This is a genomic window from Pantoea sp. RCC30.1 (assembly GCF_058148845.1).
The window spans coordinates 55,120-110,610 of the sequence record NZ_JBXUHX010000016.1 but is presented as its reverse complement, the minus strand read 5'-3'; the positions used below and the strand labels follow the sequence as shown (position 1 = coordinate 110,610).

The 55,491-nt window shown below is 51.3% G+C and carries 55 protein-coding genes, 1 tRNA gene and 11 pseudogenes (1 of these 67 only partly in view); 42 read left to right on the top strand and 25 right to left on the bottom strand.

Annotated features, from left to right (window positions below):
* The 6 genes from AC2LB6_RS15445 to AC2LB6_RS15420 all read left to right on the top strand — a co-directional run.
* Positions 1-238: the 3' portion of a hypothetical protein gene (locus AC2LB6_RS15445; RefSeq protein ID WP_490094169.1), read on the top strand. 170 nt of this gene lie to the left of the window's left edge; 238 of the gene's 408 nt are visible here — the last part of the coding sequence; its start codon lies off the left edge, out of view; it ends in the stop codon at positions 236-238.
* 317 nt (positions 239-555) lie between these two features.
* Positions 556-1,839: a VENN motif pre-toxin domain-containing protein gene (locus AC2LB6_RS15440; RefSeq protein ID WP_490094168.1), complete on the top strand. Its 1,284-nt coding sequence runs from the start codon at positions 556-558 to the stop codon at positions 1,837-1,839.
* Positions 1,839-2,276, top strand: a complete 438-nt coding sequence (locus tag AC2LB6_RS15435; RefSeq protein WP_490094167.1) for a DUF6392 family protein — start codon at positions 1,839-1,841, stop codon at positions 2,274-2,276. The genes AC2LB6_RS15440 and AC2LB6_RS15435 overlap by 1 nt, the downstream gene beginning before the upstream one ends.
* 181 nt (positions 2,277-2,457) lie before the next feature.
* A complete protein-coding gene (locus AC2LB6_RS15430) occupies positions 2,458-2,685 on the top strand; it encodes a hypothetical protein (RefSeq protein ID WP_490094166.1) in 228 nt (75 codons plus the stop codon).
* Positions 2,682-2,876: a hypothetical protein gene (locus AC2LB6_RS15425; RefSeq protein ID WP_490094165.1), complete on the top strand. Its 195-nt coding sequence runs from the start codon at positions 2,682-2,684 to the stop codon at positions 2,874-2,876. Before AC2LB6_RS15430 ends, AC2LB6_RS15425 begins: the two co-directional genes overlap by 4 nt.
* Before the next feature lie 4 nt (positions 2,877-2,880).
* On the top strand, positions 2,881-3,117 hold the full coding sequence (locus tag AC2LB6_RS15420) for a hypothetical protein (RefSeq protein ID WP_490094164.1): 237 nt from the start codon (positions 2,881-2,883) through the stop codon (positions 3,115-3,117).
* 43 nt (positions 3,118-3,160) lie between these two features.
* Here the strand turns inward: AC2LB6_RS15420 and AC2LB6_RS15415 are convergent, their stop codons facing one another.
* The gene (locus AC2LB6_RS15415) at positions 3,161-3,376 is read right to left on the bottom strand and encodes a SymE family type I addiction module toxin (RefSeq protein ID WP_490094163.1); all 216 of its coding nucleotides are present in this window, start codon (positions 3,374-3,376) and stop codon (positions 3,161-3,163) included.
* Between the two features lie 562 nt (positions 3,377-3,938).
* Between AC2LB6_RS15415 and AC2LB6_RS15410 the strand changes: the two genes are divergently transcribed.
* The 4 genes and pseudogenes from AC2LB6_RS15410 (at position 3,939) to AC2LB6_RS15395 (ending at position 4,878) form a co-directional block, all read left to right on the top strand.
* Positions 3,939-4,127 (top strand): hypothetical protein, encoded by a 189-nt coding sequence (locus tag AC2LB6_RS15410; RefSeq protein ID WP_090959935.1) that lies wholly within the window; start codon positions 3,939-3,941, stop codon positions 4,125-4,127.
* A 6-nt stretch (positions 4,128-4,133) separates the two neighbouring features.
* A pseudogene (locus AC2LB6_RS15405) lies at positions 4,134-4,247 on the top strand (site-specific tyrosine recombinase XerC); the annotation flags it as partial.
* A gap of 80 nt (positions 4,248-4,327) precedes the next feature.
* On the top strand, positions 4,328-4,582 hold the full coding sequence (locus tag AC2LB6_RS15400) for an antitoxin of toxin-antitoxin stability system (protein ID WP_490094162.1): 255 nt from the start codon (positions 4,328-4,330) through the stop codon (positions 4,580-4,582).
* Complete coding sequence (locus tag AC2LB6_RS15395; RefSeq protein ID WP_490094161.1) at positions 4,579-4,878, top strand: type II toxin-antitoxin system RelE/ParE family toxin; 300 nt, start codon at positions 4,579-4,581, stop codon at positions 4,876-4,878. The genes AC2LB6_RS15400 and AC2LB6_RS15395 overlap by 4 nt, the downstream gene beginning before the upstream one ends.
* A 689-nt stretch (positions 4,879-5,567) precedes the next feature.
* Here the strand turns inward: AC2LB6_RS15395 and AC2LB6_RS15390 are convergent.
* Together AC2LB6_RS15390 and AC2LB6_RS15385 are read right to left on the bottom strand one after the other, a co-directional pair.
* Positions 5,568-5,948, bottom strand: coding sequence for a YidB family protein (locus AC2LB6_RS15390; RefSeq protein ID WP_490094160.1), 381 nt, complete (start codon positions 5,946-5,948; stop codon positions 5,568-5,570).
* Positions 5,949-5,974: 26 nt separating this feature from the next.
* A pseudogene (locus AC2LB6_RS15385) lies at positions 5,975-6,234 on the bottom strand (GlsB/YeaQ/YmgE family stress response membrane protein).
* Between the two features lie 192 nt (positions 6,235-6,426).
* On the opposite strand from AC2LB6_RS15385, the gene AC2LB6_RS15380 reads away from it, so the two are divergent.
* Positions 6,427-6,645: a LysM peptidoglycan-binding domain-containing protein gene (locus AC2LB6_RS15380; RefSeq protein WP_490094159.1), complete on the top strand. Its 219-nt coding sequence runs from the start codon at positions 6,427-6,429 to the stop codon at positions 6,643-6,645.
* A gap of 142 nt (positions 6,646-6,787) precedes the next feature.
* Here the strand turns inward: AC2LB6_RS15380 and AC2LB6_RS15375 are convergent.
* Positions 6,788-6,970: pseudogene (locus AC2LB6_RS15375) on the bottom strand (hypothetical protein).
* A gap of 359 nt (positions 6,971-7,329) precedes the next feature.
* Between AC2LB6_RS15375 and AC2LB6_RS15370 the strand changes: the two are divergent.
* On the top strand, positions 7,330-7,725 hold the full coding sequence (locus tag AC2LB6_RS15370) for a VOC family protein (protein ID WP_490094175.1): 396 nt from the start codon (positions 7,330-7,332) through the stop codon (positions 7,723-7,725).
* 81 nt (positions 7,726-7,806) lie between these two features.
* Here AC2LB6_RS15370 and AC2LB6_RS15365 read toward each other — a convergent pair whose 3' ends face one another.
* Both AC2LB6_RS15365 and AC2LB6_RS15360 read right to left on the bottom strand, forming a co-directional pair.
* The gene (locus tag AC2LB6_RS15365) at positions 7,807-8,343 is read right to left on the bottom strand and encodes a GNAT family N-acetyltransferase (protein WP_490094158.1); all 537 of its coding nucleotides are present in this window, start codon (positions 8,341-8,343) and stop codon (positions 7,807-7,809) included.
* 227 nt (positions 8,344-8,570) lie between these two features.
* Positions 8,571-9,020, bottom strand: coding sequence for an NUDIX hydrolase (locus AC2LB6_RS15360; RefSeq protein ID WP_490094157.1), 450 nt, complete (start codon positions 9,018-9,020; stop codon positions 8,571-8,573).
* A 265-nt stretch (positions 9,021-9,285) separates the two neighbouring features.
* Here AC2LB6_RS15360 and AC2LB6_RS15355 point away from each other — a divergent pair.
* The 6 genes and pseudogenes from AC2LB6_RS15355 to AC2LB6_RS15330 form a co-directional block, all read left to right on the top strand.
* Positions 9,286-9,429: pseudogene (locus AC2LB6_RS15355) on the top strand (nuclear transport factor 2 family protein); the annotation flags it as partial.
* Between the two features lie 220 nt (positions 9,430-9,649).
* The gene (locus AC2LB6_RS15350) at positions 9,650-11,245 is read left to right on the top strand and encodes an ABC transporter substrate-binding protein (RefSeq protein WP_490094156.1); all 1,596 of its coding nucleotides are present in this window, start codon (positions 9,650-9,652) and stop codon (positions 11,243-11,245) included.
* 72 nt (positions 11,246-11,317) lie between these two features.
* Complete coding sequence (locus AC2LB6_RS15345; RefSeq protein ID WP_490094155.1) at positions 11,318-12,283, top strand: ABC transporter permease; 966 nt, start codon at positions 11,318-11,320, stop codon at positions 12,281-12,283.
* Complete coding sequence (opp4C, locus tag AC2LB6_RS15340; RefSeq protein ID WP_490094154.1) at positions 12,280-13,167, top strand: oligopeptide ABC transporter permease; 888 nt, start codon at positions 12,280-12,282, stop codon at positions 13,165-13,167. The genes AC2LB6_RS15345 and opp4C overlap by 4 nt, the downstream gene beginning before the upstream one ends.
* A gap of 25 nt (positions 13,168-13,192) precedes the next feature.
* Complete coding sequence (locus tag AC2LB6_RS15335; protein WP_490094153.1) at positions 13,193-14,734, top strand: Sapep family Mn(2+)-dependent dipeptidase; 1,542 nt, start codon at positions 13,193-13,195, stop codon at positions 14,732-14,734.
* Positions 14,724-16,388, top strand: a complete 1,665-nt coding sequence (locus AC2LB6_RS15330) for a dipeptide ABC transporter ATP-binding protein (protein ID WP_490094152.1) — start codon at positions 14,724-14,726, stop codon at positions 16,386-16,388. Before AC2LB6_RS15335 ends, AC2LB6_RS15330 begins: the two co-directional genes overlap by 11 nt.
* Before the next feature lie 113 nt (positions 16,389-16,501).
* On the opposite strand, the pseudogene AC2LB6_RS15325 reads toward AC2LB6_RS15330, so the two are convergent.
* Positions 16,502-16,732 (bottom strand): annotated as a pseudogene (locus AC2LB6_RS15325) (transposase); the annotation flags it as partial.
* Positions 16,724-17,303 (bottom strand): annotated as a pseudogene (locus AC2LB6_RS15320) (HAD-IB family phosphatase); the annotation flags it as partial. The pseudogenes AC2LB6_RS15325 and AC2LB6_RS15320, both read right to left, overlap by 9 nt.
* A gap of 116 nt (positions 17,304-17,419) precedes the next feature.
* Here AC2LB6_RS15320 and AC2LB6_RS15315 point away from each other — a divergent pair.
* The 4 genes and pseudogenes from AC2LB6_RS15315 (at position 17,420) to AC2LB6_RS15300 (ending at position 20,595) form a co-directional block, all read left to right on the top strand.
* Positions 17,420-17,626: a hypothetical protein gene (locus AC2LB6_RS15315; protein WP_490094151.1), complete on the top strand. Its 207-nt coding sequence runs from the start codon at positions 17,420-17,422 to the stop codon at positions 17,624-17,626.
* Positions 17,627-17,956: 330 nt separating this feature from the next.
* Positions 17,957-18,262: pseudogene (locus tag AC2LB6_RS15310) on the top strand (efflux RND transporter permease subunit); the annotation flags it as partial.
* 98 nt (positions 18,263-18,360) lie between these two features.
* Entirely contained in the window at positions 18,361-19,320 is a 960-nt protein-coding gene (locus tag AC2LB6_RS15305) for a helix-turn-helix domain-containing protein (protein WP_490094150.1), read from the top strand.
* A gap of 405 nt (positions 19,321-19,725) precedes the next feature.
* Complete coding sequence (locus AC2LB6_RS15300; RefSeq protein WP_490094149.1) at positions 19,726-20,595, top strand: helix-turn-helix domain-containing protein; 870 nt, start codon at positions 19,726-19,728, stop codon at positions 20,593-20,595.
* A gap of 293 nt (positions 20,596-20,888) precedes the next feature.
* Here the strand turns inward: AC2LB6_RS15300 and AC2LB6_RS15295 are convergent, their stop codons facing one another.
* A complete protein-coding gene (locus AC2LB6_RS15295; RefSeq protein ID WP_490094148.1) occupies positions 20,889-21,056 on the bottom strand; it encodes a hypothetical protein in 168 nt (55 codons plus the stop codon).
* A gap of 557 nt (positions 21,057-21,613) precedes the next feature.
* On the opposite strand from AC2LB6_RS15295, the gene epsC reads away from it, so the two are divergent.
* The 7 genes from epsC (at position 21,614) to AC2LB6_RS15260 (ending at position 27,950) form a co-directional block, all read left to right on the top strand.
* Complete coding sequence (gene epsC / locus AC2LB6_RS15290) at positions 21,614-22,579, top strand: serine O-acetyltransferase EpsC (RefSeq protein ID WP_490094147.1); 966 nt, start codon at positions 21,614-21,616, stop codon at positions 22,577-22,579.
* 66 nt (positions 22,580-22,645) lie between these two features.
* On the top strand, positions 22,646-23,551 hold the full coding sequence (locus AC2LB6_RS15285) for a PLP-dependent cysteine synthase family protein (protein WP_490094146.1): 906 nt from the start codon (positions 22,646-22,648) through the stop codon (positions 23,549-23,551).
* Positions 23,544-23,972 (top strand): M67 family metallopeptidase, encoded by a 429-nt coding sequence (locus AC2LB6_RS15280; protein WP_490094145.1) that lies wholly within the window; start codon positions 23,544-23,546, stop codon positions 23,970-23,972. The genes AC2LB6_RS15285 and AC2LB6_RS15280 overlap by 8 nt, the downstream gene beginning before the upstream one ends.
* 59 nt (positions 23,973-24,031) lie before the next feature.
* Entirely contained in the window at positions 24,032-24,322 is a 291-nt protein-coding gene (locus AC2LB6_RS15275; protein ID WP_490094144.1) for a MoaD/ThiS family protein, read from the top strand.
* Entirely contained in the window at positions 24,319-25,494 is a 1,176-nt protein-coding gene (gene moeB, locus AC2LB6_RS15270) for a molybdopterin-synthase adenylyltransferase MoeB (protein ID WP_490094143.1), read from the top strand. The genes AC2LB6_RS15275 and moeB overlap by 4 nt, the downstream gene beginning before the upstream one ends.
* A gap of 37 nt (positions 25,495-25,531) precedes the next feature.
* Positions 25,532-26,476 carry a family 2A encapsulin nanocompartment shell protein gene (locus tag AC2LB6_RS15265; RefSeq protein WP_490094142.1) on the top strand — a complete coding sequence of 315 codons (945 nt, stop codon included), beginning with the start codon at positions 25,532-25,534 and terminating at the stop codon, positions 26,474-26,476.
* Positions 26,463-27,950: a SufS family cysteine desulfurase gene (locus tag AC2LB6_RS15260; RefSeq protein ID WP_490094141.1), complete on the top strand. Its 1,488-nt coding sequence runs from the start codon at positions 26,463-26,465 to the stop codon at positions 27,948-27,950. The genes AC2LB6_RS15265 and AC2LB6_RS15260 overlap by 14 nt, the downstream gene beginning before the upstream one ends.
* Positions 27,951-28,173: 223 nt before the next feature.
* Here AC2LB6_RS15260 and AC2LB6_RS15255 read toward each other — a convergent pair.
* From AC2LB6_RS15255 to AC2LB6_RS15220, 8 genes and pseudogenes are all read right to left on the bottom strand, one after another.
* Positions 28,174-28,414 (bottom strand): annotated as a pseudogene (locus AC2LB6_RS15255) (transposase); the annotation flags it as partial.
* 82 nt (positions 28,415-28,496) lie between these two features.
* Positions 28,497-28,712: pseudogene (locus tag AC2LB6_RS15250) on the bottom strand (MFS transporter); the annotation flags it as partial.
* A gap of 21 nt (positions 28,713-28,733) precedes the next feature.
* Positions 28,734-30,383 (bottom strand): dipeptide ABC transporter ATP-binding protein, encoded by a 1,650-nt coding sequence (locus tag AC2LB6_RS15245; RefSeq protein WP_490094140.1) that lies wholly within the window; start codon positions 30,381-30,383, stop codon positions 28,734-28,736.
* A gap of 5 nt (positions 30,384-30,388) precedes the next feature.
* Complete coding sequence (locus tag AC2LB6_RS15240; protein ID WP_490094139.1) at positions 30,389-31,252, bottom strand: ABC transporter permease; 864 nt, start codon at positions 31,250-31,252, stop codon at positions 30,389-30,391.
* A 1-nt stretch (position 31,253) separates the two neighbouring features.
* Positions 31,254-32,183, bottom strand: coding sequence for an ABC transporter permease (locus tag AC2LB6_RS15235; protein ID WP_490094138.1), 930 nt, complete (start codon positions 32,181-32,183; stop codon positions 31,254-31,256).
* Between the two features lies 1 nt (position 32,184).
* Positions 32,185-33,708 carry an ABC transporter substrate-binding protein gene (locus AC2LB6_RS15230; RefSeq protein ID WP_490094137.1) on the bottom strand — a complete coding sequence of 508 codons (1,524 nt, stop codon included), beginning with the start codon at positions 33,706-33,708 and terminating at the stop codon, positions 32,185-32,187.
* A 151-nt stretch (positions 33,709-33,859) separates the two neighbouring features.
* The gene (fadA, locus tag AC2LB6_RS15225; RefSeq protein ID WP_490094136.1) at positions 33,860-35,023 is read right to left on the bottom strand and encodes an acetyl-CoA C-acyltransferase FadA; all 1,164 of its coding nucleotides are present in this window, start codon (positions 35,021-35,023) and stop codon (positions 33,860-33,862) included.
* A 10-nt stretch (positions 35,024-35,033) separates the two neighbouring features.
* Positions 35,034-37,220, bottom strand: a complete 2,187-nt coding sequence (locus AC2LB6_RS15220) for a 3-hydroxyacyl-CoA dehydrogenase NAD-binding domain-containing protein (protein ID WP_490094135.1) — start codon at positions 37,218-37,220, stop codon at positions 35,034-35,036.
* 271 nt (positions 37,221-37,491) lie between these two features.
* On the opposite strand from AC2LB6_RS15220, the gene AC2LB6_RS15215 reads away from it, so the two are divergent.
* The 6 genes and pseudogenes from AC2LB6_RS15215 (at position 37,492) to AC2LB6_RS15190 (ending at position 44,732) form a co-directional block, all read left to right on the top strand.
* Positions 37,492-38,703 (top strand): aminotransferase class I/II-fold pyridoxal phosphate-dependent enzyme, encoded by a 1,212-nt coding sequence (locus AC2LB6_RS15215; RefSeq protein ID WP_490094134.1) that lies wholly within the window; start codon positions 37,492-37,494, stop codon positions 38,701-38,703.
* Between the two features lie 49 nt (positions 38,704-38,752).
* Positions 38,753-39,898 carry an MFS transporter gene (locus AC2LB6_RS15210; protein WP_490094174.1) on the top strand — a complete coding sequence of 382 codons (1,146 nt, stop codon included), beginning with the start codon at positions 38,753-38,755 and terminating at the stop codon, positions 39,896-39,898.
* Between the two features lie 17 nt (positions 39,899-39,915).
* Positions 39,916-41,520: a carboxyl transferase domain-containing protein gene (locus AC2LB6_RS15205; RefSeq protein WP_490094133.1), complete on the top strand. Its 1,605-nt coding sequence runs from the start codon at positions 39,916-39,918 to the stop codon at positions 41,518-41,520.
* Positions 41,521-41,523: 3 nt separating this feature from the next.
* Positions 41,524-43,485 carry an acetyl/propionyl/methylcrotonyl-CoA carboxylase subunit alpha gene (locus AC2LB6_RS15200; RefSeq protein ID WP_490094132.1) on the top strand — a complete coding sequence of 654 codons (1,962 nt, stop codon included), beginning with the start codon at positions 41,524-41,526 and terminating at the stop codon, positions 43,483-43,485.
* 70 nt (positions 43,486-43,555) lie between these two features.
* Positions 43,556-43,975 (top strand): annotated as a pseudogene (locus AC2LB6_RS15195) (zincin-like metallopeptidase domain-containing protein); the annotation flags it as partial.
* 586 nt (positions 43,976-44,561) lie between these two features.
* On the top strand, positions 44,562-44,732 hold the full coding sequence (locus tag AC2LB6_RS15190) for a DNA cytosine methyltransferase (protein ID WP_490094131.1): 171 nt from the start codon (positions 44,562-44,564) through the stop codon (positions 44,730-44,732).
* Here AC2LB6_RS15190 and AC2LB6_RS15185 read toward each other — a convergent pair.
* The 4 genes and pseudogenes from AC2LB6_RS15185 to AC2LB6_RS15170 all read right to left on the bottom strand — a co-directional run.
* Positions 44,685-45,068: pseudogene (locus tag AC2LB6_RS15185) on the bottom strand (Arm DNA-binding domain-containing protein); the annotation flags it as partial. The gene AC2LB6_RS15190 and the pseudogene AC2LB6_RS15185 sit on opposite strands and share 48 nt — an antisense overlap.
* A gap of 161 nt (positions 45,069-45,229) precedes the next feature.
* Positions 45,230-45,305 (bottom strand) — tRNA-Asn (locus AC2LB6_RS15180).
* Between the two features lie 103 nt (positions 45,306-45,408).
* Positions 45,409-46,182 carry a DgsA anti-repressor MtfA gene (mtfA, locus tag AC2LB6_RS15175; protein WP_490094130.1) on the bottom strand — a complete coding sequence of 258 codons (774 nt, stop codon included), beginning with the start codon at positions 46,180-46,182 and terminating at the stop codon, positions 45,409-45,411.
* 172 nt (positions 46,183-46,354) lie between these two features.
* The gene (locus AC2LB6_RS15170; protein WP_090959957.1) at positions 46,355-47,032 is read right to left on the bottom strand and encodes an ASCH domain-containing protein; all 678 of its coding nucleotides are present in this window, start codon (positions 47,030-47,032) and stop codon (positions 46,355-46,357) included.
* Between the two features lie 607 nt (positions 47,033-47,639).
* Between AC2LB6_RS15170 and AC2LB6_RS15165 the strand changes: the two genes are divergently transcribed.
* Together AC2LB6_RS15165 and AC2LB6_RS15160 are read left to right on the top strand one after the other, a co-directional pair.
* Positions 47,640-48,344, top strand: a complete 705-nt coding sequence (locus AC2LB6_RS15165; RefSeq protein ID WP_490094129.1) for a phosphohydrolase — start codon at positions 47,640-47,642, stop codon at positions 48,342-48,344.
* A 71-nt stretch (positions 48,345-48,415) separates the two neighbouring features.
* Complete coding sequence (locus AC2LB6_RS15160; RefSeq protein ID WP_490094128.1) at positions 48,416-48,697, top strand: hypothetical protein; 282 nt, start codon at positions 48,416-48,418, stop codon at positions 48,695-48,697.
* Between the two features lie 34 nt (positions 48,698-48,731).
* Here the strand turns inward: AC2LB6_RS15160 and dcm are convergent, their stop codons facing one another.
* Positions 48,732-50,117 carry a DNA (cytosine-5-)-methyltransferase gene (gene dcm / locus AC2LB6_RS15155; protein ID WP_490094127.1) on the bottom strand — a complete coding sequence of 462 codons (1,386 nt, stop codon included), beginning with the start codon at positions 50,115-50,117 and terminating at the stop codon, positions 48,732-48,734.
* A gap of 190 nt (positions 50,118-50,307) precedes the next feature.
* Between dcm and AC2LB6_RS15150 the strand changes: the two genes are divergently transcribed.
* The 5 genes from AC2LB6_RS15150 to AC2LB6_RS15130 all read left to right on the top strand — a co-directional run bounded on the left by AC2LB6_RS15150 (position 50,308) and on the right by AC2LB6_RS15130 (position 52,563).
* On the top strand, positions 50,308-50,787 hold the full coding sequence (locus AC2LB6_RS15150) for a very short patch repair endonuclease (RefSeq protein ID WP_490094126.1): 480 nt from the start codon (positions 50,308-50,310) through the stop codon (positions 50,785-50,787).
* A gap of 51 nt (positions 50,788-50,838) precedes the next feature.
* On the top strand, positions 50,839-51,114 hold the full coding sequence (locus tag AC2LB6_RS15145; RefSeq protein ID WP_090959971.1) for a hypothetical protein: 276 nt from the start codon (positions 50,839-50,841) through the stop codon (positions 51,112-51,114).
* A gap of 10 nt (positions 51,115-51,124) precedes the next feature.
* Complete coding sequence (locus AC2LB6_RS15140; RefSeq protein WP_490094125.1) at positions 51,125-52,036, top strand: DUF808 domain-containing protein; 912 nt, start codon at positions 51,125-51,127, stop codon at positions 52,034-52,036.
* A 33-nt stretch (positions 52,037-52,069) separates the two neighbouring features.
* Entirely contained in the window at positions 52,070-52,201 is a 132-nt protein-coding gene (locus AC2LB6_RS15135; protein WP_003854444.1) for a hypothetical protein, read from the top strand.
* A gap of 185 nt (positions 52,202-52,386) precedes the next feature.
* A complete protein-coding gene (locus AC2LB6_RS15130; protein WP_490094124.1) occupies positions 52,387-52,563 on the top strand; it encodes a YodC family protein in 177 nt (58 codons plus the stop codon).
* A gap of 85 nt (positions 52,564-52,648) precedes the next feature.
* On the opposite strand, the gene AC2LB6_RS15125 is transcribed toward AC2LB6_RS15130, so the two are convergent.
* The 3 genes from AC2LB6_RS15125 to AC2LB6_RS15115 all read right to left on the bottom strand — a co-directional run bounded on the left by AC2LB6_RS15125 (position 52,649) and on the right by AC2LB6_RS15115 (position 55,277).
* Positions 52,649-53,869, bottom strand: coding sequence for a glycosyltransferase family protein (locus AC2LB6_RS15125; protein WP_090959981.1), 1,221 nt, complete (start codon positions 53,867-53,869; stop codon positions 52,649-52,651).
* 30 nt (positions 53,870-53,899) lie between these two features.
* A complete protein-coding gene (locus AC2LB6_RS15120) occupies positions 53,900-54,691 on the bottom strand; it encodes a mannosyl-3-phosphoglycerate phosphatase-related protein (protein WP_490094123.1) in 792 nt (263 codons plus the stop codon).
* A 367-nt stretch (positions 54,692-55,058) separates the two neighbouring features.
* Positions 55,059-55,277: a DUF2525 domain-containing protein gene (locus AC2LB6_RS15115; protein ID WP_490094122.1), complete on the bottom strand. Its 219-nt coding sequence runs from the start codon at positions 55,275-55,277 to the stop codon at positions 55,059-55,061.
* Positions 55,278-55,491: the final 214 nt, after the last annotated feature.

The window sequence follows — 55,491 nt, the reverse complement described above, 5'->3', positions numbered from 1 at the left end:
TGATCCTCCTAATGCAACTGAGGGTGGAGTCAACGAGGCTGGCTGTAGTATAACTCCAGTAGAAGGCCCGCTCTTTCATGCTATTGAATATCATGGTGATATTGAAGGGTGGGGAAGGGATATTAAAGCAGGTGCAAAAGGGCTTGGGTTGCTATTGGCCAATATTGATGGCGATAATTTTGTTATTTCTGATGGCCGATCAGTCCCGCTGTCAGAATGCAAAATTGTATTATACTAAACATTTCTTATCTTTAATGCCGGCATAATGCCGGCTTTTTATTATTTCAATAAGCGTTGCATTTATTGGTTAAGAGTATATTAAGTTTTATTTTTTTGCGCTACTCTCAGTTTATAATTTTTTCGAAATAAAATATTCTTAAATCTAAATCCTCATATATTATTTTCAGGTTAAATGATACCTCTTATGGGGTGAAATATATTTAAACTCAAACCACTTTAGGGGTTGTTCATTTTTTAGATATTACCTTTCTAACGGTATGTTTGCGCGTAACTGACAATAATATCATGCGAAAATAAATTGGTGCACTGGGTGGGATGGCGCCGTATAACGTCAATAAAACTAAGGACACAACCAGCATATTAGTCGACGGCAAAGAGCAGACCAACACCATGGCGCATGCGGTTTCGGGGAACGGCAATGCAGGTCAGGCGGTCGCAGGTGGCCTTAATCCGTGGGCAGCTCAGCTGATTAAGAAGGAAACGACCGACGCTTCCGGCAACGTTGATGTGGCAACCAATGCTATGGCACATGCGGTGTGGGGTGCGGTATCATCGCAGATGTCCGGGGGAAGTGCGGCGGCCGGTGCGGCGGGCGCGTTTAGCGGCGAGCTTGCCACACGCTATATTGCAGAGAAGTACTGGGGCGCGGACACGCCAGAGAAGATAGCGGCGCTGGGACAGGAAGACCGCGAGCAGCTGAGCCTGCTCGGTACGCTGGCGGCAGGACTGGCGGGCGGCATGGTGGGGAACAGCAGTGCTGCGGCGACGAGCGGCGCGATTGCGGGGAAAAATGCGGTTGAGAATAACTCTCTCGCTGATATCGCACAGGCGCAGGCTGAAGGCAAAACGCCGGAGCAGAAGGCTGGTGAGTACGTTGAGGCCGAAAACGAACGCTATAGGAAGGCCAACTGCGGCGGGATGAGCGCCGAAGCCTGCTCGGTGAAAATGTACGAAGAGCGGCGTGAGGCGCTGAAAGAAACAGCGTTACTGGGCGCTGACTTCGTGCCGGTTGTAGGCGACATCAAGAGTTTTGCCGAGGCGCGGAGTGCGCTGGATTATCTTGCGGCTGCAATCGGTATTATACCCGGCGCAGGTGATGCGGCAGGAAAGGTCATCAAGGCCGCAGAAACGGCGCTGAAGAAAGGGGATGTGGCTGAAGCATCGAAGCTGATTAATAAGGCCAGTGATCAAATTCAGGCAGTTAAGCCGCTAGATGTTGGTTCATTTAAAGAACTCAAAGATCGTGCCGTGGTTGGTGATGGACTGGAGCACGATCATATCCCATCATTTGCTGCTATTCGTCAGGCAAAAGAAAATGAGTTGGGAAGAAAGTTAACTCCAACTGAAGAAAAAAGCCTATACAATAATGCAACAGCTATTGAAGTACCTAAAGATGTACATCAGGCAGGCCGTACTTATGGTGGTAAAAATACGCCATCCCAAATAAAACAAGATGCCATAGATCTTTGTGGTGCAGAATGTCGCGATACAGATTCACATAGAAAAAATATGCTGGACCGAGGATATGATCCTAAACTTGTTGATGACGCTATAATAGAAATCAAAAAAAGAAATTCTCAAACAGGAGTAACAAAATAATGTTGATGTGGGATGAGTTTATTAAGTTATTAGGTTGCACAAAATTCGATGGTAATTTTATTAATATTTCAAGTGATTTTAATGAGTTGCCTAAGATTGAGGAGAGTGTTTTAGGTGACAGGAGCTACTATTCATTTTTACAGTCTGGTGTTTTATTTTTGTTAGAAAATGAAATTATCGATCAAATTACATTTTACGCAACAAAGGATGAGGGGTTTTCTGAGTATGAAGGGGATTTACCATTATCAATTCATAGTTCGGAGCATAAGGCTGTTCAAATGCTAGGCCACCCCTTAGATTCTGGTGGTGGAAAAATGGATGCACTTATGGGTTATATTGATCGTTGGATAAGGTATGAAAAAGAGGGATATACGCTACATCTACAATTTAATCAGAATGATAGATTATCCAAGGTTACTCTTATGAGGCCGGTATAAATTCCTATCTAATCCGTAACGCCGATCATTTAAGGCAGAAATGATCGGTTGAATGAGGTGGTGGCTGTGTGAAAATCCATAATTTCATCATGAATGATTACAGATTTTTTAAGCCCATCGGTCAGATCCTGCGGCAGGAAAGGTCATCAAGGCTGCAGAAACGGCGCTGAAGAAAGGGGATGTGGCTGAAGCGTCGGAGCTGATTAATAAGGCCAGCGATGAGATTAAGGTTAAATGGGTCGATGAAAATACAAGCATGAGTCAGCGGGCCAGAGACTACAATGACTCTGCTTCTGGTGCTCGTTCCAATGTTGAAACTCAGAAAGGTCAGGCTCCAGATATTGATCGAGTTGACGCCAAAGTGTTAATAAACCAGCTCGCTTTGATGGGGTTGATGGCAATGTCATGATTGATCGGAAAGTCTCTGTTGTTACTACCCAGAAAGCTAAAGATCAAGCTGTTCACCAGTCGGAATCGCTTAAAAATAATGGGATGACCGGCCGATGGGAAGTTCCTAACCAAGCCCAAGACAATCGAGCACAAAAAATGTTCGATGAGCCAGGTATTAAAAATATCGAGGTGAAAGTCGTCAATGAATAACAAAATGAAACTTGTTAAAGTCATTGCAGATCTTGCTGTGTTTTTAGAGTTCACAAATGAAGATCTGCTTGATCCTGACTTGGCAATGGAAGCCTTGGAACAAATGGCTTCTGAACTTCAACTCATGGATGTAAAGGATAGAAATGATCTTGCTAATTCCTTCCGAGATATATCTAAAGAATATAACGGAGATCAAAGAGAATATGTTAAAGAATTACCCGAATCTCTTGGCATAATTTAAACAAATATCCCGGCCAACGAGCCGGGATCTTTTTACCAGCAGATCAATCCTCAGCTAGCCTGATGATCAACTGACCCGGCCCGGTGATCACCTCGATCTTCTGCCCGGTCTTAAATCCCAGCGCTTCCAGCCATCGGCCCTTGATGGTGAGCTGGGGCAGCGGGTTCGGCTGGCCCCGATTAGGCCGGTATCCGACTCTGTAATAATGCGCGGCGGTTGTGGACGTGCGGGTTCCTGACTTATGATGCGTGTCAGCCATAATTAACTCCCATATAGTTAGTTGTGGTCAGCGGCTGAAACGGGCGCCAACCCGCTTCAGCCGCGCTAAAAAATTTATCCTTGCGCTCTTCCTGTTCCGTATTCACCTGTTTAAATATACACGTTTCGCCGGGTAAACTCGCTGAAAGCCAGGTAATAAACTGCGAGGTGTCTCTTAGAAACGGATTGTTTTTCCGGTATGCATTTCACTTACCCCTTCTTCCTGTGGTCTTTTGTAATATCCTTTCCGAGCGGACTTTCATGCTGTGATTCCGCGTTAACCCATCTTCACTATGTCTTCCTGATTACGCCCGTATCTCAGCCGAAACCAGTAATGAAGGTATTTACCTGCTGGTGAATATAGTGGTTGCACTGAGTGCGTCCGTCAGCGGTAACCCGGCAGTGACAGTCGGTATCTGAGCGGGATCGATCCGCGCTTTGTTAATCAGAGTCACGTTGCTGCAGGCAAAGACGTCACCCTAAAGTCGGGACGGGAGTCAATCTGCTGGCGGCTGAAACCGGTTCTGGCAATAGCTACAAACCCGGTAAATAGGTTGAGATTAATGAGTTGGAGCGCCGTAGGCAGTACCGGTGGTAGCGTCACGCTGATCGCCGGTGATAATGCACACATTGGCGGCTCTGATGTCATCGCTAAAAAAGACATCAGCGTGGTCGGCGGCTCAGTAGATATCGATCCGGCAACGACCATGTCAGCCACCGTCAGGTATATGAGCAGAAGAAAAGCGGCTTAACCCTTCGTGGAATCCACACAGATATATACGCAGGTGAGTATCCGGGCATTGCAGGCGGTGCATGCGAGCACGCATCCGGCTGAAAGGCAGGACAGTAAGAAACCGGACAATATGGAGTAAAGGTGATGATAAGGTATATACTCGGTCAGTACTTAAGCGGAATGGGATAAAGGGTCATGCCTAAAGAAGCGGTGTTCACAATGAAGCTGGAAAATTCGCTGCGGGAAGACTTCATCGCCGCTGCGAAAGCCAGCGACAGACCGGCCTCGCAGGTGATGCGCGAGCTGATGCGGGAATACATCCGTCGCCAGAGCGAGAGCCGGGCTTACGATGCTCACCTGGCGCAGAAAGTGGAGAGAGGGCGTCAGGATATACGGGAGGGTAACGTTGTGAGTAATGAGGAGGCTGAAGCGCAGTTCGCCGCGCGCCGTGCAAAACTGGCTGGGAAAGCGTGAAGTTGCTGTGGGCACAGGAAGCGCTCAACGACCGTACAGCAATATGGGATTACCTGGCAGAGCGAAACCCGCTGGCGGCTGCGGAAATGGATGAGCGGTTCAGCGAAGCAGCGGCCATACTGGCAGAGCATCCGCTGATGGGGGTAGCGGGAAAGATAGCAGGAACCCGCGAACTGATACCCCATGAACATTACCGTCTTGTGTACGAGCTGGATGAAGAAGCCGGAATAGTCTGGGTAGTGACGCTAATCCATACAGCCAGATGCTGGCCACCGGTATCGCCGGACAGCCCGTAAAGTTAGCCGGTTCTCTGTGAGCAGGGTTGTTCGTGCGCGGCACAGCGCCGCGTCTCTGCGGCGATCTGCCTTCATCAGGTTCCGTGCCGCGGGGGGTAAATGGCCGTGTAGCGGCACGGGTCAGGCACAATATGGCTGTCCGGCGTGGCCGCCGCCCGGCCATTGGTTATGCTTATACTGCGAGTGGGGTGATCAGCTGCGTGGGCATAAGCACCGGCGACTGCATCGGAGGAAGCTCGTCAGGAACATGGCGGATGGTATGCTGGTGGGGCCGAGCGTGAGCGAAGGCATCATATTATCCGCGATAAGTTAAAACAGATGCAGGACGTTTTAGACCTCAGCCACGACGTGGCGAGTGCGAATCAGGGCCTTGAAATTATCTTCGCCAATGAGAAGTAGCAGTACTTGCTTAAGTCTGCCCAGCTTATATGGGAATTCGTTTGGAAGTGGAATGATTATTAGTGTGGGGAAAGGTCTCATGACCAAAGAGAAAGTAGTATCATCTTCAGAGTAAAATATAATGATCTCAATTCCGAAGCTCTCAATGTCTTAGCATGTGTTAGATAGATTTTTAATGCTCAGTGAAATCGCTCAACAGCTACTCCTTCCCATTATTATGACAACCAGAATATTAAAGATAAAAGCCTTATACTTAAGTTGCAGGCTTTTATCTTCCCATTGCGTCAAGCTTAGTGCATTAACTGACTCACCAGTCCGGCAAGATAAGCCTTTTTATCCACGACGCCCGCAGTTGACGCTTTATCCACCAGCTGCGGCAGATATTTTGCCAGCAGATTCAGCGCATCGCTGGTGTTGATGCCCATCCGCGCAGCCAGCTGCTCAATGGCCTCAGAGTTAATCATCTTCTGCACCAGATCGCTGCTCAGCGCCACGTTCTGCTCATCGCCAAGCCATGAGTTGACGACCTCACTGTACTCACCGCTCTGAAGGTGGCCCACGATGGTATGTAAACCGCCTTGCTGCTCAACCCATTCCAGCACACCTTTCACTTCCTGACTGGTCTGATTATTCAGGCCGCACATGGCCAGCACTGTTTCCAGTAAACTCATTCTATTATTCCCCGAATAGTAATCTGTTAAGCCTGTTTACACGCTCTGATTTTATGGATAAAAAACAGCACAATAATTGAACCCACGGTGGCAATAGCAATGCTGTAAATATTGAAGCCATTGACCTTGCCAAAACCCAGAGCAGTACTGACTACACCGCCAATCAGCGCGCCGATAATGCCCAGAATCATGTTCGTGAAAATGCCCATGTGTTCTTTGCCTGGCAGAAACATCTGGCGATAATTCTGGTAAACAGGCCGAACACAACCCATGACAAAATACTCATTATCTCCATCCTTCTTTTTATTTGAATGAACACGTAATTAGCAGTGGCTTAATCCATAAAATAAAGCCAGGGGTATCGTACGCCGCGTAGTATTTGTCTGGCAATCCTGTTTTTTGATTAAAGTAAACGTATCGGAAACGATAGGGAGTAATTATAAATATTCTGGATAATATTAAAAATATTGGCGATGAGTTGTTACACGCCCTAGATAAAAATGTTGAAGATAAACCTGCAAGCGCAGCAGCAGGTGATCGCTCGTATACCGTTATATGCGGTGACAAGCACAGTGCAATCGCTAAGCAGTTTTATAATGATGCCTCGCAATATATGAAAATCTTTGAGGCGAATAAAAACCTTCTCAGCCGCCCGGATAAAATTGCGTCGGGTCAGGTGCTGACCATTCCTGAATAATATTTGGCCGACAGGTTGAGCCAGCTGGTGCATAGATTGCCCGGCTGGTTTTTTTCATTTAAAGCCGCCGGATTTATCAGGGCGATCTGTGCAACGGCAGGATGGTTCTGACGAAAAGTCAGTCAGGACGAGAAAAATGGGATCACTGAAAAGCAAAAAACCCGCTCCGGTTTCCCTGAGCGGGTTTTTCTAATCTGGCTCCTCTGAATGGGATCGCCTTTGCCAGTAACTGGCTAATAAGTAAGCTAATCCTGAATTACCTTTCTGTCAAGACCCCCAGAGTGACCACCAATAGTTGTGGGTTACTTAAAGCGAGTTTAAACACTTCGCTTCGTGTGTCGATTGTTCTACGATGTTCTCTGCAAAGGAAGGGTAGGTAGTACGAGCATCAAAAAGTCGGCCTGAAGCGTGATTGTGTCGAAATGTTCTAACAGTCTGCTCTGTGCCCAGGTTGTGTGAAAACTTTTTTGGCCGCTGAAACTGCCAAAAACAGAGCTGAAAACCGCGCTCATACGTAAAATTCGGCTCTACTAACCGGTCGATCAATTCCAGATTTTGCGTTGACGTGCGCACTTCAGTTTTTGGTCAGGGTTTTCACACAGCCTGTGCCAGTAGCGGACATTCATAGCGAATGATATGGTGATTTCGAGTGAAGGGCAGAACCCAAAACGGGTGGAGGTGATTTTGAGAACGCAGAAAAGATGCATGGGATATGTGGCTATCGTCGTCGATGATTACGACCGAGCGATTGAATATTACACAACCAAGCTCGGGTTTACGCTTGTTGAAGACACGCCTCAACCTGGCAAGCGCTGGGTGGTTGTGACTCCTAACCCGGAAAGTGACTGTAATCTTCTTCTGGCCCGAGCCTCAAACGATAGGCAGGAAACCTTTATCGGTAATCAGTGTGGCGGCCGCGTGTTCCTTTTCCTTCAGACCGACGATTTTTGGCGCGATTATGACGCTATGAAGACTGCAGGCGTTCAATTTTGCGAGGAACCACGTGAGGAAAAGTACGGGACGGTGGTTGTATTTGAGGATCTCTTTGGAAATCGCTGGGACTTGTACCAGAATAACTAATTTTCCAAAGCGCCGTAGGGCGCTTCTTTAGCTTCAGTTTAGCTATCCATGATTGAGAGTAAATATTTAGAGTAAATACGCTCACACTGATTGTCTGAGCCATTCACTATGTGTAAGAGAAAAAAGCAGGCTAGGCGGCGCATCTTTCACATCATGGATCTCTTTTACGTATTGCAACCCGGCTTTTTGAAGAACTTTCTGCGATGCCATGTGGTTTCCTCTAACTACGGCAGATATCTCAGTCAGCTTTAACTCACCAAATCCATATCTGACGGAGTATTTCGAAAACTCTGTCGCCAGACCTTTTCCCCATGCTTCTGTGGCGAAACGATACCCTAAGTTATTAATTACGATATCTGCATAACTGCTGATGCTCAGACCTCCGAAACCAATGATCCTTTCAGGACTATCCTGCAAAGAGATTGCCCAGATTCCAAAACTGTGAGTTTCCCAGTGGTTGATCCAGCGAGCTAAAACAGTTTGTGCATGTTGCATGTCAGGATATGGCCCTGCGGGGTTAAAGGTGTTCGTAGCCGGGTCGCCATAAATTCTGAAAAGGTCATCCAAGTCAGATGTAGTTACGGGGCGAAGATGCAGTCTGGTGAGTTGTAGTTGCAAAATAATTTCCTAAATAATGTGTTCATTAGGTTAGTTATATATCTGTTTTTATAGTTAGGGAAAAGCAGGTTCGCAATACCTCACCGTCAATTACCATACAGAGTTGTTGGCAATGATTTCGATGCTAGCTTACAGATTCGAATGTCGCTATGTCCGTTCCTCGCTCATAGCAACCCTTTTGCATATGCATACTGACAAGGAGCGGAAATATTGCTATGTAGCAGAGGTTACTCACCTGTGTCCCAGCCGAACTCTGAGTAACTCTCATCAGCATTAATGGCTTCAATAGCCTGCCTTACATAGGGTATTGTTTCTTCTGGCAGATTCGAAATATTCTTCCAGCTTACTTCGGCATGCTTGTCAGGTTCTGCAAGGAAAGGTACACCACTCCATTCTCGGCAGATAAAATAATGTCCTATCCATGAACGGTTTTCCGTCCACACATGCATGGTATGCACAAGGGCCAACTTTGAAGGAATTGTGTCCACCCCTGTCTCTTCTTTTAGCTCTCGGGTTGCAGCGGTGGAGAGTGTTTCGCCTTTTTCTAGCCCACCGGCCGGTAAGCTAAAGCAACCATCCATCCAGCCCGTATTAGACCTTCGGAGCATGCAGAGTTCATCCCCTTTTAGAAGCATGACGAATACTGCTATGGATAGATTATATCTGTCACGGCCCATGTAGCGATTGCTCCCATCACTAAGAATACTGTCTATATATACATTGCTTTAATGCGTTTTGATATCTGTTAATTTTGAAAATGAATGGCTAATGAGTGTGGCTCTTCAGAAAACCAATTTATGCAAAACGTCTACTTCTTGCTCATAGATGCCCTTTGGTACTCCTGTGCCAAAAGCGGAGGTTACCTCTCGGGGGCATTAAAGATTAGCCTTGGCTATTATGATAAATTCATTCAACTGTCAGGGTTCAATTAGGGTGAGAAAAATGCTCTTGGAAAAGCTGAAAGCACTTGAATGCAGTCTTCACGGTGTCCGGCGGAATGATCGGAAATGGCTTGAACAGATATTGCATCCCGAATTTCGGGAAATTACACGGTCAGGTGTAATAGTTGACCGCGCGGAGACGATAGGAATGACCTTGTCCCCGCGTGCCACGGATGGCGCACCGCAGTAAAATTTCGCCTCACTTGCAACATAATCAGATAACCATTACCAATCATTCTATTTGCTTGTGTTTGTATCAAATAGTAACGTTGTTAAAAATAGCGCAATAACCATGGGCTTATCGTTAATTTACCTCCGATGTTGAAAAGACGGAGTGAATTATTGCAACTTTATCTGGGGTGGGAATGAACGGATTATCAAAAGCCATTGCTTTTACGGCAATGAGTCTGGTGGCATTTAACGTTGCAGCGGCAGAGAATAACAGCAGCGATAATATTATTCGCTATGCAATATGGAGCAATCCCAGCGGTAATTTCCATCCGACACTTTATTTCACGGACTACGATCGCGCGGTTATTTTCACGCTGTTTGGTCGCCTGTTTACCCTCGACGAACAGCAAAATCCAAAACCCTCTCTCGCCGAAAAATATGAATACTCCACTGACGGGAAAACCCTGACGCTGCATTTAAAACCGGGCGTTAAATGGCACGATGGTAGCGCGTTTACCGCTGAAGACGTCTACTTCACCTACGCCACCGAAGCCGATGCAGGCTTCCCGAAAGACACCCCGGGTTTTGTGAAGCACCTGAAAGGTTACGACGATTACCACGCGGGTAAAACAGACCGCCTGGCAGGTATCAAAGTGATTGACCCGCAAACCATCAGTTTCACCTTTGTGGCCCCCTATGCAGCTGCATTCTCGCACTTTGCCGACCGTCCGGTGCTGGCGAAACACATCTGGAGCAAAGTTCCGGTTAAAGAATGGAACAAAGCCACCGATCTGCTGCGCAACCCGGTCGGTACCGGCCCGTACAAGTTTGTTGAGTTCCTGCCCGATCAGTACATCAAACTGGAACGCAATGACGACTACTATGGCGGAAAACCGAAAACCAAAACGCTGATATTTAAAGTCTCTAACGCGCAGACGGTACAAAATGAGCTGATCAATGGTGATGTGGATATTGCCGAACTCTCATCCTGGAATAGCCGCGATTTACAGACGTATAAAAATGCCGGCATTCAAATTATTGAACAGCCAGGAGTGGGCGCTCAGTATTTATCACTGGATACGCGCAATAAAAATCTGTCGGATCGTCGTGTCAGACAAGCGCTGGTGTATGGCATCGACCGCCAGGCAATTGTCGATAAATTACTTTACGGCCACGGTCAGATATTTAACACCAAAGATAATCCGCACAGTCCTTACTATCCCCAGGCGTTAAACAGTTATGCCTATAACCCGGAAAAGGCCAAGGCGTTATTAAAAGAGGCGGGTTGGGCAGATACCAACGGTGACGGCGTGGTGGATAAAGACGGCAAAGACTTCACCCTGACCATTAACTACCCGACCGGTAACCGCACTCGCGAATTAACCGCGCCAATTATTCAGCAAAACCTGAAAAAAATTGGCATCAAGGTGGTGCTTAACGTTGCCGACTTCAACGCCACGCTCTCCATTTTGCAGAACAAAGCGCAGGTCTATGATGGCGTATTGATGGGCGGCACTTTCCGGCCTGGCGAATATGATAACAACTTCTGGTGGGAGCGCTTCGCTACGCCTCAGCTGGACGCTTTTGCCAGTCAGTTTAATGCCACCATCGACCGTGACGCCCTCAAGACCAGCATCGGTGGCTGGTTAACGGGGATAAATGAAGAAGTGCCGCACGTCTGGCTCTACATCCCCAATATCGGTTATGCCCTGAGTAAGCGGGTGACAAACTACCACTCTTACCCTTATGAACCGTTCGCCGATGTCGCTGGCTGGAGCGTAAAACAGTAACGCCGGCACGTTACAGGGTTTTACAGGGCGCATCGTCTGTAAAACCCGTTCACTTCAGTACGGGATTTTTTTATGTTCAGGGTTATTTTTCACCGATTATTGATCGCCATTCCGGTGCTGGTCGGCATCTCGCTGCTGGTCTTCTTTTTAATACAGTTGCAGCCCGGCGATCCGCTGGTGGGCATGATCTCGCCCGAGACCACGCCCGAGCAGAAACAGGAAATGTTGCGTCAGGCTGGCTACCTCGACCCGATATGGCTGCAATACCTGCGCTGGGCCTCGCGCGCCATCGTGGGTGACTTCGGCTACTCCCTGCAAAGTGGGGCACCGGTATTAACGCTAATCGGTGAACGCATCTTCAATACGCTGATGCTGGCGGGCAGTTCTCTGTTAATCACCTTGATCGTGGCGCTGCCGCTGGGGATTTATCTCGGCCTGCGTCGTGGTTCTACCGCGGATATCACGGTTTCGCTGTTGTCTTTTGTCATCCTGTCCATTCCGGTGTTTTTCATCGCCATTTTACTGGTGAAAGTTTTTGCCATGAATCTGCGCTGGTTTCCCGTCTCCGGGGTCTCTACGCTCGGCGGTCACCTGAGTGGCGTTGACCATATTATTGATGTGGCGCAACACCTTGTTTTGCCCGCTATCACCCTGGCGTTAGGCAATATTGCTATTTTCAGCCGTTATCTGCGTTCCAGTATCAGTGAGTTAATCAACCAGAACTTTATCAAGGCGCTGTTCGCCAAAGGAATGAAGCGCTCGGGCGTGATCTACCCGCATTTGCTGAAAAATGCCGCCAAACCGTTGATTACCGTGGTGGGGATGGAGATCCCGGCGCTGCTCTCGGCAACACTGCTGACCGAGATTATCTTTAACTGGCCGGGCATCGGACGTCTGAGTTTTGACGCCATCCAGTCACGCGATTTTCCTCTGCTGATGGGCATTGTGCTGTTCCTGGCCGTCATCACCTTAGCCATCAATATCCTGGCGGATATTCTTTATGCACTCGCCGATCCGCGCGTAAGGCTGACCCGATGATGCTCGACACCGTTCAACAGCCGCGCACGCGGTTATCTCCTCTGTTGAAAGATAGCTATTTTGTCAGTGGCCTGCTTTTACTGACCTTGCTGGCCGCCTTTTCCCTCTTCGCCCCCTGGCTGACGCCGTACAGCCCCGATGATATGGACCTCTACAACATCGAGGCACCGCCCGGCAGCGAACACTGGCTGGGCACCGATGAGATTGGCCGCGATGTCTTCTCCCGGCTGCTCTACGGTGGCCGCGTATCGATAATGGTGGCGCTGGCAGCGGTGCTGTTTCAGGCGGCGATCGGCATCGTACTCGGCAGCATCGCGGGCTATAAAAGCGGTGTGGCCGATATGATCATTATGCGCATCACCGACATCATCATGTGTTTTCCCTTTTACGCGATGGCGATAACTCTCGCCGCCCTGCTTGGTGCCAGCGTCTGGAACGTGATTCTGATCATCGGCGTGCTTCACTGGACGGGCATCGCCCGACTGGTGCGTGCGGAGCTGCTTTCCCTGCGCGAAAGCGGCTATGTACAGGCCGCAAAATCCATGGGCGTAAGCAGCTTCACCATCGTCTGGCGGCATTTGCTGAGGAATGCTTACGCGCCCATCGTGGTGAATCTCACCCTCGCGGTGGCGAACGCCATTCTTGCCGAAGCCGCGTTGAGCTTTATCGGCTTGGGCGTGAAACAGCCGCAGCCATCATGGGGCAATATGCTCTCGGCAGCGCAGAGTATCCGAGTGATTGATTACGAATGGTGGCTGTGGATCCCGCCCGGTTTAACCATCGTGTTGATGGTGCTGGCGATTAACTTTATCGGCGAAGGGCTGGCGCGGGTGCTCAATCCGCGGCCTGCGGTGCCGGTGAAAGATATCCACTTCACTCGCTGAAACCTTCTCAAAAAAGGAAAAATACATGAGTCAGTCCCTGCAGGAAAAAGACTTTACCGGCACGCTCTCCGCAGAGGAGACGGTTTTTTCACACAAAATTGAACAGTGGTTTGAGCAACACCGTGAAGAATTTATTCAGGATCTGTTGCAGTGGGTGGCATATCCGAGCATTGCCGATGAAAAACTGGCGCAGGACGGCAAGCCTTATGGCAACGCGGTGCATGACGTTTTCCAGCACGTGAAAGCGCAGGCGGAGAAGCTGGGCTTTGCCACGGAAGCGCATCAGGGGCACGCGCTGTCTGTGCTGGCCGATAACCGCAGCGATACCCAGGATCTGGGGCTGATTTCTCATCTCGACGTTGTACCACCGGGAGATAACTGGAGCTTTGCGCCGTTCGAACCTTTCTATAAACAGGGCTTTGTTGTTGGTCGTGGATCGTCGGATAACAAAGGCCCGGCGCTGCTGGACCTTTACCTGCTGCGTGCCTTTCGCGATCTCGGCGTCTCCCTGCATCACAAGCTGCGCGTGATATACGGGGGCGCAGAGGAAATTGGTATGGGCGACATGAAATATTTCGCCAAAAACGGGCCGGTGCCGCGCTTCTCGGTGATCACCGACGGCGCATTCCCCGTTAACTATGCGCAAAAAGGTGGCCTGAACCTGATTTTACAGATCCCGACTGGCCCGGTGTTATCCCGTCTGTCGGCGGGCGTGGCGGAAAATGCTGTTCCGGCCAGCGCGACGCTGCGTTTTAGCGCCACGGACGCTGCCACCCTTGACATCGCGCTGGCGCGATTACCCGCAGATCTGCGCAAAACGCTGTCGGTCACGGCTGACGGTAGCGATGCGCTGCTGATGTCGCATGGCAAATCCGGGCATGCCGCGTTCCCTGAAAACACGCAAAACGCCATCCCGCTGCTGCTCAATGCCGCCGTGGACGCCGGGCTGCTGGCTGATGCTGACCTGAGGGCGGCCAGGCTGATTGCGCAACTGCTGGCCGATCCCTGGGGTAACGGGGCGGGCATCGCCTTTGAAGATCAGCAGACCGGTAAGCTGACGCTGAATGGCGGCTTAGCGATCCCCAAAGCGCACGGCGTGGCGATCTACCTGGATATCCGTTATCCGATTTTGACGGATAAAGACGCCTTACTGGCGACGCTGAAGCAGGCCATTGCACCGCTGAACGGCAGCTTAACCATCCTGCGCGATGACCTGCCCATGCACGTGGATAAAGAGAGCCTGCTGGTGCAGCGTTTGCAGCAAACCTATAACGCCATCGCGGATGCCAAAACCGAACCTTACACCATGGGCGGTGGCACCCATGCACGCGTATTGCCGAACGCAATCACCTTTGGTCCGGGATTTGGCCGGGGTGCGTCGGCGTTATTCAACGGGGAAAACGTTAACCAACGTCCTGACTTTATCCCTGAAGGACACGGTTCTCCGCACGGCCCTGACGAGTTTGTGTCGATTGAAAACCTCAAGCGTGCGTTCAAAGTGTATGCCATCGCCATTCCACGTTTAGATAGCTGGCTGGCGCAGGGGCTTATCGATAATGACGGATAACGCGCCTTTACTCAGCATTGAAAGGCTGTCCGTGCACTATCCGGGGCAGGGCGCAGACGTGACGGCCGTCGACCAGGTGAGCCTGAGCGTTGCAGCGGGAGAGATACTGGCCGTTATCGGCGAATCGGGTGCCGGAAAATCGGCGATTGCGCAGGCGATACCGGGATTATTACCGGCGAATGCCCTCGTCTCCGGCAAGATCCTGTTTCAGGGTATCGACCTGCTGACGCTCAATCGCACGGAACTCTCCGCCCTCAGAGGGCGGGAGATCGCCATGATATTTCAGGACCCGACGTCGTCTCTCGACCCGGTTTTCTCCGTTGGCGCCCAGTTGAACGAGTCGATTGCCCTGTGCGATCCGTCACTCAATACCGCACAACGTAAAGCGCGTGCCATTGCGCTGCTGTCGCAGGTGGGCATTGCGCAGGCGGATAAGCGCCTGAAAAACTACCCTCATCAATTCTCGGGCGGCCAGATCCAGCGCATCATGATCGCGATGGCGCTGGCCGGGCGGCCAAAGATACTGATCGCCGATGAGCCGACCACCGCGCTGGACGTCACCACGCAGCAGGAGATCCTCGACCTGCTGTTCAGCCTCAATCAGCAGTCTGGTATGGCGCTGCTGCTGATCACTCATGATATGGGCGTGGTTGCGGATATTGCGCAGCGGGTGATTGTGATGCGGCAGGGCAAAATTGAGGAAAACAGCGCAACGAAAATCCTGTTTCGCACCCCTGAAAGCGCCTATACCTGCCAGCTGCTGGCGGCTATTCCGTCATCCGCAGCAAAACAGGCCGCTGCTGAGGAGACGTTTGAGCCACTGGTGCAAGTGGACGACGTGCACATCAGTTATCCGGCAGGGTTCGGTAAACGCCATAACATTGTTAATGGCGTCTCTTTTAACATCGGCAAAGGCGAGTTTCTCGGCCTGCTGGGGGAATCCGGATCGGGGAAGACCACCCTGGGTCGCAGCCTGCTGGGCATCATTAAACCGGACCAGGGAACGCTGACGCTGGCGGGCGAGGCGATTTATCATCCCTGCCGCACGCGCAGCAAAGCGATGAAATCGCAGGTTGGGGCTATTTTCCAGAACCCGCTTAGCTCGCTGAATCCCCGCATGACGCTCGGCCAGTCGATTGCTGAACCCTTACGCACGCACACCACGTTAAAAGAGGCGGCGATCCTCAAGCGGGTGACGTCATTGATCACGGAGGTTGGGCTTCCCGCCGAATGGCAGCAGAAATATCCGTATGAGATTTCAGGCGGGCAGTGCCAGCGCATTGCGATTGCCCGCGCGCTGGCGCTGAACCCGCAGCTATTAATTGCTGACGAACCCACCTCGGCACTGGATGTCTCTATCCAGGAAAGCATCCTCACACTGCTGCGCAATCTGCAAAAGGAGTATCAGTTTGCCTGCCTGTTTATCAGCCACGACCTGGCGGTGGTGCGCAGCCTGTGCCAGTCGGCGCTGGTATTGAAAGACGGTCATGTGGTTGAGCAGGGGCAGGTCAGTGAGTTGTTCTCCCGGCCTGCCAGTGACTATACGCGATCGCTGATCGACAGCATTCCTTTTGCCGATCCGCAGCATCAGGAAAATAAACGCCGCCAGCGAGCGCCGTGGCTTTTTGCTCACCCCTGGGAACGTGTGACCTGACAGTGCCGAGTCAGTGTTTTATGAAAAAAGGATGGCGCACAGGATAATATTTACCGGGTCCGCCCACTTATTTAGATCCTGTAAATCATTCTGTGTAACTGCCACCCGATTGATTAAAGGTGACCGTCAATGCGGTCGCCGAACTCGATAATAAAACGACTCATCGCCAGCCGCCAGTTCTGGATCGGCATGCTCCATTTTTTCGACGCCGACTGGATCGCTAGGTAGATCACTTTACGCACCGAGTCATCCGTCGGGAATGCCTTACGTTTCTTGATTGCCTGGCGGATAACACTGTTCAGCGACTCGATAGCATTCGTCGTGTAGCTCGCTTTGCGGATATCGCCCCATGCCTGCAGATGATAGGAAAACAGTGGCCCGTATTCAGCCTCCAGTCTTGCCACCTTTTGTGCACATCGGCAGTTTTGCCACTGATGCGGCCCGCCAGCATGCCATTTTTGACGTCTAACTTTGTCCCGATCAACTGTATTCCTAACTTGTCTGCAAAGGGCTTTAGCACCATCACGGGCTAAGCCGAACAGATCGTCACGATTGCGCCGGAATTGACCTGCGCTGTCACGGCAATCAGCCCTGAAGGGCGCATCAGGCGGGTCCAGTATTTCTCAAAAAACTATACGGCTTTCAGCTCAACCCACCGGGCTTCGATGCCGGTAAGGAAGGTGTGGATCAGAACTTCCTTCAGTTCATCGCGTGTCACCCTGCGGCCGATACATTTGAACGTGAGGATCACAAGGCGGACAAGACGCTGTGCAAAACGCGTTTACCAAAGGTGAAGCGTAAAAAGGGGACAAAGCTGTCATGCCTGGTGAGGGTTCAGTCAAAATCAAAGACGGAGAGCGAATTACTGCTGTTTACGACATCATTAACCCACTGGCCATCTACTCCATTAGTCATGCTGTTCCTGTCTGGATCTAGGCAACAGCATTTTCTCATTCTAACTGCATCCGGGAGGTTGCTGTACCTCAACGGGCATTTAAGCGAGCAGTGATAAGGCCAGTATGGCGCACCTGATGAGTGATATTGCGGGATCAAGCCATGAGCAGAGCGATGGCCTGGCGCAGATCAATAGCATCATGAATCATATTGATGATGCCACCCAGCAAAATGCCGCCTTAGTGGAGCAGTCTGCGGCGGCGGCGGCATCGATGCAGGAACAGGCATGCGATTTGAGGAGGATGGTGGACACCTTCAAAGTGGACCCCGTCGCTACGCATTAATCGCTGACGCTAACGCAATAACAATAAAAGCCCGCTCAGGTTTTCCTGCGCGGGCTTTTTTATTCCTGTTAGCTTTGCAGCGCGAAATAACTTGAGTAACAACAATTGATTAAGGGTTTTAACATTCAGGTGGGAAGCAATTTTTATTACTTTGGATATGTTTTTTTGTTGTTTGTTTTTGCACGCGTCGCGGCAATATAGTTGCCACGAGAAACCGGTATCGCTGGGCGATATCAGTAAACGTGTATGAATCGGCAAAAAGATAATGATGATAGCCATCGAGAAAATAAATAAAAGCTTCAGCGGTGAACGGATACTAAAAGACGTTTCAAAAATGCCATATTAATTGTTGAATTTGCCCGTGATGAACATCAGAAGAACGGAACTCCTATACTCGAAGCTGCAATTGAGGCTGCGAGGGTCAGATTACGCCCCATTATAATGACATCTCTGGCATTTGTTGTAGGGGTCATCCCATTAGCCATAGCAACAGGAGCAAGTTCAGGAAGTAAACATGCAATTGGTACAGGTGTAATAGGCGGAATGGTTACAGCCACTGTACTGGCAATATTTTACATTCCTTTATTCTATGTCCTTGTTTCAGGATGGCTTGGTAACGCTAAAAAAACAAAGTAATTCGGAAATAAAAAATCAAAAAAACTGGCGGGGTACAAACGCCTTGCCAGTATTTACTTTTTTGAATTTAACTATTTCAAATTATGGGGTAATTAATTGTGGTCAGGACTACAAAGATAGTATCTTATGCTACGCGCATAAAGATACTTGATGCAGCCGAAATATGTTTTTTTGATATAGGGATATCCGGGACAACACTGCAGACTGTGGCAATACAGGCTGGGGTAACTCGTGGTGCAGTTTACTGGCATTTTGATGATAAAGAAGATTTGCTGAAATCCGTGGTAGAAAGAATGTCATTTCCGCTTCTCAGTGAGCTGAAGAGGGTTAATGACAGCCATGCGCAGCCAATATGTGCTCTCGGTAAAGTTCTGTTTGATAGCCTTAATGAAGTTTTAAAAAACAGTCAGTTAAGACGGCTTGTCAGGATTGTTTATTTTAGCGAAGAGTATCTGAGAATATCCAAGCTCAAAGGATATGATGTTGGGGTAAATGAGATTGAATTTTTCGATGTTTTTATGAGTATAATTATCAAGTCAAAAAAATTGAATCAGACAGAAGATTACGTTAATGAAAAAAGGCTTTCATGCCTTCTTCTTTCTACCTATTTATCGCTTCTGAAAAACGCTGTAACAGTGTCTGCCGATAACTTACTTGTAAAGGAAGGTACTGAAAATCTAAAGTGGTTATTAAGGCAGGGGGGGGCTATGCCAGCAATAGATATAATCGACGAACTTCTCTTGTGGATTGATGACAACATAGAGAATAAACTATCAATAAAATGCATATCAGCCAGGTCTGGTTATTCAGCATGGTACATTCAAAGAGCATTTAAAGCTTCAAAAGGAATATCTTTAGGGCGGTTCGTAAAAAACAGGAGGCTATCAAAAGCTGCTGAGGAAATTCGGAGTACTGATTGTGCGGTATTTCATATCTATCTGAAATATAACTATGAATCCTATAGCTGTTTTAGTCGCGCCTTTAAATCATTATTTAATATGAGCCCAAGGGAATACAGGATGCATTCTGTTGATAGTGGTTTTTTAAATGATCATTGATTATTCAATTTCCATAGATTAAACAAGGGGAGGCGCCTCGATCAGGGCCGTTATTTTGTGTGTTTGCCAAACTATTCAGGCTAATCCTTAGGTGGTCACCGACGTCTATAATATAGACTAAGTCTATTGCTAACTGACCATTGTATCTTATACTCGGGGCGGGCCACCAAACATCTTAAAAGTTCATGACTTGCATCATCAACAGCGAACATGCATGCTTTGAGGATTGACTAAATGTAAATAATAGAATAAAAATACTAAATCGCGCGCTCGTATTAAGACATCTTAAATGTTACCCAAGAAATATAAATGATTGATTTTATAGTTAATTATAATTAACGGTAGTATCTCACAATATTGCAAAAAAGGTAAATTTGTAACATGTAAATATCATGAGGAATTAAAATGAACAAAGATATCATAATCAATGAATTAATTTCCTGGATAGAAAGTAATCTGCAATCACCATTTTCACTGGATCTCGTAGCTAAAAAATCTGGTTATTCAAAGTGGCACCTTCAGAGAATGTTTAAATCGGTTACAGCTAAGTCACTCGGAGCTTACATTAGATCAAGAAGACTCTCCCGATGTGCAATCGAGTTACGTCTTTCATCATTCTCTGTCCTGGATATAGCTATGTATTATCAATTTGATTCGCAACAATCATTTAGCCGGTCTTTTAAAAAACAATTTTTAATTTCCCCTGGAAAGTATCGGAAGTCTGCTGTCTGGAATATGTCTGGATTAACTCCCCCCTTCAGGGAAGGTGATTACACTACACCCTTTGTCTCATTTATAACTTTACCAGATATATATTTAACTGGAACTAAATATAGTTACGAATGTTCACTTGAAGAAGCCAGCGAGAGGCGTGAGGAAATGTGTTTTAATTACTGGCAACGTTTTTTGCAAAACTATTCTGCATTACCTAAGCTCATCTATGGTTTGCATGAGCCAATACCTGTAGGTAACAAAACAGGATATCATCAGGTCTGTTACACGACTGCTATTCATAGTCAAAAGGATAATGAATGTGTTACAGAGACATCTGCACCACTCATACAGGGAGGAAGTTATATTAAGTTTTGCTATCAGGGGCCCCAAAAAGGACTGCAACTTTTCTTCATGGTTATCTACGATACCTGTTTACCCTCTTTAAATATCAGCCGTCGACAAGGTCAGGATATAGAGTGTTTTCATCTTGAAACTTTGGATGAAAAAACATTAAATCCGGAGTCAATCCACTGTGAATATCTCATACCCATTGAGCTTTGATATTTTTATCATTTCTCTACAGCAACGAAGCGAGAAGCGAACTGATAACATCACTTAAGTTCTGATAATAAACTCTTATCTGATTTGCTCCGGGTACCGAGGTGGCACCATTTACGATGTCGGTGATCATGAACCGGACAATAGATTGAGTTCACTTCAGTGATCTACTATTAGGCGCAGGTATTTACATTACCCGTGGTGATTCAATTATGCAAAAATGGACAACAACACCTGAAGGTCATCGTTAAAAAATTAAAGAAATAAAATAAACGTGTACGTGCTTCACCTAATGATCACGAAATTTTACCCCATCTGGACTTGCTTTCTTTTTTATTTTTCATGGCTTCATTTTTAGATTTTTCAGCAAGCTCCTTCACTTTTTGTTCAGAGATAAGGTCTGCATATTCAAAAAACTTAGCCAGTCCATCAGAAACGTTCACTTCAACAGGATCTTTAGTCACTATCTTTCCCTTAAAAAATGTTTTAGATAAAAAATATTAGTCCATGCAGCAATATATAAGTTAAACATAAAATGCGTAGCACTACATCTTTTTCATTTCACCGACTCTGCTTGAATAAATCGAACCTTTGCTCTGTGGCAGGATCAGATCACACATCATTCTGACAACAGAGGCAATCAGAAGCTTTGCTGCGAAATTCAGGCTAATGTTGTTTATGGGGCTTTTTACTGGTTGATACTGGTTTTGTCATGAGTCACCTCCGGTTGATAGTTTACTCGCTTAGTCACGTGTCCACTATTCGTGGCGCGGGTAGGTTCACTCAGTAACGTTGCCACTTTGTGGACAGACTCAATGTTATGTCTCACGGCTAACCTTTTGGCCTCAATGAATGCTGTTGATGTGGGTTATTATGAATTTAACATATTGATTTTTATGTATTTACTATTTTTGTCTATTCAAAGTTGATAAGGTTATTTGTTTTTAATGCGGGTAATGCATAAAAGTGAGGTAACGCAGAAAACAGACTTTATCGATGTGATTTTGAGAAGGATATTATTATGCCGGAAGCGGGTGAATTGTATCTCATGCCGAAAAAAGAAAATAACTGGCATTTAAATAATGTCGTCGATGAATTGCGTCGCGTTCGTCAGGCGTGGCGCGATGAACATTCAAAAAATAATTATCGTAATAAACGTAGTTTACCTTCCCGGGCAAGTGTTAATTCAGTCGCCGATACGTTGATAAAAGTGCTTTATCCGATGCGGTTAGGTGACGTCGAATTGCGCAAAGAGGGCGAAAATTATTACGTCGGCCATTTGTTAGGCACCGCGCTTGACAGGCTCACCGAAGAAGCGCTTCTGGAACTCTATTATCAGTCGGATGAGCAGGACGGGGAGGGCGCGAGTCAGGCGCTGTCACAAGAGGCGGTCAGACGGGTTCAGCAGTTTGCCAACCGTTTGCCGGACATACGTCAGCGTCTCGACAGTGATATCCTCGCGGCTTATCAGGGCGATCCCTCCGCGCGCAGCATGGATGAAGTGCTGCTCTGCTATCCTGGAATTCATGCCGTGATCCACTATCGTCTGGCCCATGAGTTGCATCAGCTCGATCTACCTCTGCTGGCGCGAATTATGTCCGAGAAGGCACACAGCCAGACCGGGATAGATATTCATCCCGGGGCACAGATTGATGATGGGTTCTTTATTGATCACGGGACCGGCGTGGTGATTGGCGAAACGACCATCGTCGGTAAACGGGTGCGTATTTATCAGGCAGTCACCCTGGGGGCCAAACGATTTATTGCCGGCGAAGATGGGCAGCTGCAAAAAAACTACCTTCGCCATCCGATAATAGAAGATGACGTGGTTATTTATGCCGGCGCGACAATATTAGGGAGAATTACCATCGGCGCGCGTTCCAGCATTGGCGGGAATATATGGCTGACCCGCGATGTTCCTCCGGACAGTAATGTACAACAGGCTCGAGCTCAGCAAAAACATTTCAGCGACGGTGAAGGGATTTAATTATTCCAAAAATGAAATCGGATAGCTAGCACCAGAACAGATAATAATAAAAGCGTGATAATTATTATGAATTTGCTTGAAACGATCGGCGCTACACCCTTAATAACATTGCCCTCTTTTGCCGCAGAGTTGCCTGACGTAACGCTGCTGGCAAAAGCAGAGTATATGAACCCCAGCGGCTCAGTGAAAGACCGCGCGGCGAAAGCCATGGTGCTGGATGGGATTGCGCGGGGTTTATTAACGCCGGGTAAAACGATTATTGATGCTACCAGCGGCAATACCGGAATTGCCTACGCGATGATTGGCGCGGCGCTGGGATATCACGTCCGGCTATATCTGCCGCAGAATACCAGCCCGGAGCGTAAACGAATTATTCGTCATTATGGCGCCACGATTGTGGAAACCAATCCGCTTGAAGGTTCCGACGGCGCATATATTGAAGTTCAGGCACAAGTTGCTGCACATCCGGAACGCTATTTTTATCCCGACCAATATAACAACCCCGTTAATCCGGGTACGCATTTCGCGACCACCGGAAAAGAGATCTGGGACCAGAGCGGGCAACAAATCACCCATTTTGTCGCGGGTATGGGCACCTCCGGCAGTTTTGTCGGCACCGCGCGGCGGCTCAAATATGAGAATCCGCAGATTAAAACGCTCGCCGTGCAGCCCGCTTCACCGTTCCACGGGATTGAAGGGACGAAGCATATGGGCAGCAGCATTAAACCGGGCATTCTCGACGAAACCCTGTTCGACGACATTCTTTCTGTCACCACCGAAGAGGCCTACGCCATCACGCGGCGGCTGGCCATGCGCGATGGCATTTTTGTCGGCATTTCATCCGGCGCAAACGTTGCCGCCGCGGCCAGGCTGGCCCGCACGCTGCCGGCGGGATCTGTGGTGGTCACGCTGCTGTGTGATGTCGGCTCGCGTTACCTGACTGACTCTTTTTGGAATGAAACCGATGATTGAATTGACTCACAAAATCGCAAAGCAGATTGGCGCTGAAGGGGAAAAGGCCTATCCCAACGAATGCTGCGGCGCGCTCTTTGGCCATTTCTCCGCGCAGGGCGATGCCCGCGTAACGGCTATTTTCCCCATAGTCAATGCCCGTGAATCGGAGGAGCAATACCACCGTTTTATCATCACCGCCGACGACTCCCTGCGGGCGGAGCGCGCTGCGCTGGCTCAGGGAGTGGACGTGGTCGGCTATTACCATTCGCACCCCGATCATCCGGCTATTCCGTCGGAGTTTGACCGCGAACATGCGTTGCCGGTTTACGCCTACATCATCGTGGCGGTCGCGCAGCGGCAGGTGGGGGCGCTGACCAGCTGGCGGCTGACGCAGGACCGCCAGCGCTTTTTACAGGAGGACGTGCAAACCGTTCCATGACGTGAATAGCAGGCACAATGCTGCCTGAAATCAGAGCAAAACACGGAGAGATTATCACTATGGCATCGACATTACTGATTCCCACCGCACTACGCGCCTTCACCGACGGCCAGGGGAAAGTGACCCTGGAAGGCCACACAGTAGGTCAGCTGGTCGCGGCGCTGGCGGAGCGTTTCCCGGACATTCAGCGGCATTTGTATGATGACACGGGAGCGCTGCGCAGTTTCATCAATCTGTACGTGGGAGAGAACAATATTAAAACCACCGGTGGGCTGGAGACCCCGGTCAGCGAGGGCGCCGAGGTGCTGCTGGTCCCCGCCATTGCAGGCGGCGTCGGGAAGGCGGTATGAGCAGACCGAGCATTATTGCTGACGACCGTCTGACGGAGCTGACGCATGCGGAAATTGCCCGCTACAGCCGCCATCTGCTGCTGCCTGAAGTGGGGCTTGAGGGGCAGAAGCGTCTGAAAGCGTCCCGTGTGCTGCTTATTGGCACCGGAGGGCTGGGGGCGCCGGTGGCGCTTTATCTGGCCGCTGCCGGGGTCGGTACGCTGGGGATTGTCGACTTTGATTTTGTCGAAATCTCCAACCTGCAAAGGCAGATCATTCATAGCACCAAAGATATCAACCGGCCCAAAGTGGCCTCGGCGAAAGACAAGATTAAAGCGATCAATCCCGACCTTCAGGTGGTGACCTATAACACCACCCTGAGCAGTAAAAACGCGCTGGAGATTATTCGCGAATACGACCTCGTGGTTGACGGTACGGACAACTATCCCACCCGTTATCTAATCAACGATGCCTGCGTTTTGCTGGGTAAGCCGCTGGTCTACGGCTCCATCTTCCAGTTCGAAGGGCAGGCCAGCGTCTTTTATGCCGGGGAAGGGCCGTGTTACCGGTGTCTTTATCCCGAGCCTCCACCTCCGGGGCTGGTGCCCTCCTGTGCCGAAGGCGGCGTTGTCGGCGTGTTGCCGGGTATTATCGGCACCATCCAGGCGGCTGAAGCGATCAAGCTTATCGTCGGCGGCAGCGAGAGCCTGATTGGCCGCCTGCTGCTCTTCGATGTGTGGCAGATGAAGCAGCGCGAGCTGCGTCTGGCGAGAGATCCCGGCTGCCCGGTATGCGGTGAGCACCCGTCGATTCATGAGCTGATCGACTACGAAGAGTTTTGTGGACTGAAACCCGATGAGGCGGAGGTGTCGGTTGAAAGCGTCACGGCCCAGGAGCTGCACGCCTGGATAGAGGAGGGAAAACCCCTGCAGCTGATCGACATTCGTGAACCTCACGAAAGGGCGATTGCCAAATTTCCGCAGGCAAAAGTGATACCGCTAGGCCAGATAGTCAGGCGTATCGGTGAATTCGACCCGACGGTCGATGCGGTGTTTCTCTGCAAGATCGGGCAGCGCAGTATTTTCGCGATTCGGGCACTGCAGCACGCGGGTTATCAGGGGCGCGTGATGAATTTAAAAGATGGCCTAAACGCCTGGGCGCGGGATGTCGATACCCGTTTGCCGCAGTACTAAACTTCAGCTCCACTATTTCAAACACTAAGGAATCATCATGGCAGAACAAAAAGGCATTAATGCACTGGGGCGTGAAGCCGCGTATCAGTTAGCGAACGTAACCAAAACGGCTCCGCAGTTTGCGGCAATTACCCCGCGCTGGGTCAGCAGTTTCCTCGATTATAAAGGTCTGGAATCGGGGATTTATCGGGTGAACAAGGTCGTGGAAGGGGATACGCCGCTCGACGCATTGTGCAGCCAGGATCCTACCCGCGTTGAGATACCGCAGGGCTATATTGAGTATCAGACCACGCCGCGTGAATACCAGCTTGATTCCATTGCGACCATTATTAACGTGGATACCAAAATCGCCGATCTCTACAGCTCGCCGTACGACCAGGCGTCCGAGCAGATTGCGCTGGCAATTGAAAGCCTGCGCGAGCGCCAGGAGAGTCAGTTGATCAATAACGATGAATATGGATTGCTGAAAAATATCGATGACTCGCAGCGTATTCAGACCCGCAATGGCCGTCCGACCCCGGATGACCTGGATGAGCTGCTGTCAAAAGTCTGGAAGGAGCCGTCCTTCTTCCTGGCCCACCCACGTGCGATTGCCGCATTTCAGCGTGAAGCCACGCGACGCGGCGTGCCGCCGGTCACCGTGAATTTGCATGGGGGCACTTTTATCCTGTGGCGCGGTATTCCGCTGATCCCTTCTGATAAGCTGTTTGTTGATGGTTTGAAAAACCCGAAAGGCCAGGGCGGGAAAACCAATATCTTGCTGATTCGCTCCGGTGAAAGCAAACGCGGCGTGCTGGGGCTTTACCAGGAAGGGCTGCCAAACGAACAGTCTCGCGGATTGTCTGTGCGCTTCCGGGGGATCGACGATAACGGCGTGGCATCCTATTTACTCTCACTTTATTGCTCCGCTGCGATCCTGGCCGATGACGCCATTGCCGTGCTGGAAGACGTTGAAGTGGGTGAATATTATGACTACGAGTAATTTATTCACGCTTCCCCACGCGCCCGGCGGATGGCCGGGCGAGGCGGGTGATGCTCCCTGCGCGCGGGATTACGGTCTGCCCGACGCGCAGGATCTGAAAGGGCTGCAGGGCGACACGCCCGCCCGCCCGCGGGCCGCCGAGGCCGCCTACGCGCCGCGGGTGGTGCCGCTGGGGCAGGAGAGCAGGGGGGATATCGCGCCTCGTGGATTCGTGGCGCGACCTTCCGTTGGCGCAAAGCTGGCGCCGCCGGCGCGTGTCGGGCAGATCCCGGTTGAACGGATCCGCGCTGATTTTCCGATCCTTGCCGAACAAGTGGACGGTCATCCGCTGGTCTGGCTGGACAATGCCGCGACGACCCAGCGCCCGAAGCAGGTTATCGATCGCATCAGCCACTATTATTTGCACGAAAACTCGAACGTTCATCGGGCGGCGCATACCCTTGCCGCACTTTCCACCGATGCTTATGAAGCCGCGCGTGACAAAGTGGCGCGGTTTATCGGCGCGCGCGGCCCGGAGAATATCATCTTCGTGCGCGGCACTACGGAAGGGCTCAACCTGATTGCGCACAGCTACGTGAAGCCGCTGTTACGGCCGGGGGATGAAATTATCCTCACGTTGCTCGAGCATCACGCCAACATTGTGCCGTGGCAGCTCATTGCGCAGGAGACGGGAGCGGTGATCCGCGTCGCGCCGGTTGATGAGCACGGGCAGCTGATCGTTGAGGAATATGTCCGTTTGTTCAATGACAAGACCCGTTTTGTGTCCGCTACCCACGTTTCCAACGCGCTGGGTACCGTTACGCCGGTTCAGGAGCTGGTGCAAATCGCCCATCGTTTTGGCGTGCGCATCGCCATCGACGGCGCGCAGTCTATTTCGCATATCCCGACCAACGTCACGGTGCTGGATGCCGATTTCTTCGTCTTCTCCGGGCATAAAATTTTTGGACCGACCGGGATCGGCGTCGTATATGGCAAGCAGGAGGTGCTGGAAGAGGCGCGCCCGTATCAGGGCGGCGGGAATATGATTGCCGACGTAACTTTTGAACTGACTCGCTATCAACCCTCGCCGAATAAGTTTGAGGCGGGAACGGGCAATATTGCCGATGCCGTCGGGCTGGGTGCGGCTATCGATTATGTCACCTCGCTGGGGATAGAAAATATTGCGCAGTACGAGCACGCCTTGCTGGAGTATGGGATCGAGAAGCTGTCGGCTATTCCGGGCCTGACGCTGGTCGGTACCGCGGCGAACAAAACCAGCGTCTTATCTTTCGTGCTGGCGGGTCATGAAAATGAAGCCGTGGGGCGCTATCTGAGTCAGGTCGGCATTGCCGTGCGATCCGGACATCACTGCGCGCAACCTATCCTGCGTCATTTTGGTTATGAAAGCACCGTCAGGCCGTCGCTGGCTTTCTATAATACGCCGCAGGAAATTGATTTTCTCGCAGAGCATGTCGCCCGGTTTGCTTCGCGCTAGCGAGGTCCGGCCCGGTCAGCGGTGTCAACCACGTAACGGGTGGACAACCGCGACAATCTCTTAAGCCCGCCGGTTTTCCGCGCGGGCTTTTCTCATAAAGCATAATGCCTGGAGGCTGGATCTCATGTGCAGCAGTACGGCGGCAGGTACAGCCTGGGAGCAAAACATCCCACGTTATGGCAGGCTCCCGTATTCGCTACCGTGACAGGAATCGTTTTTAAGATTGCAGCATGGCCTTGTCGAGGCTCAGATCGGCAACCAGCCTCTTCATCCGCAGATTTTCCTCTCCCAGATGCCGCATAGGTTTGAGTTCAGAAGGGGAAATTCCGCCGTACTTCTTACGCCAGATATAAAACGTGGTGTCGGAGATGCTCAGCTTGCGGCAGTCGTCAGGCTCGGTGGCTCCATTCAGCCGACTTCAGGGCATAGACAATCTGCTTTTCGTTGAATCGCGATTTTTTCATCCGCACCCCCCCTCCGTTGTGGGGAGTGTTTATCATGCCGGAATTCTGTTTCTGAATGGAGCAGGATTTTGGGTCAGGGTCATGTGTTGGTCGTAAAGATTAAACTGACAAAATCGGGCAGGTTGAGGATCATATTGCTGTCGATAAAGAAACGTTCGAACTGCCTGATGGTACGTTCATTGTTGATAATTGCTGTCAGCACGGCATCGGTTTTCGCTTTGCGGACTTCGTCATCCACTAATATAGAGGCGGACATCCTTGCCACCCTTTCAGCGGTATCAGAATCCATGATGCTATAAAGCAATATGAATAATAGGTTTTATTGAACAGCAAATTTTGTTTCACTTATTGCGGTAAATAATTGCCGGGTGTAATCCTGCTGTGGCTGTACGATTAATGCCTCTGCTTCCCCGGTTTCGATAATCTCTCCCTCCTTCATAACGATGACACGATGACTCATATGGAGCACCACGCCTGGGTCATGTGAGATAAGCAAAATGGCCAGACCCAACTGATGTTGCAGAGTCCTCAGCAGGTCCAGAACCTGCGCCTGGGTCGTGACATCCAGTGCTGAAACCGGCTCATCGCAAATCACGATATCGGGATCGGATGCCAGTGCCTGGGCTATTGCCACTCGCTGCCGCTGTCCACCAGAGAGTGTCTGCGGGCGACGTGCCAGCAATTCAGGAGCCAGCCCTACCTGCTTTATCAGCAGCAGTATTTTGCTCTCTATTGCTTCCCGATTCAGACCTGTCACGAGCTTTAATGGCTGACGGATGATTTGCGCAATAGTGTATTGTGGGTTGAAAGAGCCAAGCGGGTCCTGTGTGATAGTCTGAATCCGTCCACGCAACGGACGACGTTGTTTTTCAGACAGGCTGCTCCAGGCCTGGTTATTAAGCCTGACCTCGCCGGATTGGGGAGACTGCAAAGCGAGTAAAATCTTGCCGAGAGTCGTTTTTCCACATCCTGACTCCCCGACCAGTCCTAATGTCTCTCCCCGGCGCAGCGAGAGGGAGACTTGCTTCAGAACCTCGTGTGTTGAACCATCACCACGGGGATAAGCCAGTGACAGGCGATCGGCACGAAGCACCACCTGTTCTGAAGCCGCCTTCATCCTGGGATCGGGCACGTTATCCAATGTTGAAAGCCAGCGGTTACGGGTGTGCGCGCCGGGAATGGCATCTAATAATTTCCGTGTATATGGGTGCTGCGGCATCGCTAACACCCGGGCTGCTTCGCCCTGTTCAACATCGACACCCTGTTGCATCACCAGTACGCGGTCGGCGATTTGTGAGACCACGGAGAGATCGTGGGTAATCAACAATATCGCGTGGCCGCGATCCGCCAGTTGACGAAATAACAGGAGAATACGCTGTTGTACCGTTACATCCAGGGCAGTGGTGGGTTCATCTGCAATCAGAATCTGTGGTCCCGCTGCCAGTGCGGAGGCTATCAGGGCGCGCTGCCTCAGGCCACCGGAAAGCTGATGGCTGTATTGCTGCATGCGATGATAGGGGTCAGGAATACCGGCGGAGGTGAGCAACCCGGCGACCTGATGATCAATATCCCGTCGTGCCACGCGGCGATGTAACAGTAGTGCTTCTGCCACCTCCTGCCCGATGGTGCGCAACGGATCGATTGATGTCAGCGCATCCTGTAAGACAAAGCCGATTTCTTTGCCGCGCAGTGCTTTCCACTGAGGATTTGCTGAGGCGCGCAGATCCTGTGCTTGGCCATCCACCGTTGTCAGTCGCAGTCGTTGTGCGTCAACCCTGGCTTTTTCACCTGCCAGCCCAACCAGTGTACGAGCGGTGACCGACTTACCTGAACCGGATTCACCGACCAGCGCCAGTATTTCACCCGCATACAGGTTAAATGAAAGCCCCTTAACCACCTCGATGTCCGCGAAGCTGACCGTGAGATGCGATACCTCCAGCAGTGGGTTAGCAGGACGGTTGTACTCCATGATGGTTATGCTCCTTTTGATGCAATTGATTGTAAGCGACGGCCAGCCAGTGTGAGCGTAATGACCGATAGCGCCACCACGCTTGCGGGCAGTAGGCTTATCCACGGCGCGATGTCGAGAAAGTCGCGGCCATCAGCCAGCAGCGCCCCCCATTCTGCAGTAGGCGGTACCACACCCAGACCGAGAAAGCTCAACGCAGATGCGCTCAGGACGGCCTGACCAATTCCGATGGTTAACACAATCAGCAATGGGCGCAGCGAGTTGGGAATAATATGCTGCATTATGATGATGAAAGGCGTTTCGCCGAGGGCGATAGCTTGTTGTACATAACCCGACAGCCGCACTTGCAGGATCTGTGACCGCAGCAGCCGTGCATAACCGGCGATGCCCGATAAACCTACTGCCAGCAGCGTATTGTACGGGCCGCGCCCCAGTACGGCGATCACCAGCAGTGCCAGCAATAGCTCCGGGAAGGCCAGCAGGATATCCAGCAGGCGCACTACCATAAATCGTATCGGACGGGGACCCAATGAGGCGAGGACACCAAGAAGTATCCCGCCACAGCCCGCAATCAGGGTGGCGCCAACACCAATACTCAGCGACAACGCTGAGCCGTATATCACTCGGGTGTAAACGTCACGTCCCAGCGCGTCGGTGCCGAACCAGTGGCTTAGCGAAGGTGGCAGCAGTATGGCTTCCATGTCCATATCATCCGGCAATCGGTGGGTAAACCAGTACGGTGCAATGGCAATCAAAACTAGCAATACAATGGCCATTGCCGGGAGCAGGTTTTTTAACGCCAGCAATGGGGATGTCGGGCGCGATCTGGGACGCTGACGATTAAGGATAAGGACCGGGTTGTTACTCATATCAGAATGGCCTGTTACGAAGACGAGGATCAATGAACAGATAAATCGCGTCCATCAGCAGGTTTATGACGATGAATAACAGCGCTGAAAGCATTACCAGCCCAAGGATAAGCGGCATATCACGGCTTGCAATGGCCTGAAGCGTGATTTTACCTAGCCCGGCGCGGCCGAAAACAGTTTCGGTCAGAATGGATCCACTGAGCAGGTTCGCCAGCATGGTACCAGTCAGTGTAGACGCGGCCAGCGATGCATGACGCAGTCCATGGCGCAGGCGTAGCAACGTCTCGCCCGCACCTCGGGTACGAACCGTCATGGCAAACGGCTGTTGGAGGGCCTCTTCCAGACCGTCACGCAGCACCTGACTGAGAATGGCGGTCAATGGCAGGCTCAGTGCGATAATCGGAAGCACCAGCGAAACCCAGCCGTCATTCCCCGTTACCGGAAACCAGTTCAGGCGGAAACTGAAGATGCTCAACAGAATAATTCCAATCCAGTAGACCGGTGTGCTAAGCAGACAAAGCTCCAACCCGGAGAACAGTGTACGCAGCGGCCGCCAACGCCCAGAGGTTGCCAGAGCATTGAGCGTAGCCATAAATACCGCCAGCAGCAGCGCGCATCCTGCCAGTGTCTGGGTTTGTATCAGCGCGGTGGTAATGACGGTGGTCACCGGTGCACGAAACTGGAAACTCTCACCGAAATGGCCCAGCAGCGCCTGGCCGCAATAATGCAAATACTGCGCCCAGAGAGGCTGGTCCAGCCCAAGTTCCGCCGTCATCGTTGCGCGCCAGGCATCATCAACAACGTTTTCACCGCCGCTCATGATAAGTATCGGATCGCCAGGTATCAGTTTGATGGCAATAAACGTCAGCGTGGCCGCTCCCCACAGTACGGCAATAATGGAGAACAGACGGTGCAGGACAATTTTCGCCATATCAGTTGCTCAACCAGGCATCATAAAAGTTAGGTTTAGCGTTGGTGGCCCAACTGACACCCTGAACTTTTTTACTGATCCCCAGTTGATACGCCGGAATGTACAGCGGAACGACATAAGCCTGGTCAATCACCTGGCGCTGGATAGTACTGTATATCTGTTTTCGCTGTGCATCAGGAGCACCAATTGCCAGCGTCAGTTTCTCATCCAGTGCATTAACGTGACTGTAGTTGGCACCTTTAGGTGGGATGTAGGCTGAGTGGAAAACGGTACGCAGAATATCCGGTTCGGCACGCACGTAGAAATTCGAGACGATATCGTAGTCGTTGCTGGCAGTACGCGCGCTGAAGATACCACTGTCAACCGGATCAAGCTGGAGGTTAAAACCGGCCTTCTTCACCTGGAATTGTATGGCCTGGAACAGGGTGACATCCGCGCTTTCGGTCGATGTCGGGTCATAGAGGAAATGCACCGTCAACGGCTGCTTTGGGTTGAGTGATTTTGCAGGCTGTGCTTCGGAAACGCGGGCGTTAGGGTCGTAATAAAGTGTTTGTGGCCCCAGCACGCTATCCGCCGGTTTCAGCGTACCAAAGAAGGCCACTTTTACCGCAGAAGTGGGATTGACCGCGTGAAGAAACGCCTGCCGGACGTTAACATCGCTGAACGGACCTCTAGACGTATTAAGGTACAGCACCCGTGGAATGCCCGGATTTTCTTTCGTCAGAATACTGACCTGCGGATTACGCTCAAGTGCACGGGCATTAGCGGGAGGAACGGCATCGATGGCCTGCACCTGCCCGCTGGTTAATGCGCCTAATCGCACAGAGGATTCTGGCAGATATTTAAAATTAATGGCGGAGAGCCATGCGGGGCCCTGATGATGCGCATAGCCCGGCCCCCATTGATAATCATCACGGCGTGCCAGCTGGCTGCCGTTACCCTTGACGAAGGATTTAAGGATAAAAGGCCCCGATCCTACGACGGTGTTGCTGGTATTTGGGGTGTTCTTCAGATATGTCGGTGATTGTATACCGAGGTAAGGGAGACTCAAACCCTGCAACAGGGGCGCAAACGGTGTTTTATAGTGGATCACCACGGTAAAATCATCCGGTGTGGTGATGCTGTCGATCGGGCCAAGCAGCGATTTCGCATAGCTTGACGTGGTTTTGGGATCCAGGATGCGATCCAGATTATATTTAACGGCCTGTGCGTCCAGCCGTGTTTTGTCGCTGAAAGTCACGTCCTTACGCAGGTGGAAGGTATATTGCGTATGAGTGTCGTTAATCTCCCAGTGCGTGGCAAGCCAGGGGGTAAAACGGTTATCCTCGGCTTGTCCTACCAGCGAGTCCACGACATTACGGGTGATCAATGCGGTCACTGAGTAACCGGTAATGGAAGGATCGATGATGGGGGTATCGCTACCTAAGGCGACGTTTAATATCCCGCCCGATACGGGCAATTCTGCTGCATGGGCCAATGTGACCAACGCCGTGAGTAATAATCCTGCTGTCGCTTTTTTTTTCATTATCCATTGCTCCGTGGTATTCAGGCTCTTAGGGAATGGCTCCACCCTACAAAGTTAAAGATTTTCAGAAAAGTAATAAAAAACGCTATTTATATCTAATTTGAGAATATTGAAGTAGGCATACGGCGCTGCACTTCCCGTATGCCCTGATTCAGACGCGCTCAAAAACCGTGGCAATCCCCTGGCCCAGACCGATACACATCGTGGCAAGGCCGAATTGCCTGTCACGATGTTCCAGCAGATTGATTAATGTGGTGGTAATGCGGGTCCCGGTGCATCCCAGAGGATGGCCGAGGGCGATAGCGCCACCGTGTTGATTAACTTTGTCGTCGATCTGGTCAAGCAGGTCCAGCCCCTTAATACAGGACAAAACCTGCGCGGCGAAGGCTTCATTAAGCTCGAATAGGTCGATATCTTTGGTGGATAGTCGGGCGCGTTTCAATGCTAATTCACTGGCCGGAACGGGGCCGTAGCCCATGGTTGAAGGTTGACTGCCCACCACCGCCATGGCACGTATACGGGCGCGGACAGGCAGACCATGCGCACGGGCATAAGACTCGCTGACCAGTAAGACTGCTGATGCGCCGTCTGCAAGTGACGACGACGTCCCTGCCGTTACCGTTCCCGTATGAGGATCAAAAACGGGTCGCAGATTTTTCAGACTGTTCAGGCTGGTTTCCGGGCGGATGACCTCATCTTTTTGATGGCGCACCAGGGCACCATGCGCATCATGGCCGTGGGTGGGCACGATTTCTGCGTCAAAAAGCCCGTTTAAACTTGCATGTGCGGCTCGTTGATGAGAACGCAGCGCAAATTCATCCTGCATTTCCCGGCTGATGTTATGCATTTTAGCCAGAAGCTCCGCCGTGAGCCCCATGTTGCCAGCCGCACGGGCAACGGTTTTACTCAGGGCGGGATGAAAATCAATGCCATGTGTCATCGGAACATGTCCCATATGTTCCACCCCCCCCGCGATACAAATAGTGGCGTCACCCACCATAATGGTGCGTGCGGCATCATGTAACGCCTGCATGGATGACCCACAAAGTCGGTTGACAGTGGTCGCAGGAACCGTGTGAGGTATTTCCGCCAGCAGTGCTGCATTACGGGCGATATTGAATCCTTGCTCCAGTGTTTGTTGCACGCATCCCCAGTAAATATCGTCAATGTCTGTTGACGACAGGCCGGGCTGTCTGGCCAGCAGTTGGCGCATGACGTGTGCTGAAAGTGCTTCTGCGCGGACATGGCGAAAAGCACCTTCGCGGGCGCGGCCCATCGGCGTTCTGATCGCATCTACAATAACGACATTTTCCATTTGATGTTCCTTATGCCAGTACGCTGCGTTGAGCATCGGCGGTGGGAAGAGGGTAAAATGGCTCACTCGGGTGAGCAGGGGAGAGCAGCAACGTTGGTAACTGATAGAGGCCACCCAGCGCGCTAAAGTGTTGGGCCGCACGATTAAAACTTGCTGTACCCCGGGTATCCACATAACGGCATGCACCACCGCGATAAACCGGGAACCCCAGCCCCAGAATCAGTGCGGTATCCGCTTCAGCAGCGGAGCCGATCACGCCTTCTTCCAGGCAGCGGATAACTTCATTGACCATCGGGATCATCATGCGATCTATAATGTCATCTTCACTCAGCGGCAAAGGTGGAGACTGGAGGGCGGCCAGCTCCGTCTCAAAGTCGTTGTCTGCCACACGCTGGGTGCGGCCCTTCTTGTCCTGCTGATAGCGATAAAATCCCTGCCCTGTTTTTTCTCCCAGCCGCTGATGTGCGTGAAGAAAATCAATAATTACCGTGGTTTCGCCGTTAAAACGCTCGGGCCAGGCGGTAGAAAGCTGTTTAAAAATGGCTTGCGCGGTATCAATCCCGATAACATCCAGCAACCATGCCGGACCCATTGGCCAGCCAAAGGCATCTTCCATTACCCGATCAATATGGCGGAAGCTGATGCCATCACGCACCAGCATCAGCAGGCCACTCAGGTAAGCGAAGAGCACCCTGTTGATAAAAAAACCCGGCCTGTCACTGACGATCACGGGGATCTTCCCCAGCGTCCTGGAATAGGCCACCACGGTTGCCAGCGTGGCATCCGAGGTATTTTCATTGCGAATAATTTCCACCAGCGGCATGCGCTGCGCCGGATTAAAGAAATGCAGGCCGCAAAACTGCGCAGGTCGTGTCAGTCCGCGCGCCAGTTCATTGACCCCAAACGTTGAGGTATTGGTGACCAGCACGGTGTCCGGGGCGATGTTTTGCTCTGCCGTGGCCAGCACGATGGCTTTCACCGCTTTATCCTCAACCACAGATTCAATCACTAGCCCGGCCAGTTCAAGTCCTTTATAGCCAGCTGTTACGCGTATGTCTGACAGCACGCGGGCCATGTGATTACCGTCAATCTGACCTTTCGCCAGAAGCTGGTTAAGCCATTTTTTAGGAGCATCCAGCGCAGCGAACTGAGATTGCGGGCTATTAGCGTGTATCAACGCGGGTATGCCATGCAAAGCAGAAAGATAAGCAATTCCTTTACCCATAATTCCGGAGCCCAGTACTACGACCTGATCAACTGTCTGAGCATGTACCGTGAGCGTTTCTGCCCGTCGGATGACCTGCTTTTTACTGAGGAACGCGCCAATAGAAGACTTCGCTTCGTCCGTGCGCGCCAGCCTGAGAAACTGCTGACATTCAGCGTTTGAGGCTTCACGATGGGCATGGGAGGCTGAAAACTCGACAGTACGGATAGCGGCAACCGCGGCCGCCTGATACTTATGTACCGAGTTTTTTACCCCAGCAGTTGCATGGAAGAAAGTCATAACAGACTCTGTGGCGCTCAGACGCAACGGGGCCTGTTTTTCACGCCGCGCAGCCCGCCAGTCCAGCTCACCTTGAGCAGCACTTGTCAGCATATGTTTCGCTGCACTCAGGAGTTGCGACTGAGCGATCCTGGCATCGATCAGGCCCAGTTTCAGAGCTCGGTCGGCATCAAAAGACTTACCGGTGGTGATCAGCTCCAGGGCATGATCGACCCCCATCAGACGGGGAAGTCGAACTGTGCCACCAAAGCCCGGAATGAGACCCAGGCTTACTTCCGGTAGGCCCAGCTTTGAAGTTGGTGTAGCGATGCGAAAATCGCAGGCCAGCGCCAGTTCACAGCCACCGCCCAGTGCAGCACCGTCGATCGCCGCAAGTGTGGGGAAGGGCAAATCATCAAGTAAGTCTAACGATTCATTGGCGCTGTTGATCCAGTTGTCGAGGCCATTGTCCTGTCGATATTGCAGGCTATGCAATTCATACAAATCGGCACCGAGATTAAAGTCATTTTTAGCTGAACGAATTAAAAGTCCCTTAATTTCGTTATACTTGCGCACTAGAGTTAATGCCGCAGAGAGTTCCTCAAAGAAGACGGAGCCCATGGTATTAACTCTGGCTGCGGTGCTGTTCAGAACCAGCTCTGCTAACCCATTGTCCAGCGAGTTAACAGTCATTTCACGGCCATGAAAAAGCATATTTACACCTCATTTTTTGGGTGAAAGAAAGCCAGCGACATAAATTTAATCGTCACAGTGGTTGTTGAACCGTTATTAGGCTGAATAATGATTAGCACAAAAGGGAAGAGGGTTTTAAATGCCAATTTTGATGTTCAATATACAAAAAAACGCTGAATATTAATTAAATTTTTCTTATGTCTTTCCGGGTTATGATATTAAAAAATGGCATTTAACTTTCTTTACATTCTGATGCAAGTTTATTCCAACTTTACTAAACGGGACAAACTACATGAATACCTGGAGTAACATTAAGAAAGCCGTTCAAATTAGTAACAGCTTCTGGCAGGTGACACAGGACGCAGGTTTATCGAACCTGGCAATCACCAATCTTGGCAACGGTCATCATCAGCAAGTCAACAGCGAGCACCGTTTTGTGAATATGTCCTCATATTCATATCTGGGGCTTGATTCACACCCTGAAATTCTCCGCCAGGCCATTGCCGCCTTGCAAACGAATGGTTCGCTCAACACCTCCACCTCGCGCATACGCATCCAATTTGAACTCCTGGGGCAAGCTGAGCAGGCACTGGCTGATCTTATCGGTGCCGATGTGATTACTGTCGCCTCTTGTGCCGCTGCTGCTCAGGGGATTTTGCCGCTGATTGCCTCCGGGGCGCTGACGGAGAATCAACCGCCGGTGCTGGTCTTCGATAAAAATGCGCATTTTTGTCTTAACATCATGAAACCGGTATGCGCTGATGAAACCGAAGTTATTACCATTGCTCATAATGATGTGGAACAGCTAGAAGCGATCTGCAAAAAATATCCGCGCGTTGCCTATGTGGCGGATGGGGTTTACAGCACTGGCGGTCAGGCCCCGATTAAAGAACTCCTGCAATTACAGGAAAAATATGGCCTGTTCCTGTTATTTGATGAGGCTCATGGCCTGTCTACTGTGGGTAAGCTTGGCAGGGGACTGGTGCTGGATACGCTCGGAGAAATTAATGATCGGACAGTGATTATTACGTCTCTAAACAAGGGGTTTGGTGCTTCGGGCGGTGCGGTGTTTATTGGTCGACGACCTTATAACGAACAGCGTACGCTTATTTCTCGCTTTGCCGGCCCATTCCTCTGGTCGCAACGTATCAATACTGCCGGACTCGGTGGGATCCTGGCGTCGGTCGCCCTTCATCACACCCAAGAGCTGACGCAATTACAGAATCAACTGCAGCAAAATATCGAATATTTTGATTCGCTGATTGCAAACGACAATCACGGTGACGGGCTGCCAATACGTTTTATTCAGATAGGTTCAGAGGAAGCGACCATATCGATCGCCAAAACGCTATTTGAACGTGGTTTTTATACCTCTCCCATTTTCTTCCCTGTCATTGCGCGCGGTAAAGCAGGTTTGCGCATCATGCTACGTTCAAACATCAGCCGCAGTGAGATTGCGCAGTTTGCCGGGCACGTTAATCAGTTGCGAGCGAACTATGAATGAATCTGAAAGTTACTCCGTTCCGGCCGTGAATACGCTCTCGCTAAGGATCATGTCGCTGGCCTGTCTGGTTGTGTTCATGACGCAGATGGCGACAACTATCTACCTCCCTTCACTCCCGGTGGTAATGCGGGAGCTTGGGATGACGCAGAGCGCGACCGAGCTGTCGATCTCAATTTTCGTCGTTGGCGCGGCGGTGCCAGTAATTTTTTGGGGGGCGGCGGCAGATCGCTATGGACGGCGCATCTCACTGACATTATCGCTGGTGTTATTTATCGGCACCAGCCTGCTGCTGGCGTGGTGTCGGGACGCTAACATGCTTCTGGTTTTACGTGCCTTGCAAGGGATCGGAGCAGGAGGGGCCGCGATTATCGGGCGCATTCTGGTTAAAGATAACTGGAGTGGTGCGGAACTGGCAAAACGACTTTCCGTATTGTCGGTAGCGTTTATCACCGCGCTGGGCGGGGGCCAGTTTATCGGCGGACTTATCAGTTATTACTCGCACTGGCAGATGGCCTTCCTGGTGCTGGCCGCGACCGGCTTTGTCGCGCTGCTCTTCTCACTGATGGTGCCGATGGCGCACGCCGAACCTGCCAGGGTTAGCAAGGGTATGATGCACGCCTACTTAACTATTCTGCGGCGCCCAGGTTTTTTCTGGCCAGCGTGCGTGGGAGGGTTAGGCTTTGCTACGACCGTGACGTTGCAGGAGGTCAGTCCGTTTGTCATGCAGCAGAGCTTTGGTCTTGAGGTGACCAGCTTTGGGTTATTTGGCCTGCTTATCGGCATCTCGTACCTGACAGGCGCGCTGACGGTAAATCGCATCGTGCACACTACGGGAGTGGTCACCCTGATGCGTCGTGGATCGTTGATGGTCGCTATCTCCGCGCTCGCGCTGTTTGTGCTGTGGTGGGCTGGGTTACTTAACCATACATTGGGGCTGGTTATTTTTATCATACTGTATTGTCTGATTATTTTCGGCCAGGCGGTGATGTTCCCAAGTAGCATGTCGGCTGCGGTGAACGATGGTAAGGATTTCGGTGCTTACGCGATGGCGCTGTGCGGGTTTATGCAGCAGGGGATGGCGGGAATTGCCTCCTCGTTTGCCGTGCTACTGGAGCATCACGGTACATGGACGCTGGCTATCTTGCTAACCGGGCTGGCGAGTTTTCTTATCGCTCAGTTCAAAGTCCGCACTTAATTCCTGAGAGAGGCACCATGGCGACAATTGCAGCACGTCATTACACCGATAATCCGACGTTTCGTGAAAACCAGCGGGCGTTTGCCCGGCTGCAGCAGCCACTGGATGAAGCACGGCAAGCGGCGCTCGCGGGGGGCGGTGAAGCCGCTCGCCAGAAACAGGCGGCGCGTGGCAAATTTTCTGCCCGTGAACGTATCGCCCTGCTGATTGATCTAGGCAGCGCATTTGTTGAAATTGGGCAGTTGGCTGCTCATCAGGTATATGAACATTCGGTGCCGTCGGCCGGGATCGTGACCGGTATTGGTATTGTTAAAAACCGCGCAGTGGCGATTTACGCTAATGATGCTTCGGTAAAAGGCGGCGCATATTACCCGCTGACATTGAAGAAGCATCTGCGCATGCAGCAGATCGCTCGTGAAATGGCACTACCGAGCATTTATCTGATGGATTCAGGGGGTGTTTATTTGCCGCTCCAAGAAGAGATTTTTCCTGATGAACATCATATCGGGCGCATTTTTCGCAATATTGCTGAAATGTCCGCTGCGGGTTTACCCCAGATCGCGGCGGTTTTGGGTTCTTGTACCGCAGGAGGGGCATATATACCGGCGATGTGCGACGAAACTGTGATCGTCAAAGACAATGGCACAATCTTCCTCGGCGGCCCACAGCTGGTGCGTGCGGCAACAGGGGTGATTGTTGATGCCCAGACCCTTGGCGGTGCCGATGTACATACGCTGGATAGCGGCGTGGCCGACCACTATGCAGAACATGACCGTCATGCGTTGCACATTGTACGCGACATCATTGCCCGAGGTGATGCCGGTAAGCTTGCTTCACCGCCGCTGGTGGCAGTTGAGCCGCTGTTCGATCCGCGCCAGATCCCTGGCATCATTAGCGCAAACCCGCGTGAACCTATCCCCGTTCGGGAGATTCTTGCCCGCCTGCTGGACGGCAGCGAGCTGACGGAATACAAGGCACGCTATGGGCGCACGCTCATTTGCGGAACGGGCCATATCGGCGGCTTTCCGGTTGGGGTGTTGCTTAATGACGGGGTGCTGTACTCAGAAAGCGCGCAGAAGGCAGCAAATTTTATCGAGCTGTGTGTACAGCGCAATATCCCATTGTTGTTCTTGCATAACATCAACGGTTTTATGGTAGGGACGGAGTATGAAGCCGGGGGCATTGCTAAACACGGAGCCAAAATGATGAATGCGGTTGCCTGCGCTCGCGTGCCTAAATTCTCTGTCCTGATTGGCGGCAGTTTTGGGGCTGGCAATCTGGCTATGTGCGGTCGCGCTCTTGGCCCGCAGCTCATGGCAATGTGGCCGAACGCTAAAATGTCTGTTGTCGGCAGTGAGCAGGCGGCAACGGTGATGGCGTTGATGCGAGAGGAGCAGTTAGAAAAAAAAGGGCAACCCTTCACCGCTGAAGATGCTGAACGGGTTAAACAACCCGTTCGCGATGCTTATGACCGGCAGGGACAGGCATTGTATGTTGCTGCACGTTTGTGGGTAGATGCCGTTATTCTTCCCGAACAAACCCGCGACTGGCTAGCGTTGGGACTTGCGCTTGCCCGCCAGGCACCGCAGCAGTCGACCCATTTTGGCGTTTTCAGGATGTGAACCATGTTTAATCGAATTCTTATCGCTAACCGTGGCGAGATCGCCCGACGTATTGCTCGCACGGCCAGAGAAATGGGTATTGAGTACGTGGCGGTTTACTCTGATGCTGATACCGAAGCCGATCACCTGTCAGGTGCAATACAGACCGTGAATATCGGGGGTCCGCTTGCCGTCGACAGCTATCTGAACATTGATGCGCTTGTGAGTGCTGCACGCCATTCGTGCTGTGATGCGGTTCATCCTGGCTACGGATTTTTATCAGAAAACCCGGAATTTGCCGAGGCGGTTTCCCGGGCAGGGCTGACGTTTATTGGACCTTCGGCAAATATCATCCGCGATATGGGCAATAAAATTCTGGCCCGACAGCAGATGGAAAAAGCGGGTGTGCCAGTACTCCCTGGATCGCAGGAAGCCTCTGAGTCCTTCAGCGTGCTGAATGCACTGGCTGGAGAAATAGGGTTCCCTGTGATCCTCAAGCCTGTCGCCGGTGGCGGGGGTAAAGGAATGCAGGTAGTGGAGCAGGCCGCTGATATGCGGGCGGCTGTTGCCGCGGCCGTACGTATTGCCAAAGCTAACTTTAACGACGGCCGTCTGATGATCGAGCGCTATATCCACTCGCCTCGTCATATCGAAGTGCAGATCATGGGTGATCAGCACGGGCAGGTGGTGCACTTGTATGAAAGAGAATGTTCACTGCAGCGGCGGCATCAAAAAATTATCGAAGAAGCCCCCGCGACGTCGATCTCTGCGGTGGTGCGTGAATTGATGTTAAACGCAGCCGTCAATGGGGCACAGCAGATAGGCTATTTTAATGCGGGAACATTTGAGTTTATCGTTACTCCTGACAACCGATTTTATTTCCTTGAAGTGAATACCCGCCTGCAGGTAGAGCATCCGGTGACGGAAATGATCACAGGACTGGATCTTGTTGAGTGGCAGATCAGAATTGCGGCGGGTGAACAACTGCCCTTGTCTCAGTCGCAGATAGTTAGTGAGGGGCATGCTTTTGAGAGCCGCATATATGCTGAGGACCCGGACGATGACTTTACTCCCTCGCCAGGATCGGCCTCAGTTACATGGCCGGAGTCAGCCCGGACCGACAGTGCTTTCGACCACCATGGCGAGGTGCCTGCGTTTTACGATCCGCTGATTGCTAAACTTATTGTCCATGCTGCAGATCGTCAGCAGTCCCGGCTTAAAATGGTGCAGGCACTGGCTCAGACGTGGGTGTTTGGGGTGACGACCAATAGCGGCTTTCTTCTGGAATTATTAAATCATCCCCAGGTGGCGGCCGGTAACCTGCATACCGGGTTAATTGACCAACTGCTTATGGGGCGCGAAGTCTCAGTCGCTCCACTTGCTGCCGTTGCCAGCGCAGCTGCACTGTTGGCAAAGCAGGAAAGTGCAGGGCGTAACTCTTCACCCTGGTATGGGCTACAGGGAAATAGTGATCGGCAGGCATTAGACCCGGCGGCACCCGCAGGAAAAATATACATCCGCTATCAGGGGAATGAAATAGCTGTCAATCTGCTGATGCTTGGTAATACCCGGGTGGTTACGGCTATTGGCCCAGAGATATTTTCTATCACTATCGCGCCGATGGATCACTACTGGGGTGGGCAGTGCGGTTATGTGAGCTGGCAGGGAAGAGAGAGAAAAGGGATCGTGGAAGTGATACTTGCGGGGAGGAGATACCGGGTCGATAGCCAGTTGCATTTGGAAGAGAATAACCGCTCTGCTGGCAAAGACGTAAAAGCTCCTATGCCGGGGACCATCGTGTTTATTGCGGTAGAACCAGGCACATTCGTTCAGGAAGGCGATACGCTTGCCATCATCGAGGCTATGAAAATGGAAAACCGAGTGGTTTCAGTCGCCGAGGGAGTGATTGCTGGAACGATGTGTGCCATTGGGGAAATAGTGAATAGCGGTCAGCTACTTTTCACCTTAGATGAGGCGAAAATGTAAACGTGGGCACGCCCTTAAGTGGCAGTGATTTGCCTATGAGTGACGAAGCAGTTTGCCCGGCAGAGCCCTTGAGCCGTTACCGCGTGCGGAAGCGCTTTTCCGTAACAGTGGTCAACCATCATTGAGAAAGGTCAAAACGCCTTTTTCCAACCCTCTACCGATGAAATCTGGCTGCCGGAACGGTACCTTTTTTTTGATGCCGCCAATTTCTAAACCACCGGCCTGCATGAGTTGGTTCACTGGAGTGGGGCAAAAAGTCGGCTGAACCGTGAAATAAGAGGGAAGTTTGGCAGTGAGGGGTATACGTTTGAAGAGCTGGGCTGAACCGGGAAGCGCGTTCCTGATGGCGGATCTGGGGATCGTTGGAGAGGTTCAGCATGAAAGCTATATCGCTTCCTGGCTGAAAGCACTGAAGAACGAGAAACGCTATATTTTCAAGGCTGCCAGCGCGGCATCGAAATCGCATGGTTATTTGATGGATAAAATCTGAGCCTGTCAGAGATTCACCAATCATACAAACAGCAAAAAGCCCGCTCAGGTTCCCCTGAGCGGGCTTCTCTCAATTTGGCTCTCTGACTGGGATCGCCTTTGCCAGTAACTGGCTAATAAATAAGCTAAACCTTAATAAGCTACATGTCAAGACCCCCAGAATGACCACCTTTTAGTGGCTTAAACGCGAGGTTTGAAGTGTGAAATATGAGGTTGAATCTTAAGAATAAAAGTATTCTACACGTTCTATTTTGAAGCATTTTTTACCTAAGACTTGCTCCAGTTGTCAAAAAAATAAACAATGTTACTGCTCTAAGCCATCATCCCAAGCTATAATGTTTGTTCATGATTTTTAGAGAGAATTTTTTGTCTATGCGGGCAGGTGATCATGATCTTAGGGTTTAAAGTGATTAAGTTAGGATGGCGATGCCTAGTATGATTATATGAACAGTATTTTTGAAAGAGAGCACGACAACATCCAAGTTCTTTCACTGTTTTCTGGCGGTGGTGGTATGGATTTTGGTATTGAATCTGCCGGAGGCTAAGTTGTTTTTGCAAATGATATTGTTGAAAACGCTTGTAAGACTTTGGAGAAGTATTTTCCTGAATCAGAAGTCAGGCTTGGCGATATATCAAATATCCAAAATTTCCCACATGTTGATGTTGTAGTTGGCGGCTACCCTTGCCAATCGTTTTCGATGGCTGGTAATAATATGGTTATTCATGCTGGCGAGCAGACGGGTTGCGTGGTTCTCTGACCATGTACGGTTGCTTTTATGCCAGCTCAGTGCAACAGACTTGAAGGTTTCTTCTGGCAACGCAGTGGCTCTTTCAGCGGAGCGCTGTTGTGCTGGGTTGATATTATGCGCCAGCAATTTACGGATACCATCACGTTGTTGACGAGCGTGAGCCAGAGAGACATCAGGGTAGGCGCCTAAGCCGAGGCGGGATTCTTTTCTATTAATACGGTATTTGAGATACCAGAGACGTGAACCACCTGGATTAACCAGCAGGTACAGACCGTGAGAATCAGAAACTTTAAAGGGTTTTGCGGATGGTTTTAAGTTGCGGATTTTTGAGTCGTTAAGAGACATTTGGGGGTCACTCCGTCATCGAACCAACTTGACCCCAAATCTGACCACCAAATTCTCCCGATGCGTAGGGAAAACTAAAAATACATCGGGAAGACTTTCCACGCTAACTTATTGAATCTAAATTACATAAGGATTCGCAGAGCGGCATGAAAACAAGAATTTGGCTCCTCTGACTGGACTCGAACCAGTGACATACGGATTAACAGTCCGCCGTTCTACCGACTGAACTACAGAGGAATCGTTTGAACGAGGCGAATATTAACGGCGTCGCTCTAAGGTGTCAACAGCAAAAAATACATTATCATTCAACTGGCTAGCTTTAACGCAAAGCGATCGTGATTTAAGCAGTTTGCGCCGTGTCAGCAGCAATTCGGGTCAGCGGATCCTGCTGGTAAAACTGGCGCAGATGCTGATACATGGCGGGAAAACGTTCGGCCAGCAGAACCGGGGCCGTAAAGAAATATTCAGAGAGCACAGCGAAGCACTCAGCCGGATCGCTGGCGGCGTAGGGATCGATAGTCGCAGCCTGTTCGCCCACCAGTTCGACCTCACTCTCAATCTCTGCCATCGCGGCACGTAAATCCTTTTCCCACTGCGCTACGTCACGCAGCGGCATCACCGGAACGCCACTGGTGTAACCACTGCCGCGTGCATCCAGCTTGTGTGCGACTTCATGAATGACCAGATTGAAGCCAGAGAGATCGAAGGAATCCTGAATATCGAGCCAGTTAAGTACTACCGGCCCCTGCGTCCAGCTCTGTCCGGCGTGAACCGCAGGCGCGCTGTGAACCAGCCCATCTTCATCCTGCCAGTGATCGTCTACTTCGAACGGCTCAGGATAGATCAGCACATCGTGAAAACCGTCCAGCCACTCCAGACCCAGCCTCAGGACAGGCAGAGAGAAGAGCAGGGCGATGCGCACGCTGCGTAGTTCATCCAGCTGAGCCCCTTCAAGGGGAACCAGTTTTTTCTGTTGCAGAAAGCGCTTCGCCAGTTCAACCAGCGCCTGTTGCTCGGCATCACTGAGCGGGCTGAATACCGGCTGTGCCAGCCCTTGCTGCCACGGCAGCGCAGCCAGCATGTTGTCATGCGTTTTCCAGGGCCATTTAAACATCGCAACTCCTGCACAGAACCGGACTATTTCGCTATCCTGACGCGGCAGACATAAAAATGCCAGCATCGAATGCTGGCATCAACTATCTGACTGCAGGGCTGAAGGCTCACTATTCAACCCGTTAGCGCGACCGGTGTCTGTGATTCAACCCGCAAAGCGCAGGGCTGAGGCATCAGTTGCGTTCGATGCGCTGAAATTCAATGACCCAGACCCACGGATTCACTTCCCAGCTGGTCGCGCCGTACTGTTTTTCCCAGGCTTTGCGATACGCCTCTTTGGGTGATTCAGAGTTGGCATTCATGGTGAAGAAGTTATTCAGGAAGTGCGAGTCGGTCTGTACGCCCTCAGCCCGAATGTCATCTTCACTGATGTCCTGAATCTTCTCTGCACGGACGCCGGTAATTTCGAGGTTGATGCGACTGGCCCAGCGCGGCATATGAATGGCGGTCTGCCAGCCAAACTCTTCGGCTTCCGGGGTGCTCAGCGCATGCTGACCCAGCTCGTTGCTGTCGGCTCGATACTGGCAATATTCCGGCAGGCGAAACGGCGTCGGGTCACGTTCATATTCGGCCAGAGCGCTCTCTGGCACCATTGGGCCACGCCAGGTTTCACGTACCCAGAGTATGTCACCCGGTTTGCCATAGGGGCATTGATAGCTGATGTCGGTCATCGACATCATTTTGTAGCCGTGCAGATGGTTAGCACTCACATCGAAAGCATGTACGCCCTCGTGATGATCCTGTCCCGGACCGAAAGCCTGAGTTTTCATAATGCGCCGGGTTTGCGTTTGCTGGCCAACCAACAGGGCACGAACACGCTGTTCGGAAAAAAGAATCGGCCGTTCTTTCATTGATTACCTCTTTTTATTAGTAGAACCCGGTTACTGCTGTATAAGTCCATTTGCTTCACATCTGAGAGTTAGCATAAAAGCTTTAAATCATTTTGCTTAATAATTTGTCGCCTGACAGTCACTTTGAAATTGTCACGTTCGGTGCCAAAAACAACCAAAATGCAAAAAGCGCACCAGGGCTTTTTACACATCGGGGTGAACACGACGAATAGCCCTGATACAGTACGTTATAACGATAAAAATAGGAACCTTTTCAGACTTTCTCACCTGTCATTGCGCACAGTTTTACAATTAATCGCGTGACAAAAAAAAGTTCACCAGGGGCTAAAAAGCCGGTTAAGGGCGGGCAATACATTACAGCTGTTAAACTAATTTTCTTAGCAGAAATTCACTGAGTAAAGGCTGAAAACCGCCAAAATTGCGGTTATTGTGTAACAGAGATGCTATACAGATGATCCAGATCTCATTTTTCTGCCCAAAAACGCTGGCAGCGCCGCTCTTTTCAACAGCACTGTAAGAAAAGTGTCATTAGCCAGTCGCTATGATGGCTTGCCGTTCGCGCACTGACGCGACGAATCTGCTGTCGATCACTACAGGGAGATAGATTATGTCACTCACACTCTGGCAATCTCGCTATGAAAGCTGGTTTCAGGCCAACTGGATTCACGACGACGGCGCGCACGATATCGCCCATTTACGGCGCGTCTGGATGAGCGCACAGCGCATCATGACCGGTACACCGGCTGACCCGCTGGTGGTGCTGACCGCCTGCTATTTTCACGATGTGGTTAATCTTCCGAAGAACCATCCGGAACGCCATCTCGCTTCGACTTATGCTGCAACGGAAACCCAGCGCATCCTGCAGCAGGACTTTCCCGATTTCCCTGCTGAGAAGATTGATGCCGTGATGCATGCCGTTAAAACTCACAGTTTCAGCGCGGGCATACCGCCTCAGACGCTGGAAGCCAGAATCGTACAGGATGCTGACCGGCTGGAGTCGCTGGGCGCAATTGGGCTGGCGCGTGTTTTCTACACCGCCGGTGCGCTGAATCGCCCGTTGTTCGACAGTCAGGACCCGCTGGGTAAAGATCGCGAGCTGAATGATGTTAAGTGGACGCTGGACCACTTCCAGAAGAAACTGCTGCGTCTGCCGGAAACTATGCACACCGAAACTGGCCGTATGCTGGCTGAGCATAACGCCGATTTTCTGGTGCGTTATATGGCTAAGCTCTATGCCGAACTGCAAGGCAATCTGGTGGGAATGGATGAGGGCGTACTGCGGGACTTCACCCCATTACAAACCGAATATTAAATTTTTATGACACTATATTAATCGAAACGGTCATCCGGTAGCGTGTAGCGATAACAAAAAGGAGCTGCCCGATGACCGAAACTGTTAATTTAACGATTAAAATTGATCCTGAACTGAAAGAAACGATTAAACAGCTGGCGCTGGAAAACCAGATTTCAATGAGCCAGGAAATTGTTCACCGTTTGCAGGCCAGTCTGGAAACGCATCCCCATCCGGCGATTGATAATCAGGACATCACTGAAGAGGGGACGGAGGGATCCGGTGCCACTGACGGGAAGGCCAATGGATTAAGCGCCTCTGAGTTGAAGCAGATTCGCCTGCTGCTGAAGAAGCAGACCAAGAAGAAGAAATAAAACAAAAACCCGTCGCAGGACGGGTTTTTTCATTTCAGAATAATGACGACTTTAGCTGGCGAATATGGGGCAGCAGCAGCTGGGCCACCGCGGCAAAGACCGGTACGACCACCGAGTTACCAAACTGCTTATAAGCCTGAGTATCCGAAACCGGAATACGGAACGGCTCACGGCCTGGCACATCGAAGCCCATCAACCGGGCGCACTCGCGTGGCGAGAGACGACGCGGCCGACGCGCCATATTATCCGCATCCTGAAACTCCGCTTCACCCAGGGCGCTATCCCAGCCGCGATCGATCAGAATCTCTGAGCCATCTTTGTAGTAACGCGCCGACAGCGTTCGTACACAGCAGTTGGGATTGCGCGGATCGTTGAGGCCAAAACCAAAGCCATTGCCTTTCGCTTTATGCTTTTTCGCATACTGGTAGAGGTAGCGCCATAGCACCGGCGACAGAATATATTTGTCGTCTGGCGCGGGCTCCAGCAGGCTTTGCAGGCTGGGTACCTGCGCCGGATAGAAACGACGGATATCGCGCAGGGTGAAATCCTGCTTTTTCAGATCGCGGCGAATACCCACCAGCACAATGCGTTCGCGATGCTGCGGCAGGAAGTGACGCGCATCGATCACTTTGGCATCCGGGCTACCGGCGCCGGCATCGGCCACGTCATAGCCCAGCTCATCCAGCGTCTCCATGATAATGGCGAAGGTGCGGCCCTTATCGTGGCTCTTGAGGTTTTTCACATTCTCCAGCACAAAGAAGGGCGGCTTCTTGGCGGCCAGAATACGCGCGACATCGAAAAACAGCGTGCCCTGCACCTGACACTCAAAACCGTGCGCGCGTCCCATCGCATTTTTCTTGCTGACCCCCGCCAGCGAAAAGGGCTGGCAGGGGAAACCGGCCAGCAATACCTGATGATCGGGGATCGCCGTATCAATCGCGCGGTATATCTCGTCATCGTCAGTCAGACCTTCCGGCTGGGTGACCTGACGGATGTCGGTATTGAAGTGATGCTCCAGCGGATCGCTGTAGTGATTGGCTTTATAAGTGCGAACCGCTTCTTTATTCCATTCGCTGGTAAAGACGCACTTACCGCCAATCGCCTCGAATCCCTTACGGATGCCACCAATCCCGGCAAAAAGATCGATAAAACGAAACTCAGGATTATCATAATGAGCCGGTCGGGTCGGCAGCAGACTCTGCAACAGCGACAGCTCCGCATCACACAGCGGTGGCAGGGCGCTTTTACCCTGACGAATCCGGTTCAGCAGCGCCGGCGTCCAGCAGGAAAATCCCGCCTGCTGCAGGCGGGCCATGAGATCACGAACCGAATAGATTGCCAGAACCTGTTGAAAGAGTTCAGACGCATCAGCAGATGTAAGTGCAGCAGAGAGTGGTTCAGCGAGGGCGGCGGGATGCATGCGTTTTTCCTTAACAGTAAGGCGCCTATGCTAACACTCCAGACGCTGTGAGGAAATTGCCGGGATGTGCCCTGTACCCGTCCCCCGGAAAGTTCTTTTTTTGCGGCGCACACTCCGAAGTCGTCCGGTAGCAGCTTTCGCTTTTCGTGACGCAGACTAAAGTTACTGAACCAGCAAAAAAGGAGAGGTTATGGCTGATGTTCACTCCAGCGAAACACGCAGCAAAAATATGCGTGCCATTCGCGCTCAGGATACGGCCATTGAGCAACGTATTGCGCTGTTGCTGAAAGACCGGGGGTTCAGCTTTCGTGTGCAGGATAAAAATCTGCCGGGACGGCCCGATTTCGTTCTGACAGAACAGCAGGCGATTATCTTTGTTCATGGCTGCTTCTGGCATCGTCACCACTGCTATCTGTTTAAAATGCCGGCGACGCGCACAGAGTTCTGGACCGGCAAAATCAACAGTAATGTTGAACGCGACCGGCGCTATGTACGCCAGCTGCAGGAAGGCGGCTGGAAAGTGCTGATCATCTGGGAGTGTGCCCTTCGCGGCAAGCTGCGCCTGGGCGATCAGGACCTGCTGGAACGGCTGGAGGAGTGGCTGCTGGCGATGTCGGAGAGTGCCGAGATCGACCATCAGGGCATCCATCATTACAACGCCGATTGCTAATCAGGGACATAATTGGTTAGATCTGCGCTTTCTCCGTGGCCAGGAGCCTTAATGAGCAGCATAAAACTGACGGTAAAACGCCTTTACCAGATTCGTGACGAACGGATGGTGAACACCAAAGCGACCGCGCGGGTTTACTGCGGCGACAGGCTTATCGCCACGGAGGAGATCACCGGCATGACCGAAAGCCCGGTCAGCAAATATTTGCATGCTGAAGGAGCAGCAGGCGAGACGGTGCGGGTGGAGTGGGATTGTGAGGGCATCGCCGAGATGACCGTTACGGAAATTGAGCGCTGCCCATGTTGTCAACATAACGAACCAGACTAAGGATAAGATTTTGGCAGGCACCAGTTTACTGACTTTACTTGATGATATTGCAACACTTCTGGACGATATTTCCGTCATGGGGAAAGTGGCGGCGAAAAAAACCGCTGGCGTACTGGGCGACGATTTGTCGCTGAATGCACAGCAGGTCACCGGCGTTAAGGCCAACCGTGAGCTGCCGGTAGTGTGGGGCGTTGCCAAGGGATCGTTTCTCAACAAACTGATCCTGGTGCCGCTGGCGCTGATTATCTCCGCGTTTGCGCCCTGGCTGATTACGCCGCTGCTGATGATCGGCGGTGCCTATCTCTGCTATGAAGGCGTGGAGAAGGTGATGCACACCCTGCAACAGGACAAGCACAGCAAATCGCCGGAAGCGCGTAAGCAGCGACTCGATTCGCTGGCAAATCAGAATGCCGCAGAGTTTGAGAAGAAGAAGATCAAAGGCGCGGTGCGCACCGACTTCATTCTCTCTGCCGAGATCGTCGCGATTACCTTAGGCATTGTGTCGGAAGCGCCGCTGCTCAATCAGGTGATTATCCTGGCGGGCATCGCGATTCTGGTCACCATTGGCGTATATGGCATCGTGGCCGCCATCGTAAAAATTGATGACCTTGGCTTCTGGCTGCGTGAGAAAACCTCACGCCTTGCGCAGGGGATCGGCAGCGTACTGCTGGCTGCCGCGCCCTGGCTGATGAAAATTCTTTCGGTCGTCGGCACCATCGCGATGTTCCTGGTCGGTGGCGGTATCGTGGTGCATGGCATCGCGCCTCTGCATCATCTCATTGAGGAAGTCAGTGGCGGCTTCAGCGGCTGGATCGCTATGCTGCTGAGCAATGGCGCCAACCTGGTGCTCGGTTTTATCATTGGGTCGATCGTGCTCTTAGTGGTCAACCTTATTGCCAGAGTGCGCGGAAAATCGGTATAAAGCGCACTGTGAATTACGGTCAGGAGAATGACGATGAACGACGACATGTTTGAATTTGATATCGACGCACAACTTGAGCAGGCTGAAGCGAAAGCAGAGAAAAAAGCCAGCGAAGTACCGGATGATCTCGGCGACGAAGCCGATTGCGAAGGCTGTAAAATCTGACGTCAGCGTCAAAACTTCATCAAAGCGGATAAGTTTTCTTATCCGCTTTTTTTATTTTCCGCATAACCCTCTGCTTAATTCTGAATTTGCCCTTTTTTTACGTGCCTTAACAGGCAGGAACCGTATTCGCCTGCTATAAAGACAATAATCACTCAGGTTAGTAACATCCATTTAAGGAGCGCAACATGGTTTTCGCAATCAGTGAAGAAGTGCAGCACAAGGAACAGGGACAGACGATGGTGGTGACCGGCTACGCGAGTGGCATGGTGGAGTGCCGCTGGTATGACGGCTATGCCGTGCGCAGCGAAGCGTTTCATAGCGATGAGCTGTGTGCACTGAATTCTGAGCAACTGGCGAGCTGATAACATCAGGCCTGTGGGTCCAGTGACCCGCCAGGCCCGCTTTCTGCTGCTTTATGGCCCGGCACGCTCCCTGTGCCGCCCTGTTTCAGACGTTACCGTCGTTATCCTCTTCCACAGCCTGATAGATGCGCTGCAATACGTCCGGGAAAGCGGACTGCACGCGACTCCAGCTCGGTATAAACGGCTTATCGTTTGGCCGCTCGATAAAGGCCTGTCCCGCTTCCAGAATCGACTGGGTAAACATTTCTACCGCTGCCTCTTCTACGTGCTGATCAAACTTCAGCCCGTTCATCGCCGCCTCATGGTTATAGGTCTCCATCATATCCAGCGCATTACGGTAATAGGTTGCCTTCAGAACACGGAACGAGTCGCTGGTCAGCGGCACACCCATGGTGGCGAGCTTACGCAGCAGTGACTGGACGATATCGCTACTCATGCGCTTCAGACCGCCGGTACCATCATCTTCCGCCAGTGGCTGGTGTTTGTGATCGTAATTGTCGGCGATCTCAACCTGGCATGACTGACGGGTCGTGTAGTTACGGTAAATCTCCGACAGCACACCAATTTCCAGACCCCAGTCGCCAGGAATTTTGATGCCGTTCAGCACATGCGTCCGCATGGCGAACTCCCCGGAGAGCGGATAGCGGAAGCTCGACAGGTAATCCAGATACTCTGAATGACCATAGACTTTCTGCAGCGAGCGCAGCAGCGGCCCGACCAGCAGACGGCCTACGCGGCCATTAAGCTTGCCATCCGCGACGCGTGCATAGAAGCCTTTACAGAACTCATACTGAAATGACGGATTAGCCAGTGGGTAGAGCAGACGCGCCAGCATCCCGCGCTCATAGGTCACGATATCGCAGTCATGCAGCGCCACACAGCTGGTGCGGTCCGACGCCAGCGTATAGCCAGTGCAGAACCAGACATTGCGTCCTTTGCCGGGATTGGTCGGCGACAGGCCCTCTTTATCCAGCTCTGCATCAATCGCCTTCAGACGCGGACCATCGTTCCACAGAATGCGATGCCGTTGCGGCAGGCGGGAGAAGAACTCGCGGGCAAACAGGAACTGGTCGCGGTCGGCACGATCCAGACCAATCACGATCTCATCCAGATAGGGCACTTTCGCCAGCTCATCGACGATTTTTGTCAGGGCCGGGCCTTCAAGTTCGGAAAACAGCGATGGCAGGATTAGCCCCATTTTGCGTTTGCGGGCAAAGCGTACCATCTCTTTTTCCAGCGACTCCACGCTACGGTGGGTGAGGTTGTGGAAGTTAGTGATTACGCCATTCTGATAAAAGTCACTCATCGCATCATCCTTTTAATGCCCGTGGGCAGCTTATTGAGGTTGAGTCAAAAAATAGTCCAGCCCTTCACGCCACCCTTCAGGGCCATGATGAGCGGTGTGATAGACCTGCTGCTGGTCGGTCCGGCTGAGTGTGACCGGTGTTTTACTGTAGCCCCTGATGACCACAGCATAGTCAACCGCATCCAGCATCGGGGCATCGTTAGGCCCGTCACCCAGTCCGATGGTCGTGCGCGCCTCTCCGGGTGAGTGATCCAGCAGCCAGCGCAGCGCTTCACCTTTGCCGCTGCCTGCGGGCATGACATGCCAGAAACGGCCGCCCTGCGTCAGCGCCAGGCCCTCTGCACGCAACGCGTCATGGAAACGGTCAAACGCTTCATCACTGTCGCGCCAGACAATGACTTCTGAAGCGTCGCGCTCACGCGATAGCGCCGATTCCGCCTCGCTCAGGCCGGTCATCGAAGAAACTTCCGGATCAGAGAAGTCATGAAAGCCGGTAAAACGGAAGTCGGCTTTCAAAGCAGCCAGCCGCTGACAGATGACGTCATAGGTCAGCGTATTGTCGGGCAGGCGGATCCGCTGTTGATCGTGCGTCTGCACCACGGCACCATTTTCAGCAATAAAGGGCGAACCGCTGATGCCGAGCCTTTTTTGCAGCGGAATAATCTCGGCTGCCGTTTTGCTGGAACAGATAACCAGCGGAACTTCGTACTGTTTCAGCAGGGTGAGCCACTCGGTGGCCGCATCCCAGCGATAGGTATGATGGTCAAGAAGTGAACCATCCAGATCGGTAATAACCATTAACGGCTGGTGGAGATCGGGCATTTACAGGCTCCTTTCATCACGTTCGCGGCTAAAGCAGCGATTTTTCAATATTATAGTTGAATATGGCTCACATTTTTTCCTGCCACACTGGCGCTAAATCCAGGATAATTCTTAAAGTCACCGGCATAAAAGAGGGGGGATGCATGAAGTGTGCGGAGCTAAGTTACTGGCAGGGGCGGTTTTTCCAGTAAAAGTTGCGTCATAATTACCCGGTATGTTGCAGAAACGTGCTTATCTGATGCTTGTTTAGGAATCGGGATAGCGTAATCTGCAGAGGTGTTAAGAATTCCCTGGTGTAACGAATTGAATTTTTTACCCGGCCATCCCGCCGGGTATTTTTTTGAAATCGATTTCATCGGCTGATTTCTCAGGCTCGGTAGTTAGAAATGTCGATTTCAAACGCCTCCGCCAGTTCGGTATAGGAGTGGTAAACCTGTCCTTCAACTTCCAGCCGTGGCGTCTGCCCCTGATCCATATACTCCTTTATCTCTCCTGACGTTCTGGCTTGAATCGCCGCCAGTAAACCCTCGACATCAACCTGCAAATCCGACGGCTGACCCTCGCTGTGCTGTTTTTCGTCTGTCATTTTCAGACTCCTGAGAGCAAACAGAATATTCAGTATAGAACGCGATGCAGAAAGGCGGGGGTGGGCAGATCGCAGGCAAAAAAAAGCCCGCGCTGCGCGGGCAAAATCCTTGTTACTTTTAGGTTGGCTGCACCTATGGGGGTGGTGCAGTAGAAGGAGTGTAAATGCCCGGCGCGTAAGAAGTCTTGCGGTGAAATGTTAAGAAATTGCAAAA

Excerpts from the sequence above, each read along its gene's own strand:
- AC2LB6_RS15335 (WP_490094153.1), top strand. The coding sequence starts at position 13,193 with ATGAGTCAGTCCCTGCAGGAAAAAGACTTTACCGGCACGCTCTCCGCA.
- AC2LB6_RS15160 (WP_490094128.1), top strand. The coding sequence starts at position 48,416 with ATGACCGAAACTGTTAATTTAACGATTAAAATTGATCCTGAACTGAAA.
- AC2LB6_RS15330 (WP_490094152.1), top strand. The coding sequence starts at position 14,724 with ATGACGGATAACGCGCCTTTACTCAGCATTGAAAGGCTGTCCGTGCAC.
- AC2LB6_RS15215 (WP_490094134.1), top strand. The coding sequence starts at position 37,492 with ATGAATACCTGGAGTAACATTAAGAAAGCCGTTCAAATTAGTAACAGC.
- AC2LB6_RS15435 (WP_490094167.1), top strand. The coding sequence starts at position 1,839 with ATGTTGATGTGGGATGAGTTTATTAAGTTATTAGGTTGCACAAAATTC.
- AC2LB6_RS15115 (WP_490094122.1), bottom strand. The coding sequence starts at position 55,277 with ATGACAGACGAAAAACAGCACAGCGAGGGTCAGCCGTCGGATTTGCAG.
- fadA (WP_490094136.1), bottom strand. The coding sequence starts at position 35,023 with ATGGAAAATGTCGTTATTGTAGATGCGATCAGAACGCCGATGGGCCGC.
- AC2LB6_RS15300 (WP_490094149.1), top strand. The coding sequence starts at position 19,726 with ATGAACAAAGATATCATAATCAATGAATTAATTTCCTGGATAGAAAGT.
- AC2LB6_RS15415 (WP_490094163.1), bottom strand. The coding sequence starts at position 3,376 with ATGGCTGACACGCATCATAAGTCAGGAACCCGCACGTCCACAACCGCC.
- AC2LB6_RS15275 (WP_490094144.1), top strand. The coding sequence starts at position 24,032 with ATGGCATCGACATTACTGATTCCCACCGCACTACGCGCCTTCACCGAC.
- AC2LB6_RS15400 (WP_490094162.1), top strand. The coding sequence starts at position 4,328 with ATGAAGCTGGAAAATTCGCTGCGGGAAGACTTCATCGCCGCTGCGAAA.
- opp4C (WP_490094154.1), top strand. The coding sequence starts at position 12,280 with ATGATGCTCGACACCGTTCAACAGCCGCGCACGCGGTTATCTCCTCTG.
- AC2LB6_RS15170 (WP_090959957.1), bottom strand. The coding sequence starts at position 47,032 with ATGAAAGAACGGCCGATTCTTTTTTCCGAACAGCGTGTTCGTGCCCTG.
- AC2LB6_RS15440 (WP_490094168.1), top strand. The coding sequence starts at position 556 with ATGGCGCCGTATAACGTCAATAAAACTAAGGACACAACCAGCATATTA.
- AC2LB6_RS15230 (WP_490094137.1), bottom strand. The coding sequence starts at position 33,708 with ATGAAAAAAAAAGCGACAGCAGGATTATTACTCACGGCGTTGGTCACA.
- AC2LB6_RS15130 (WP_490094124.1), top strand. The coding sequence starts at position 52,387 with ATGGTTTTCGCAATCAGTGAAGAAGTGCAGCACAAGGAACAGGGACAG.
- AC2LB6_RS15125 (WP_090959981.1), bottom strand. The coding sequence starts at position 53,869 with ATGAGTGACTTTTATCAGAATGGCGTAATCACTAACTTCCACAACCTC.
- epsC (WP_490094147.1), top strand. The coding sequence starts at position 21,614 with ATGCCGGAAGCGGGTGAATTGTATCTCATGCCGAAAAAAGAAAATAAC.
- AC2LB6_RS15205 (WP_490094133.1), top strand. The coding sequence starts at position 39,916 with ATGGCGACAATTGCAGCACGTCATTACACCGATAATCCGACGTTTCGT.
- AC2LB6_RS15345 (WP_490094155.1), top strand. The coding sequence starts at position 11,318 with ATGTTCAGGGTTATTTTTCACCGATTATTGATCGCCATTCCGGTGCTG.
- AC2LB6_RS15265 (WP_490094142.1), top strand. The coding sequence starts at position 25,532 with ATGGCAGAACAAAAAGGCATTAATGCACTGGGGCGTGAAGCCGCGTAT.
- AC2LB6_RS15410 (WP_090959935.1), top strand. The coding sequence starts at position 3,939 with ATGAGTTGGAGCGCCGTAGGCAGTACCGGTGGTAGCGTCACGCTGATC.
- AC2LB6_RS15120 (WP_490094123.1), bottom strand. The coding sequence starts at position 54,691 with ATGCCCGATCTCCACCAGCCGTTAATGGTTATTACCGATCTGGATGGT.
- AC2LB6_RS15420 (WP_490094164.1), top strand. The coding sequence starts at position 2,881 with ATGAAACTTGTTAAAGTCATTGCAGATCTTGCTGTGTTTTTAGAGTTC.
- AC2LB6_RS15235 (WP_490094138.1), bottom strand. The coding sequence starts at position 32,183 with ATGGCGAAAATTGTCCTGCACCGTCTGTTCTCCATTATTGCCGTACTG.
- AC2LB6_RS15425 (WP_490094165.1), top strand. The coding sequence starts at position 2,682 with ATGATTGATCGGAAAGTCTCTGTTGTTACTACCCAGAAAGCTAAAGAT.
- AC2LB6_RS15350 (WP_490094156.1), top strand. The coding sequence starts at position 9,650 with ATGAACGGATTATCAAAAGCCATTGCTTTTACGGCAATGAGTCTGGTG.
- AC2LB6_RS15200 (WP_490094132.1), top strand. The coding sequence starts at position 41,524 with ATGTTTAATCGAATTCTTATCGCTAACCGTGGCGAGATCGCCCGACGT.
- AC2LB6_RS15240 (WP_490094139.1), bottom strand. The coding sequence starts at position 31,252 with ATGAGTAACAACCCGGTCCTTATCCTTAATCGTCAGCGTCCCAGATCG.
- AC2LB6_RS15210 (WP_490094174.1), top strand. The coding sequence starts at position 38,753 with ATGTCGCTGGCCTGTCTGGTTGTGTTCATGACGCAGATGGCGACAACT.
- AC2LB6_RS15280 (WP_490094145.1), top strand. The coding sequence starts at position 23,544 with ATGATTGAATTGACTCACAAAATCGCAAAGCAGATTGGCGCTGAAGGG.
- moeB (WP_490094143.1), top strand. The coding sequence starts at position 24,319 with ATGAGCAGACCGAGCATTATTGCTGACGACCGTCTGACGGAGCTGACG.
- AC2LB6_RS15145 (WP_090959971.1), top strand. The coding sequence starts at position 50,839 with ATGAGCAGCATAAAACTGACGGTAAAACGCCTTTACCAGATTCGTGAC.
- AC2LB6_RS15260 (WP_490094141.1), top strand. The coding sequence starts at position 26,463 with ATGACTACGAGTAATTTATTCACGCTTCCCCACGCGCCCGGCGGATGG.
- dcm (WP_490094127.1), bottom strand. The coding sequence starts at position 50,117 with ATGCATCCCGCCGCCCTCGCTGAACCACTCTCTGCTGCACTTACATCT.
- AC2LB6_RS15135 (WP_003854444.1), top strand. The coding sequence starts at position 52,070 with ATGAACGACGACATGTTTGAATTTGATATCGACGCACAACTTGAGCAG.
- AC2LB6_RS15165 (WP_490094129.1), top strand. The coding sequence starts at position 47,640 with ATGTCACTCACACTCTGGCAATCTCGCTATGAAAGCTGGTTTCAGGCC.
- AC2LB6_RS15285 (WP_490094146.1), top strand. The coding sequence starts at position 22,646 with ATGAATTTGCTTGAAACGATCGGCGCTACACCCTTAATAACATTGCCC.
- AC2LB6_RS15245 (WP_490094140.1), bottom strand. The coding sequence starts at position 30,383 with ATGGAGTACAACCGTCCTGCTAACCCACTGCTGGAGGTATCGCATCTC.
- AC2LB6_RS15315 (WP_490094151.1), top strand. The coding sequence starts at position 17,420 with ATGAGTGATATTGCGGGATCAAGCCATGAGCAGAGCGATGGCCTGGCG.
- AC2LB6_RS15150 (WP_490094126.1), top strand. The coding sequence starts at position 50,308 with ATGGCTGATGTTCACTCCAGCGAAACACGCAGCAAAAATATGCGTGCC.
- AC2LB6_RS15220 (WP_490094135.1), bottom strand. The coding sequence starts at position 37,220 with ATGCTTTTTCATGGCCGTGAAATGACTGTTAACTCGCTGGACAATGGG.
- AC2LB6_RS15390 (WP_490094160.1), bottom strand. The coding sequence starts at position 5,948 with ATGAGTTTACTGGAAACAGTGCTGGCCATGTGCGGCCTGAATAATCAG.
- mtfA (WP_490094130.1), bottom strand. The coding sequence starts at position 46,182 with ATGTTTAAATGGCCCTGGAAAACGCATGACAACATGCTGGCTGCGCTG.
- AC2LB6_RS15360 (WP_490094157.1), bottom strand. The coding sequence starts at position 9,020 with ATGGGCCGTGACAGATATAATCTATCCATAGCAGTATTCGTCATGCTT.